The following is a 56536-nucleotide window of genomic DNA, read 5'->3' as shown; positions in this document are numbered from 1 at the left end:
GCCTTAACGCCGGTACGCGCCACCGTGCCGGTCTGGATCGGGTTTGCAGTGGTTGCCTGTGAGGTCATGGTTTCCTCCCTCACGCCTGCTCGTCGCTGCTGGTCATGACCGTGTAGAAGATCCATGACAGCAGGAGGATGATCAGGAAGTAGATGATGGACATTGCCGCGGCCGGGCCGAGGTCGAACTGGCCGATCGCCATCTTGACGAGGTCGATCGACAGGAAGGTCGTCGAGTTGCCGGGGCCGCCGCCGGTGACGACGAAGGGCTCCGTATAGATCATGAAACTATCCATAAAGCGCAGCAGGAAGGCGATCAAAAGAACGCGCTTCATCTTCGGTAGCTGGATATAGCGGAACACCGCCCAGCGCGACGCGCCGTCGATCTTGGCCGCCTGGTAATAGGCCTCCGGGATCGAGACGAGGCCGGCATAGCAGAGCAGCACGACAAGGCTCGTCCAGTGCCAGACATCCATGACGATCAGCGTCAGCCAGGCATCGAAGACATTGTTGACGTAGTTGTAGCTGATGCCGAGCGCATCCAGCGTGCGGCCGAGCAGGCCGATATCGACGCGGCCGAACACCTGCCAGATCGTGCCGACCACGTTCCACGGAATGAGCAGCGGCAGCGCCATCAAAACGAGGCAGACCGGCACGCCCAGCCCCTTCTTCGGCATGTTGAGCGCGATCAGGATGCCGAGGGGGATTTCGATCGCCAGGATGATGCCGGAAAACAGCAGGTTGCGTCCGAGCGCCTGCCAGAAACGATCGGATTCCAGCACGTCGGAAAACCAGCCGACGCCGTTCCAGAAGAACTGGTTGTTGCCGAACGTGTCCTGGACCGAATAGTTCACCACCGTCATCAGCGGGATCACCGCCGAGAAGGCGACGAGCAGCAGGACGGGCAGGACCATGAACCAGGCCTTGTTGTTCCAGGTCTTGTTCATCGTCAGCCCTCCCTGCCGATACGCCAGGAATCGGCGTAGATGTTGATGGCGGCCGGATCGAAGGTCACCCGCGGATCGGCGGGGATTTCCCCATCTTCCGGCACGACGATCGCGATCGGCTTGCCGGCAAATTCGGCGCGCACGATCTTCTGGCGGCCGATATCCTCGACCTTGCTGATCGAGACCGGCATGCCGTCACGCGAAAGCGAGATGAATTCCGGCCGGATGCCGAGTTCGGTCTTGGCACCGACGGCGATCTGCGGCTGGTAGCCGAGCGTCAGCGTCTCCTGACCGATCTTGACGCTGCTGCCGTCGATCGAGGCCGGCAGCACGTTCATGCCCGGCGAGCCGATGAAATAGCCGACAAAGGTGTGGCTCGGCTTCTCGAAGAGCTCCGCCGGCGTGCCGATCTGCACGATCTGGCCGTCATACATGACGACGACCTTGTCGGCGAAGGTCAGCGCCTCGGTCTGGTCATGCGTGACATAGACCATGGTGAAGCCGAACTGGCGGTGCAGCTTCTTGAGCTGTGAACGCAGCACCCATTTCATATGCGGGTCGATGACGGTCAGCGGCTCGTCGAACAGGATGGCGTTGACGTCGTTGCGCACCAGGCCACGGCCCAGCGAAATCTTCTGCTTCTGGTCTGCGGTCAAACCGCGCGCCGTCTTCTTCGCCCAATCCGAGAGATCGATCATTTCCAGGATTTCGCGCACGCGGCGGTCGACTTCCGGCTCGGCCACGCCGCGGTTGCGCAGCGGGAAGGCGAGATTGTCGTAGACCGTCATCGTGTCGTAGATCACCGGGAACTGGAAGACCTGCGCGATGTTGCGCTGCTGGGTCGACAGGTTCGTCACATCGTTGCCGTCGAACAGGATGCGGCCTTCGGACGGCTGCAGCAGGCCGGAAATGATGTTGAGCAGCGTGGTCTTGCCGCAGCCGGAAGGGCCGAGCAGCGCATAGGCGCCGCCATCGTTCCACTCGTGGTGGACTTCCTTCAGCGAATAGTCCGCTTCCGATTTCGGCTTTTCGCCGTAGGCGTGGCGGATATGGTCGAGGGTGATGCGTGCCATTGTTTCCTCCTCAGGCCGCCGCGGCCGCGGGCTCGGCGATCGCCCTGCCGTCCGTGCCGAAGGCCATCAGGTGGCGCGTGTCGACATGGACGGTGATGATCGCGTCCGGCTCGATGTCGTGGATGCCCGGCGAGAGCATGACCCAGTGGCTGCCCTCGAACTGGATGTAGATGAAGCTCTCCGACCCGGCGATTTCCGAGATCGCGGTGCGCGCCTGGAGGCTGGCCGATGCCGGGTTCTGGCTGGAAAGCGAGAGGTGATGCGGATGGAAGGCGATGGTGCAGGGGCCATCCGGCAACCCGGCAAGATGCGCCGGCACCGGCAGCACCGGCTTGCCGCCGACCTCGAAACTGCCGCCGTTCTTCAGCACCTGCATCGTGTTCAGCGGCGGATCGGCGAAGGTGCGGGCGGTAACGAGGTCACGCGGCCGGCGATAGACATCGATCGTGCGGCCGAACTGGGTGATGCTGCCCTGCGACAGCGTCGCCGTGTTGCCGCCCAGAAGCAGGGCTTCCGAAGGCTCCGTCGTCGCGTATACGAAGATCGCGCCCGAAGCGGCAAAGATCTTCGGCAGTTCGAGACGCAGTTCCTCGCGCAGCTTGTAGTCCAGGTTGGCGAGCGGCTCGTCGAGCAGCACGAGGCGGGCATTCTTGACGATGGCGCGGGCCAATGCCGTGCGCTGCTGCTGGCCACCGGACAGGTTGAGCGGCGTGCGATCGAGATAAGGCGTCAGCTTCAGGAGCTCGGCGGCCTTCCTCACCTCGCGGTCGATCGTCGCCTTGTCCGCGCCCTTGATGCGCATCGGCGAGGCGATGTTCTCGTAGACGGTCAGCGCCGGATAGTTGATGAACTGCTGGTAGACCATGGCGACGCCGCGATCCTGCACCCGCACGCCCGTCACGTCCTTGCCGTCGAACCAGACGGAGCCGGCGGTCGGCTTGTCGAGGCCGGCCATCAGCCGCATCAGCGAGGTCTTGCCGGACAAAGTCGGGCCGAGCAGCACGTTGAGCGAGCCGCGCTCGAGCACGAGGTTCGTCGGGTGGATATGCGTCTCCGCCCCCGACACCTTCGCGATGTTTCTGAGTTCAAGCATTCCTATCTCCGTCGTTCCTCCCAGCCACCGGATCAGGCGCTAGTTCGGTACTGCCGCCTCCGCGGCCGTCATATAGTCTTCCAGCGCAGCCGTTTCGTCGACTGTCAGATGCAATCCTCGTTTGGTCCGGCGCCACAGCACGTCCTCGGCATGCCGGGCCCATTCTTCCTTCATCAGCCAGCGCACTTCACGCTCGTAAAGGTCGCTGCCGAAATGCCGCCCGAGATCGTCGATCGTTTTCGCGCCCTCCAGCATGGCCGCGGCGCGCGTGCCGTAAAGCCGGACCAGGCGCCGCGCGTGCACGCTGGCAAGAAAGGGAAAACGCGATGAAAGCGCCTTCACCTCGGCATCGAAACCATCGACCTTGAAGTCTCCGCCCGGCAGCCGCGATTGGGCCGTCCAGCGGTCACCCTTCACGCCGATCGCTTCCCCGATCTTCTCCAGCGCCGATTCGGCAAGGCGCCGGTAGGTGGTGAGCTTACCGCCGAAAATGTTGAGCAGCGGTGCGACGCCCTCGCCACCCTCGACCTTCAAAACGTAGTCGCGCGTCGCTTCCTGTGCCTTGCTGGCGCCGTCGTCGAAAAGCGGGCGCACGCCGGAATAGGTCCAGACGATGTCGTCGCGCGTCACCGGCTCGGAAAAATATTCGCTTGCCGATTGGCAAAGATAGCCGATTTCCGCGTCGCTGATGCGAACATCTCGGGGATCGCCCTGATAGTCGCGGTCGGTCGTGCCGATCAGCGTGAACTCTTCCTGGTAGGGAATGGCGAAGATGATACGCCCGTCCGGGTTCTGGAAGAAGTATGCGCGCGGATCGGCGAATTTCTTCTTCACGACGATGTGACTGCCCTGCACGAGGCGGACATTGTGCACGTCGTTACGGCCGAAGGACGAGGCGAGCACCTTGTCGACCCAAGGCCCCGCCGCGTTTACCAGCATGCGTGCGCGAAAAATCTCGCGCGCACCGGTGTCGACATTCTCGGTCTCGACGTTCCAGTGGCCGTTTTCGCGGCGCGCGGTAACCACCTTGGTGCCGGTACGGATATCCGCGCCGCGATTGGCGGCGTCGCGGGCGTTGAGCACGACGAGGCGCGCATCGTCCACCCAGCCGTCGGAATATTCGAAGGCCTTGCGGAAAAGCTTCTTGAGCGGGCCGCCGGCCGGGTCCTTCGCCAGATCCAGCGTGCGGGTCGCCGGCAGCAGCTTGCGGCCGCCGATATAGTCATAGAGAAACAGGCCGAGGCGGATGAGCCAGGCCGGGCGCGGTCCGCCGGTCTGGAAGGGCAGCACGAAGCGCATCGGCCAGATGACGTGCGGCGCCATGGCCCAGAGCACTTCGCGCTCCATCAGCGCTTCGCGCACCAGGCGGAATTCGTAATGCTCGAGATAGCGCAGGCCGCCATGGATAAGCTTGGTGGAAGCCGAGGACGTGCCGGAGGCAAAATCCTTCATCTCGGCAAGCACCACCGAATAACCACGGCCCGCCGCATCGCGCGCAATGCCGCAGCCGTTGATGCCGCCACCGATGACAAAAATATCGCGGATCACGTCGCCGTCCAAAGTCCCCTCCCATTTCGCATCGCACAAATTTTGCGCAGTTGCGAAAGCCAGTGGAGTTAAAACGAAAACATTCCGAATGTCAAACGAATGCAACACAAATGCGTTCGGGCGGCATCAACCCGGCGCGGACGTCTCGATCAAGCGCACGTCATGCTCCTGGCAAATGCCGCGAATGCCCTCGAAAGGACAGCTATCGGTGATGAATGTATGGACCTGCGAGAGATGGCCGATGCGCACCGGCGCGGTCCTTTCGAATTTCGTCGAATCCGAAACCAGGATGACATGGCGGGAATTGGCCATGATCGCCTGCGCCACCTTCACCTCGCGATAATCGAAGTCGAGCAGCGCGCCATCCTCGTCGATCGCCGACACGCCGATCACCGCATAATCCACCTTGAACTGCCGGATGAAATCGACCGCGGCCTCGCCGACGATGCCGCCATCCGCACCGCGCACGACGCCGCCGGCTATCACCACCTCGATCGAGGGATAGACCCGCAAGCGATTGGCAACATTGATATTATTGGTGATGACCATCAGCTCTTTGTGTTCGAGCAACGCCTCGCCGACGGCTTCCGTCGTCGTGCCGATATTGATGAAGAGCGAGGAATTATCGGGGATCATCGCGGCGGCCGCGCGGCCGATCGCCTGCTTTTCGGGAGCGGCAATCGAGCGCCGCGCCTCGTATCTGACATTCTCGTTGCCGCTTGGAAACAGCGCGCCGCCATGAATGCGCGTCAAGGCCTTGCTGTCGCACAGATCGTTCAGATCCTTGCGGATGGTCTGCGGCGTGACGGAGAATCGCGCCGCGAGATCCTCCACCAGCACCCGGCCCTGGGTTTTTGCGAGATCCAGAATCTCCGTCTGGCGCCCCGTCAGAAACATGAGCCCCTCCCTTGCTTTCGTTTGTTTTCATAATATGCAAAAACGAAAGCACATCAATTGATCCGTTCCGCCTTCTTGGAGCATGCCCTTATTTTTGTGATACTGGCAAACGGTTGAGCGGCGAATAGCGGAGGAGAACCCATGTTTCATCCAGCCTTGTTCAAGGGCGCAAATGTCGTCGTGACCGGCGCGGGGCGCGGCATCGGGCTGGAGATCGCCCGGCAGTTCCTCGATTGCGGCGCCCATGTGCTGCTGCATGGCGGGCGCGCCGCGTCCGGTCCTCTGCCCGATTTCCTGGAGGCAGCGGTCGGCGAAGCCCGCGCCCATATCGTCTATGGCGATTTTCTGGAGGAAGGCGGCATCGGCGCCATCCTGCAGCGGGTGGATAGCCTGTTCCCGCATGTCGACGTGCTCATCAACAATGCCGGCACCATGGTCGGCCGTTTCCCGGCCGCGGACCTGACCGACGAGCAATATGAAACGGTCGTGCGCCTCAACCAGACGTCCGTCGTCGAGGTGACGCGTGCGCTGCTGCGGGCGTTGCGCCGTGCACCGCATGCCGCAATCGTCAACACGGTCTCGATCTCGGCGCTGACCGGCGGCAGCCCCGGCTCGGCCATCTATTCGGCCACCAAGGCCTTCGTCTCGACCTATTCCAAGGGCCTCGCCCGGGAACTGGCGCCCGACGGCATCCGCGTCAATTGCGTCTCGCCCGGCACGATCACCACGGATTTCCATTCCCGCTATTCGTCGGCAGACAAGCTGGAAGCGACGCGCAAGACGATCCCCTTGCAGCGGCTCGGCACGGCGGAGGACTGCGCCCCCGCCTATCTCTTCCTCGCCTCCAACGCGCTCTCCGGCTATATCACCGGCCAGGTGCTGGAGGTGAACGGCGGCCAGCTCATCTGCTAGGCGTTGACGTCGACGACGACGCGCCCTTTCACCTTGCCTTCGAGAATCTGGTTGGCGAGGTCCGGCAGGTCGGAGAGCCGGTGCTCGACGATCATGGCCTCCAGCTTGTCCATCGGGAGGTCGCTGGCGATGCGGTTCCAGGCATCCACGCGCTGGTCGTAGGGCCGCATGACCGAATCGATACCGAGCAGGCTGACGCCGCGCAGCAGGAACGGAATGACGGTGAAGGACGGCACGGCGGCGCCGGCGGCAAGGCCGACAGAGGCAACGGCCCCGTCATATTTCATCTGCTTGAGCACCCGCGCCAGCATGTCGCCGCCGACCGCATCGATGGCGCCGGCCCAGCGTTCCGATTCGAGCGGCTTGCTGTTCGCCTCCGCAAGCTCGGCCCGATCGACGATGGTTTCCGCGCCGAGGCTCTTCAGATAATCGGCGGTCTCCGGCCGGCCCGTCACGGCCGCGACCGAATAGCCGAGCCTTGCCAGCAGCGCGACGGCGACCGAGCCGACGCCGCCGGCGGCACCCGTCACCAGCACTTCGCCCTTCAACGGCGAAAGCCCGGCCTCTTCCAGCGCGATGACGGACAGCATGGAGGTGAGCCCCGCCGTGCCGATCGCCATGGCCTGCCGCGTCGAAAGCTCTTCCGGCAACGGCACCAGCCAGTCGGCCTTTACCTTCGCGCGCGTCGCGTAACCGCCCCACCACATCTCGCCGACGCGCCAGCCGGTCAGCACCACCCGGTCGCCCGGCCGGTAGCGCGGATCGTCCGAGGCCTCGACCGTGCCGGCGAAATCCACGCCCGGCACATGCGGGAAGGTTCGCACCAGCCCGCCCTTGCCGTTGATGCACAGCCCGTCCTTGTAGTTGAGCGTCGAATATTCGACGGCGACCGTGACGTCGCCTTCCGGAAGCCGCGAATCGTCCAGCTCCTGGATCGACGCGGAAACCGCGCCGTCGCCGGCCTTCTCGACTAACAGTGCTTGGAACGTCATGGCTTTCTCCTCGTGATCGCTTGCCTCGTCCCAGATATAGGGCGCGGGGCATTGGTGCCGCCACTGTTCTTTTGTATCAAGGGGAAGGAGGCCGGTTGCCGATGATAGACAAGCTCGAATATTTCATCGCGCTCGCCCGCGAAAAACATTTTGCGCGGGCGGCGGAAGAGCTCGGCATTTCGCAGCCGACGCTTTCGGCGGCGGTGCGCCAGCTAGAAGACCAGCTCGGCGTGATGCTCGTCGTGCGCGGCTCCCGCTTCCAGGGCCTGACGCCGGAAGGCCAGCGCGTGCTCGAATGGGCACGCCGCATCGTCGGCGACACCCGCACGATGCGCGAGGAAATGCGCGCCGCGCGAAAGGGCCTTTCCGGCCATATCCGCCTTGCCGCCATCCCCACCACGCTCGCCATGGTGCCCCGTATCACCGCGCCCTTCCAGGAAAAACACCCGGACGTCACCTTCTCGATCCTGTCGACGACCTCGATCAAGATCCTCGGCCTGCTCGAAAACCTGGAGATCGACGCCGGCCTCACCTATCTCGAAAACGAGCCGCTTGGGCGCGTCACCAGCGTGCCGCTGCTGCACGAGCACTATTGCCTCGTCACCGCCAAGGGCACCGCCTTCGCCGATCGCGAAACCGTGACCTGGCAGGACGCCGGCAGCGTTAGGCTTTGTCTATTGACCGCAGACATGCAGAACCGCCGCATCATCAACCGGCACTTCGCCGAAGCCGGCGTTACCGTTGAGCCCTCGCTTGAGGCGAACTCGATGATCGTGCTGTTCTCACATGTGCGCACCGGACGCTGGGCCAGCATCATGCCAAGGAATGTTGCAAAATCATTTGGATTTCCTGATGAAATAAGTATAGTTTCGCTTGTGGATCCCGAGCCGCACCATACCGTCGGCCTGGTCGCCACCCATCGCGAGCCCTTTACGCCGCTCGTCTCCGCCCTGCTGCACGAAGCGCGTGTGCTTGCCGAAAAAGGGATCGATTGATAGGAATTTTCTATCGATCAACGGCTTTGCTTTATTGACCCGCCGTCTCCCGACTGAGAAGCTGTTGGGATTATGGCGCGCAGATCGACAGGGTTCCGGTCTTCGCCGAACAGTTTCAATGGTGTCGGCGCGTTGGAACCCCTGATTTCGTAGCGGTTCATTCGTGTCGGTTGGGAGGCCTGACCATGAATGTGCACGTAACCGGCAACGATGTAGGTGCGAGAACGCTGGCGATCGTCCGCGAATTGAAGGGGCTCGAAGGGCCGCTTCTGCCCATCCTGCACGAAATCCAGGCGGAGTTCGGCTATGTGCCGCAGGAAAGCCTGCCGGTCATCGCCGAGCAATTGAACCTGTCGCGCGCCGAGGTGCACGGCGTCGTCACCTTCTATCATGACTACCGCGACCACCCGACGGGGCGCCATGTGCTGAAACTCTGTCGCGCCGAGGCCTGTCAGTCGATGGGCGGGGACGAGATCGCCGAGCGCGTGAAATCGCTGCTCGGCATCGATTTCCACCAGACGACGCTCGATGGCGCGGTGACGCTGGAACCCGTCTACTGTCTCGGGCTCTGTTCCTGCGCACCGGCCGCGATGTTCGACGGCGCGGTGCATGGGCGGGTCGATGCCGAACTTGCGAAAGAACTCGTCGCGGAGGCACGCCGATGACCGTCCGCATCTACGTTCCCCGCGATGCCGCCGCCCTTGCGCTTGGCGCCGACCGCGTTGCCAAGGCGCTTTCCCGCGAGGCGGATGCCCGCAAGCTCGACATCACGATCGTGCGCAACGGCTCGCGCGGCATGCACTGGCTGGAGCCGCTGGTCGAGGTCGAGACGGCGCAAGGCCGCATCGCCTATGGCCCGGTAAAACCATCCGATATCGCCTCCCTGATTGATGCCGGGTTCACCGAGGGCAGGGCGCACCCGCTCTGTCTTGGCGGAACGGAAGAGATTCCGTTCCTGAAGAACCAGACCCGCCTCACCTTTGCCCGCTGCGGCGTCATCGATCCCGTTTCGCTGGACGACTACAAGGCCCATGGCGGCCTGAAGGGTCTTGAAAACGCCATCGCAATGGCTCCCGCCGATGTCGTCAAGCAGGTCACCGACAGTGGTCTTCGCGGCCGCGGCGGCGCGGGTTTTCCGACGGGCATCAAGTGGAAGACCGTGCTGGATGCCCCCGGCGACCGCAAATACATCGTCTGCAATGCCGACGAAGGCGACAGCGGCACCTTCGCCGACCGCATGATCATGGAAGGCGATCCCTTCGTGCTGATCGAGGGCATGGCGATCGCCGGCCTTGCGACCGGCGCGACCAAGGGCTTCGTCTATATCCGCTCGGAATATCCGCAGGCGATCGACGCCATGAACGAGGCGGTCACCGTGGCGCGCGCCGCCGGCGTGCTCGGCCCCTCCGTGCTCGGCTCGGGAAAAGCCTTCGACATGGAAATCCGTGTCGGCGCGGGCGCCTATGTCTGCGGCGAGGAAACGGCGCTGCTCAACAGCCTGGAAGGCAAGCGCGGCATCGTGCGCGCCAAGCCGCCGCTGCCGGCATTGCAGGGCTTCATGGGCCGCCCGACGGTCGTCAACAACGTCATCTCACTCGCCTCCGTGCCGATCATTATGGACAAGGGCGCTGACTTCTACCGCGATTTCGGCATGGGCCGCTCGCGCGGCACGATCCCGCTCCAGATCGCCGGCAACGTCAAGCACGGCGGCCTTTACGAGACCGCCTTCGGCCTGACGCTCGGCGAGATCATCGACGTCATCGGCGGCGGCACGGCCTCCGGCCGGCCGGTGCGCGCCGTGCAGGTCGGCGGCCCGCTCGGCGCCTATTTCCCGCGGGCACTGTTCGATACGCCCTTCGACTACGAGGCCTTCGCCGCCAAGGACGGCCTCATCGGCCACGCCGGCATCACCGTCTTCGACGACACGGTCGACATGCTGAAGCAGGCCCGCTTCGCCATGGAGTTCTGCGCCGTCGAAAGCTGCGGCAAGTGCACCCCCTGTCGCATCGGCTCGACGCGCGGCGTCGAGACGGCCGACCGGATCGCCCAGGGCATCGAGCCGGAGAAGAACCGCGAACTGCTCGCAGACCTCTGCAACACGATGAAATTCGGCTCGCTCTGCGCGCTCGGCGGCTTCACGCCCTATCCGGTGCTCAGCGCCATGAACCATTTCCCGGAGGACTTTTCGCCGGCACCCATGGTGGAGGCGGCGGAATGAGCGAGACGGAAAAGGTCAAAGGCCCGGCCTCCTACTTTCCCTCGATCGAGAAGAAATACGGCCAGCCGATCGAACATTGGAAGACCATCATCCGCGCGCAGGATGGCAAGGCGCATATGCAGATCGTGGCGCTCCTGAAGGAAACGCACGGTCTGGGCCACGGCCATGCCAACGCGCTTGTTGCGGCGACGCTCGCCGATACGAAGTCCTAGAACAGAACCCAAGTCGCCCTGGCACCGCCCGCGGCGCAAAAATTGATCCGGAGGTTCCCATGTCCCTCGTTCCCGAAATCGACTACGGCACGCCCGCCTCCCGCGCGGAAAAGATGGTGACGCTCACCATCGACGGCAACGAGATCACCGTGCCCGAGGGCACCTCCATCATGCGCGCCTCGATGGAGGCCGGCATCCAGGTGCCGAAACTCTGCGCCACCGACATGGTGGACGCCTTCGGTTCCTGCCGCCTCTGTCTTGTCGAGATCGAGGGCCGCAATGGTACGCCCGCCTCCTGCACCACGCCGGTGGCACCCGGCCTCGTCGTCCACACCCAGACGAGCCGGCTGAAGACCATCCGCAAGGGCGTGATGGAGCTTTACATCTCCGACCACCCGCTCGACTGTCTCACCTGTGCGGCGAACGGCGACTGCGAATTGCAGGACATGGCCGGCGCCGTCGGCCTGCGCGACGTGCGCTACGGTTATGAGGGCGACAACCACGTCAAGGCGCGCAGCAACGGCGAGACCAACGCCCGCTTCATGCCGAAGGACGAATCGAACCCCTATTTCACCTATGACCCATCGAAATGCATCGTCTGTTCGCGTTGCGTGCGCGCCTGCGAAGAGGTGCAGGGCACCTTCGCGCTGACCATCGAGGGACGCGGTTTCGACAGCCGCGTTTCGCCCGGCATGCACGAGCATTTCATCGATTCCGAATGCGTCTCCTGCGGCGCCTGCGTGCAGGCCTGCCCGACCGCGACGCTCACCGAAAAATCGGTCATCGCCATCGGCCAGCCGGAACATTCCCTCGTCACCACCTGCGCCTATTGCGGCGTCGGCTGCTCGTTCAAGGCGGAAATGCGCGGCGAAGAGCTGGTGCGCATGGTGCCCTGGAAGGACGGCCAGGCCAACCGCGGCCATTCCTGCGTCAAGGGCCGCTTCGCCTATGGCTACTCGACCCACCGCGACCGCATCCTCAACCCGATGGTCCGCGAAAAGATTTCCGACCCGTGGCGCGAAGTGACCTGGGAAGAGGCCTACGCCCATGTCGCCGCCGAATTCCGCCGCATCCAGTACCAGTATGGCCGTGATTCGATCGGCGGCATCACCTCGTCGCGCTGTACGAACGAAGAGACCTATCTGGTCCAGAAGCTGATCCGCGCCGGCTTCGGCAACAACAATGTCGATACCTGCGCCCGCGTCTGCCATTCGCCGACCGGCTACGGCCTCGGCCAGGCCTTCGGCACCTCCGCCGGCACGCAGAATTTCGATTCGGTCGAGCACACCGATGTCGTCATCGTCATCGGCGCCAACCCGACGGACGGCCACCCGGTCTTCGCCTCGCGCCTCAAGAAGCGCCTGCGCCAGGGCGCCAAGCTGATCGTCATCGATCCGCGCCGCACCGAGCTCGTCTCCTCGCCACACATCAAGGCATCCCATCACCTGCCGCTGAAACCCGGCACGAACGTCGCCGTCGTCACCGCACTCGCCCATGTCATCGTGACGGAAGGTCTCTACGACGAAAAATTCATCCGCGAGCGCTGCGACTGGTCGGAATTCGAGGACTGGGCGTCCTTCGTCGCCGAACCGCGCCACAGCCCGGAAGCGATCGAGCCTTTCAGCGGCGTGCCGGCGGAAGAGCTGCGCGGTGCCGCCCGGCTCTTTGCCACCGGCGGCAACGGCTCGATCTATTACGGCCTCGGCGTCACCGAACACAGCCAGGGCTCGACGACCGTCATGGCCATCGCCAACCTCGCCATGGCGACCGGCAATATCGGCCGCCCCGGCGTCGGCGTGAACCCGCTGCGCGGCCAGAACAACGTGCAGGGCTCCTGCGACATGGGCTCTTTCCCGCACGAGCTGCCCGGCTACCGCCACATCTCAGACGACGCAACCCGCGACATCTTCGAGAAACTCTGGGGCGTGAAGCTCAACAACGAGCCGGGCCTGCGCATCCCCAACATGCTGGACGCCGCCGTCGAGGGCACGTTCAAGGGCATCTACATCCAGGGCGAGGACATCCTCCAGTCCGACCCGGACACCAAGCACGTCTCGGCCGGCCTGGCCGCGATGGAATGCGTCGTCGTGCAGGATCTCTTCCTCAACGAGACGGCGAACTACGCCCACGTCTTCCTGCCGGGCTCGACCTTCCTGGAAAAGGACGGCACCTTCACCAATGCCGAGCGCCGCATCAACCGCGTGCGCCGCGTCATGACGCCGAAGAACGGCTATGCGGACTGGGAAGTCACCCAGAACCTCGCCCAGGCGATGGGCCTCAACTGGAACTACACCCACCCTTCCGAGATCATGGACGAGATTGCGGCGACGACGCCGAGCTTCGCGCTCGTCTCTTACGACTATCTGGAAAAGGTCGGCTCGGTGCAGTGGCCCTGCAACGAGAAGAACCCGCAGGGCTCGCCGATCATGCACATCAACGGCTTCGTGCGCGGCAAAGGTAAGTTCATACGCACGGAATATGTCGCGACGGACGAAAAGACCGGCCCGCGCTTCCCGCTGCTGCTCACCACCGGCCGTATCCTCAGCCAGTACAATGTCGGCGCCCAGACGCGGCGCACGGAAAACGTCGTCTGGCACGAGGAGGACCGGCTGGAAATCCATCCGCACGATGCGGAAAACCGCGGCATCCGCGACGGCGACTGGGTGCGCCTTGCCAGCCGTGCCGGCGAGACGACCTTGCGCGCGCTCGTCACCGACCGCGTGGCGCCAGGCGTCGTCTACACGACCTTCCACCACCCGACGACGCAGGCGAACGTCATCACCACCGATTTCTCGGACTGGGCGACCAATTGTCCGGAGTATAAGGTGACGGCCGTGCAGATCTCGCCGTCGAATGGTCCATCCGACTGGCAGATCGAATATGACGAGCTCGCCCGCCAGTCGCGCCGGATCAGCGGCAAGCTGGAGGCAGCAGAATAGGATCCCGCGTGCCGGACTTTTCCACGTCGACCAAGGTTCCAGAGACCGCCCGCCGCAACGGACGGCTAACCGCCGGTGACCGCTTCGTGCCGGAGGAAACCCCGGTCGCCTTCTCCTATGCCGGCTCCACCCATGCCGTGATGATGGCGAGCCCGGCCGATCTCGAAGATTTCGCCGTCGGCTTCAGCCTGACGGAAGGCATCATCAGCGATCCCTCCGAAATCGAGACCATCGAGGTGGTGGCGGAAGACAAGGGCATCGACGTGCAGGTCCGGCTGGCCGATCCGCAGAACGACGCGCTGACGGCCCGCCGCCGCCACATGGCCGGCCCTGTGGGCTGCGGCCTGTGCGGCATCGAATCGATCGAGCAGGCCGTGCGCGTAGCGCCCTCCGTGCGTTTGTCGATGCTTACGCTTACAGAAGACGAAGTGGCGGACGCCGTTCGTCTCCTGAACGGCCAGCAGCCGCTGCATATGGTGACGCGCGCCGTGCATGGCGCCGGTTTCTACGTGCCGGGCACCGGCCTCATCGCGGTGCGCGAAGATGTCGGCCGGCACAACGCGCTCGACAAGCTCGTCGGCGCCGCGCGCCGCGCCGGACATGTCGGCAGCGCCGGCGCCGTCGTCGTGACGAGCCGCGTTTCCGTCGAGATGGTGCAGAAGACGGCGATCATCGGCAGCCCCTTCATCATCGCCATTTCCGCACCCACAGCACTCGCCATCCGCACGGCGGAGGATGCCGGCATGACGCTGATCGCGCTGGTGCGCGGCGAGGAATTCGAGATTTTCACCGGTGCGGAGCGCATCGTGTCCGGCGCGGAACGGCGCCTGGGCAACGGGTAGGAGCCAGAAATGTCGGAAGGCAGCAAGATCCCCAGAATGGCGAACCAGATCGCCACCTTCTTCCACTCGCAGCCCGCAAGCGAAGGCCCGAACGGTGTGGCGACCCACATCAACAAGTTCTGGGAGCCCCGCATGCGCCGGCAGCTTTTCGATATCGTCGACAATCATGGCGGCGAAGGGCTGGACAGCCTCGTGCTGCAAGCCGTGCCGCTGATCCACCGTCCGCCGCCGGCCGAAGTGCCGCCGGCGCGCAAAAACAGCGCGCCACCCGCCCCCTGAGACCACCCCCCCTGAAACGCCAACGGCCGGCATTGCTGCCGGCCGTTTTTTCATGCCGCGTTGCGCGCTTAGAACTCTTCCCAGTTCTCCGCTGCCTGCGCCGAGGAGCCACGCGGCGCCCGCAGGGTGCGCGCCACGGCATGAAGCTGCGATACGGGTGCCGGCGACGGTGCCCGCTGGGCCGGCTGGGCATTGCCGGCAAGCTTGAAGCGGCGGATGAGGGTGTGCAGCGCGTCTGCCTCGCGCGCCATGGCGTGGCTGGCTGCCGTGCTTTCCTCGACCATCGCCGCATTCTGCTGCGTCGCCTGGTCCATGGAATTGACCGACTGGTTGATCTCGCGAAGCCCGGTGGATTGTTCGCGCGAGGCTTCGACGATCGCCGCCACGTTCGAGTGGACCTCCTGCACCTGGCCGAGGATTTCCTGCAAGGCGCGCCCGGTCTCGTCGACCAGCGCCACGCCGCTCTTCACCTGCTCGCCCGAGGTGGTGATCAGCGCCTTGATGTCCTTGGCGGCACTTGCCGAGCGCTGCGCGAGTTCGCGCACTTCCTGCGCCACCACGGCAAAACCCTTGCCCGCCTCGCCCGCCCGCGCCGCTTCCACGCCGGCATTCAGCGCGAGCAGGTTGGTCTGGAAGGCGATGTCGTCGATGACGCCGATGATGTTGGAGATTTCGCGCGAGGACTGTTCGATCTGCCCCATCGCGCCGATCGCCTTCTTCACGACCTCGCCGGATTTTTCGGCACCCGACCGGGTCCTGGCGACGAGCGTCCCGGCTTCGTCGGCGCGGCGGCTCGAATCGGCGACCGTCGTGGTGATTTCATCGAGAGCGGCGGCGGTCTCCTCAACGGAGGCCGCCTGCTGCTCGGTGCGCCTGGCGAGGTCGTCCGCTGCCGAGCGGATTTCCTGTGCACCCGACGCAATGGCATTGGCATTGGTCTCGACCGTGCGCATTGCATCATGCAGGCCAGCGACCGCTTCGTTGAAATCCTTGCGCACCGCTTCCATCGAGGGAACGAAGGCCTTGGTGAGATTTTGCGTCAGGTCGCCATCCGCCAGCGCCTTCAGCGCGCCGCCGAGCATGTTGATTGCCGACATGCGTTCGGTCACGTCGGTGGCGAACTTGACGACCTTGTAGACCCGGCCGGTAAGGTCGCGGATCGGATTGTAGGCCGCCTGGATCCAGATTTCCCGCCCGCCCTTGCCGTAGCGCACGAATTCGTTGGAGATGAACTGCCCGTCGGCGAGGTTCTTCCAGAAGTCCGCATAGGCCTGCGTCTGCACATAGGCGGGATCGCAGAACATCCGGTGATGCTTGCCGCGAATTTCCGAGAGATCGTAGCCGAGCCCGGCGCAGAAATTCTCGTTGGCATAAAGGATTTCGCCGGTCGGCGTGAATTCGATGACGGCCTGCGAGCGCGAGATCGCGTCCAGCTTGCTGGCATCTTCCGAAGCGCGCATCTTCGCCTCGGTGATGTCGGTGGCGAACTTGACGACCTTGTAGGGCTTGCCGCGGCGCAGGATCGGATTGTACGAGGCCTGGATCCAGATCTCGCTGCCATCCTTGCGCAGGCGCTTGTAGCTGCTCGAATCATATTCGCCGCGTCCGAGGCGCGCCCAGAACTGGCGGTACTCTTCGCTCGCCGCATAGCCGGCTTCACAGAAGATGCGGTGGTGCTTGCCGACGATGTCCTTCAGGTCATAACCGAGCGCCCGGCAGAAATTCTCGTTGGCGGACAGAATAGTGCCGGTGAGATCGAACTGGATCACGGCCTGCGAACGCGACAGCGCGTCGAATATTTGGCCCGCATCCATGGACTTCGCGAATGAAAGCATGACCTGTCCCTCTGTGCGATCGTCAAGACTTGCCGGATGGCGCGCGGCGATCGTCGGTTGTTGACGTTCCTGCACGGAGCACCTTGGCGACCGTGCACGATCTGCGGTGAATACATCTTCGCGGGAGGCGTCATGCCGGACCGAAGAAATGTCCCTCTACAATCAAAGATGGCGAAACAGACTTAAAATTTAATGAAAATCGAACAGCGACTTTTTGGATCTGTTATATAACAATAACTTACGGATAGACTGGAAAACGAGGTATTCACGTTACGTCAGGCAAGCGATTACCTGACGATTCTCGAATTCACTCGAAAGTTGCGTTTTTAAGTAGACAATAAAAAACCGCCGTGCAAACGCACGGCGGTTCCGTAATGTCGTGACTCGTAAGGGCGATCAGGCCGCCATGTCTTCCACGTCGCGCTCCTTGAACATGCGCGACAGGTTGAGGAAGCAGATCATGCCGTTCTCGTGGGCGATGATGCCTTCTGCATAGGCCTTGTCGAAGGAGGTCGTCACTTCCGGCACGGGCTGGATCTGCTCGCTGCGGATGGTGAGGATGTCGGACACCCGGTCGACGACGAGGCCGACGACCATGCTGTGCACTTCGGCGACAACGATGGCGCTGCGCTCGTTGGCTTCCGTGCTCTTCATGCCGAGCTTGTGGGCGAGGTCGATGATCGGGATCACCGTGCCGCGCAGGTTCATCACGCCGATGACGTCCGGCGGCGAATGCGGGATCGGCGTGGACGGCGCCCAGCCGCGGATTTCGCGGATCGTGGTCGTCTTCACGCAGAATTCCTGATCATGCAGGCGGAATGCGATAATTTCGAGCGTGTCACCGGCAAAGCCAGTCGTCTTGATGGAGGTCATCGGGATCTTTCCAGTTGGATCTGCCCAGTTTGGTCTGCTTCGTGATCCGATCCTATGCATGCCCTGGTTAAAATCTTTCAAACGCCCGCCATTTGTCGTGCCGAAAATGCGGAAAGGCCCCGCGTCGCCGCAGGGCCCTCGATCTTTCCCGTCTGCCGTACCCGTCAGGTGCGCAGCACGGCCTCGAACTGTTCGAGTGCCCAATCCACCTGGTCGCCGGTGATGACCAGCGGCGGGGCGATGCGGATCGTGTCGCCGTGGGTATCCTTGGCGAGGATGCCGCGCTCCTTCAGCGCCTCGCAATATTTGCGCGCGCCGCCGGCGGCGGGGTCGAGCTCCACGGCCAGCATCAGGCCGCGGCCGCGCACGTCCTTGATGATGTTGGAGCGGATGCCCTTGAGGCCTTCCTGGAAACGATTGCCCATGCGCTCAGAATTGCCGATCATGTCCTCCTCGACCAGCACCTTCAGCGCGGCACGCGCGATGGCGCAGGCCAGCGGATTGCCGCCGAAGGTGGAGCCGTGCTGCCCGGGCTGCAGCACGCCGAGCACTTCGCTGTTCGAGAGCACCGCCGAAACCGGATAGAAACCGCCGGACAGCGCCTTGCCGACCAGCGTCACGTCGGCCTCGATGCCCTCGTGCTCCTCGGCAAGCAGCTTGCCGGTGCGGCCGAGGCCGGTCTGGATTTCGTCGAGGATCAGCGTGATGCCATGTTTCGTGCAGAGTTCGCGAACCGCCGTGAAATAGCCGGCCGGCGGAATGATCACGCCCGCCTCGCCCTGGATCGGTTCGATGAGGAAGGCGACCGTGTTTTCGGTGATCGCCGCGCGAAACGCATCGAGATCACCGAAAGGCACATGCCGGAAACCGGGCGCGAAGGGGCCGAAGCCGGTGCGCGCATCCGGGTCCGTCGAGAACCCGACGATGCCCATGGTGCGACCGTGGAAATTGTTCGAGCAGACGACGATCTCGGCGCGGCCCTCCGGCACGCCCTTCACCTCATAGCCCCACTTGCGCACCGCCTTCACCGCGGTCTCCACGGCTTCCGCCCCGGAATTCATCGGCAGCACCTTGTGCGAGCCGGTGAGCGCCGCGATCTCCTCGTAGAAATGCGCGAGCTGGTCGTTGCGGAAGGCGCGCGAGGTGAGCGTCAGCTTCTGCGCCTGCTCCACCATCGCCGCCAGGATCTTCGGATGGCAATGGCCCTGGTTGACCGCGGAATAGGCCGAAAGGCAGTCGAGATAACGGTTGCCGTCGATATCCCAGACAAACACGCCCTCGCCGCGCGACAGCACGACGTCGAGCGGCTTGTAGTTATGGGCGCCGAGACGGTACTCGGTTTCGATCAGGCTTTCGGTCGACGGCGTCATAAAGTCCTCCGGGGTTCAGGCGCTGCGGGTCGGCCGGTCGAGAATGCGGCGCCCGAAGAGGCTTGCGGTCAGTTCGACGAGGATGCGCGCACTCTTGCCGCGGTCGTCGAGGAACGGGTTCAGCTCGACGAGGTCGAGCGAGGAGACGAGGCCGCTGTCGCAGAGCATCTCCATGATGAGATGCGCCTCGCGGAAGGTCGCCCCGCCCGGCACCGTGGTGCCGACGCCCGGCGCCAGTTCCGGATCGAGGAAATCGACGTCGAGGCTGACATGCAGCAGGCCGTTTGCCGCTTTGATGCGGGCGATGATGTCGTGCATGATATGCGCCATGCCCGTCTCGTCGATCGAGCGCATGTCATAGACATTGACGCCATGCTCGGCGATCTCTTCGCGCTCGCGCGCATCGACGGAGCGGATGCCGACCTGGAAGACATTCTTCGGATCGACCATCGGGCGGCCCGCTTCGAGGATCGGCGCGAATTCGGCCTCGCCGCAGAAGAAGGCGACCGGCATGCCGTGCATGTTGCCCGAGGGCGAGCTTGCCGGCGAGTTGAAGTCCGCATGCGCATCGAGCCAGAGCACGAAGAGCGGGCGGCCGACATCGGCGGCATAACGCGCCATGCCGGAGACGGAGCCCATCGACAGCGCGTGGTCGCCGCCGAGAATAAGCGGGAACTTTCCGCCGCGCGCCGCATCGTAGACCGCCGTATCAAGCGCGCGGGTGAAGGCCGCGACGATCTGCAGGTTGTTCGCCTTCGGATGGTTGGCAAGGTCGCGCGCCGGCAGCGGGCGCAGGTCGCCTTCGTCCGTCACCGTGTGCCCGAGTTCGATCAGAGTCGTGTCAACGCCCGCGATGCGCAGCGCCGTCGGCCCCATCGCCGCGCCGCGGCGGCCGGAGCCTTCTTCGAGTGGTGCGCCGATCAGCGCGATGTGCTTGTCATTTTCAGCCATGGTTTCCCCGCAGGTGCGTGAGGGCCGGTACGCCCGGTTTTGCCCGATTATTACCCCTCACGCTGTTGGCAAAAAGAGGGAAAACTGACAAATAGGCGGCTCATTTCAGCATTTTGCAAAGCACCCGGCAACACAATGGTAAGTCTCGACGATCTCGACCACGCGCTGATCAGCGCGCTGCGCCACAATGCCCGCACGCCGGTCTCTTCGCTTGCGGCCACGACGGGCGCCTCGCGGGCGACGGTGGCGGCACGCATCGAGCGGCTCGTCTCGTCGGGAACGATCGCCGCCTTCACCATCCGCACCGGCGCGGAGCTGACCGGGAGCGGCGTGCGCGCCATCGTCATGATCGAGGTGCACGGCAAGATGGCCGATCGCGTGGCCGCCCAGCTTCGCGGCCTGCCGCAGGTACGCGCGCTGCACTCCACCAATGGCCGCTGGGATTTCATCGCCGAACTCGAAGACCGCGACCTCGGCACCTTCGACGAAACGCTCCACCGCATCCGCCTGATCGACGGCATCACGGTGACCGAGACGAATATTTTGCTGAAGACGACGAAGAACGCACTGGCGTGAGCCGGTTCACCTATTGCCTCACCCTCCACGTCATCCTCGGGTCAAGCCCGAGGATGACGTGGAGGGTGAGGCGAAGTGCGAGAGCCGATCGGCCTCAATATTCCTTCTCGTAAAAGATACCCGCACCCGCGCTGCCGCCGCTGCCGGCTTCGCCGCGCAGTTTCAGGCCGCGGCCGACGTCGAGGTTGATGACGGCCTTGGCGCCGTTGGTTTCCGGGTCCTGCTTCAGCTCGATATAGGTTCGCTCGTTCAGGTATTTGCCGGCCGAGACGGCCGCCCGGCCTTCGGCGTCGGTCGTGATGTCGAGATCGTCGACGCCGAGCTTGCTGCGCAGGCTGTCGAGCAGGCCGGTCGAGCTGCCGCCGGCAAGCTGGCTTGCGGCGGAGGCGAGCTGCGCGATCTGCACTGCCGAAAGGTTCGACATCGAGCGGTTGAAGATGAGCTGCGCCAGGATTTCGTCCTGCGGCAGCGAGGGCGAGGAGGCGAAGGTGACCGTCGGGTTGTTGGCCTGGCCTGCGACCGTGACAGTGATTTCCGTGGTGCCGGCCGTGCTTGCGGCGACCAGATTGACCGTCGGCACGAGGCCGCCGGCAAAGCCGATATGCGCGCTGGTAAAATCGAGGCGGCGCGTCAGGATCTCCATGCGCCCGCGCCGAAGCTCGAAGCCGCCGGAGACGACGGGCGATGACGAGGTGCCGGTGATCTTCAGGCTGCCGCCGAGCTCCGCATTGATGCCGCGTCCCCGCACGAAAAGCTGGCCCGGCGCCTCGATGGTCAGATCGAGCGCGATGCCGCGCGAGGCGCCATCGCCGCCGCCGCCCTGGTCGCGCTGGACATCCGCCGTCATACGCTTGACGTCGGCCGGCGCGTTGCGGTGCTTGATGGCGATTTCGGAGAGCGAGGCCGGCAGTTTCTGCGGAATGGTGACGTTCGCCTTGTTGATGCGCACCTTGCCGCCGAGCGAGAGGGCGGCAACCGGCCCCTTCAGCGTCAGGTCGCCTGCGACGTTCGCCGTCACCAGCGTGCCGTCGACATAGGTAATGTCGCCGAGCTTCACCGTGACGTCCACCGGGAAGCCGCTTGCCGGATCGATGCCGACGCGGCCGCTCGCCGAAAGCTGGCCACCGCTCGCAAGCTTGCCGGAGACGGTCTCGATCACCGCCTGGCGCCCATCCATGGTGACGCGGATCGTCAGGTTCTCCACCGCGAGGTTGCGGCGCACATCGACAAGGCGCGCGCCGCCTGCCGTGATGCTGCCGGTGACCGATGGCGCCGCCGCCGTGCCGCCGATCGAAACGTCGACATTGGCATTGCCGGTGAGCACGAAACCCTGCGCGGAGAGCTGCCCCTGCAACAGACCGAACGGCACCGTGCCGTTGAATTTCAGCCCGAGCGGCGTGGCACCACCGATGCCGACCGTGCCGCCGCCGCGGAAGGAAAGACCACCGGCGCCGGAGAGCACCGTGTCGAGCCGCACCTGATTATTGGCAAAGGCGCCCTTGGCATTGATGCTGAGCACGCCGATGCCAGCCCCGCGGGTCTGGCTCGTCTGCGCCCCGCTCCAGTCGAGCGCATAGTCGACGACGGGGGCCGCCGCCTTGCCCTTGACCGTCACCGTGCCGCTGATCGCGCCCTCGGCACCGAGACCGGCGGCGAAATTGTTGACGAGGTCGGCCGGCAGCGCATTAAGGCGAAGCGCCAGATCGAGCGTCTCGCCCGCCCGGCCGGAGACCGCGACGGAGCCCCGGCCCGCCTGGATCGTGAGGCCGTCGAGCGTCGCCACGCCATTGGTGACGCCGATCATCGTCGGCTTGGCGAGCTTCAGCGCGATGCGCCGCGGTGCCGCTTCGAAGGCCTGCAAGGCGACGTCGAGGCCGCCGTCTCGCTGGAGGACCTGGCCCTTCGTCACGAGCGGCGCGCCGTCGAGCCGGCCCGCGAGATCGAAATTGGTCGCTTGCCCTTCACGCGAAAAATCGAGGCGCAAAGCGTCGAGCCGGTTCTCGCCGGACGCGATCCGCTCGGCGCGCACCGTGCCGGTGATCGCGGCGGTGGCGAGGTCGGCGATGGTGAGATCGACAGCCGGCTTGGTGATGCTCACCGCGTCGCGCCGGATGGCGGAGCCGGACGCCTGCACCGTCGCCGATGTCTTGCCATTGGTCGTCGCGATTTCCACCTGGCCGGTCAGGTCGCCGGCCGCCTGCTGGCCGGCCATGGCGGCGAGCAGGCCGAGATCCGGGAAGTCGAAGCGGATGGTGCCATCCGGCATGAAATTCTCGGCAAGTGCCAGCGATCCCTTCAGCGTGTTCGGGCCGATTTCCGCCTCCAGCACCGGCACCGAGATGCGCCCGCCTTCCGAGGTGATGCTGGAGCGCACGTTGATCGGCTGCCCGTCGAGCGCGCCGGTCGCCGTCAATTCGCCGGACGGGCTGTCGGCAACGGCCTTGCCGGTGAGCGTCACGACGAGGTCGCTGAGTGTGCGGCCGGAGAGCGTCGCGCCGCTCGATGTGACCTTGGCCGAAACGTCGAGCCCCTGCACCGGTCCGGTCGCGGAAAGCTCGAAGGCCGCCTCGCCCGCGGCATCCGCGAGCAGCTTGCCGAGATTGAGCACCTTGCCGGTCAAGGCAGCGTCGAGATTGCCGCCGCCAAGCGACACCGTGCCCGCCGTCTCCAGCGTCCCGGACTTGACCTGAAGGCCGGAGACCTGGACGGCTCCGTCGCTCGCCAACTGGACTCGTCCCTCCATCGCGATGGTCGTGTCGAACTTGCCGGAAAGCGCCAGCGGCAACACGGCCGGCAGCGCGAAGAGCCGGAAGTTGACATCCGCCTCTCGGCTTTCGAGGCCGTAGCGGCCCGAGAGCGTGCCGCCGATGCTGGCGCTTTCGAGCGTCGCGGGGTCGAAGGCGATCTCGCTTGGCGATACGTTCAGCGTGGCGACGAGCTTGGCCGGCCCCTTCACCATGCGGTCGAGATCGGCATTGGCGAAGGCCGTCGCACCGGTTTCCAGCGTCACATCCACGCGGCCGGATTGGCTCGCCACGTTGAAGGCATCGCTCTTGGCCGAAAGGCGGATGTTTTCCACGCGTCCGGCCGGCAGCTCGGCGGAAGCCACCGTCGCATCAACCTGGAGCGCCGCAGCGCTCGCCTCGCCGGTCAGCGAAATATCGGCGCCGTCGATCAGCACGCGCGCATCGCCCCCGGCAAGTGGCCAGCGGAAATCGATCGGGCCATCCCGGCCGGCAAGCTTCACGTCGAGATCGTTTGCGCCCTTGGCGCTGACGGTGCCCGATGCGCCGAGCGTCATCGCGCCCGTCGAGATCGAGCCCTTCTCAATGCGCAGCATGTCGGAGCCGTCAAAGGCCGCGACGACGTCGATGCCCGTTTCGCCGGCAAAGAGCGGGCGAAGCTGCGGCGGCATCAGCGCGTCGAACGTGCCGCCGCCGCTGAGCGCGATCGTGTGCAACCCGTTAGCTGAAAGGTCGTGACGCCCGTCGACGCGCAGCATTTCCGTGCCGTCGAGGGCTGCGGAGAGGCGGCCAGTCCATTCGGACAGCGGGCCGTCGCCCGTCAGCCGGATCGCGACGGCGGGATCGTTCGGAAGCTTCAGCAACGCTGCAAGCAGCCCGCCTTTCGGCTCGGCGACGTCGGCTTCCAGGCGAAGCTGGTTGTCGGCCGGGTTGAAGACGATATCCGCATTGACGCGGGCATCGGGCCGCGCCTGTTCCGAGGCGGAAAGCTTGACCGCGACGCTCTCGGCCGTGGCATCGCCGCTGCCCGACAGGACGATGCGCTGGTCGCGGCCCGCAACCGTGCCAGATACGAAAAGCTCCGGAACCTCCAGCGCGTCGACATGAACCTCCACCGGCAGCGTGAACGGCGTGTCGGATTTCTCCGCGTCCGGTTTGGGCTGCGGCAGGCGCAGCAGGGAGACGGAGGAAGCGGCGATGCGCTCGGCATCGAAGCTGAAGAACAGCAGTTCCCACGGCGACCAGTCGACCGCAAGGTCGCGGATTTCCGCATAGGTGCCCTTGTCGTCGCCGATGGTGATCGTGCCGGCCCGCAGCTTGCCGGTGAGCAGGCCGGACGGTTCGCTGATCGAGATGACCTGCCCGCTCGCAGCCGCGATCTTCTCCACCTGCGAAACCGCAAAACGCGCGCCCGCATCGGTAAAACCGACAAATCCGAGCGCCGCGACAAGAACAATCAGCACAAGCACAAGGGCGTAGCCGATATATCGAAGCGTGGCGCGGAGAATTCGGGACAGCCTGTTCATGCATCATCCATTTCGCGTGCGGGGAGCGCAAACATTCGCTCCTCAACGTCTTGAATCCAAATCGCGCAATCGATCAAGAGCCTAGACGAAAATTGGGGCGACAGTCAGAAGGACTGGCCGATACCGGCATAAACCCCGAAAGAGGTCCCGCCCGGATATTTCTTGAGCGGCACCGCGACATCGAGCCGAAGTGGCCCGAACGGCGTCGCGTAGCGCAGGCCGATGCCGGCACCCGCCCGGATATCGTTGAAATCCGGCACCTCGTCCGTCGAGACCGTGCCGACATCGAGGAAAGGCACGACGCCGATCGTCTCGGTGACGCCGATGCGCGCCTCCGCCGAGGCCGCCACGTAGGAGCGGCCGCCGAGCAGCTTGTTGCGGCTGTCGCGCGGAGAAATCTCCTGGTAGCCGTAGCCGCGCACCGTGCCACCGCCGCCCAGGAAGAAGCGCCGCGTCGCCGGAATGTCCGAGAGCTCATCGCCGCCGATGATCGTGCCGGCGGCGATCTTACCGGCCAGAACGAAGCGTTTTTCCTCGCCGAGCGCCTGGTAGCCGGTGATCGCGCCTTCGAAGCTGGAGAAGAAGGTGCCGCGCTCGATCTCGTAGCTCGGCTTCGCGCTCAGCATCGCACGATAGCCTTCCGTCGGGTTCAACTTGTCGTCGCGCGTGTCGCGCACATATTCGATCGGAATGGCGACGGTGAGATAGTTGTTCTTGCCGAAGGCGTCGTCGACGTCGCTCCACATGACCTCGCCGCCGCCGCTCACCGTGTCCGTGTCGGAAAGCTCGATCGCGACGCCGGCAGCCCCCGTGATCGTGAAGGCCCGGTAGGCATCGGGATCGACGATCGAGGCCTTGACACTGGCATTGAACGTGGTCGCCGGCCCGAAGGCGCCGGGCTTGGAGAACAGGATGGCGCTCGAATAGTCGAGATTGCCGACATCCTTGGTCTCGCCGATCCGGTTGATCGCCCCTTCCACGCGCAGCGATTCCGCCTCACCGAACAGGTTGCGATGGCCCCAATAGCCCTGCAGGCCCAGACCGTCGGTGTTGGAAACCTGCGCGCCGACGCCGAAATAGCGGTGTTTGCCCTCGGAGACCTCGATGGTCATCGGCAGCGAACCATCCGGCGCCAGCTTGTCGGCCTCGCGGATCGTGACGCTGGAGAAGACGCCGAGCGTGCGCAGCCGTTCGGCAGCCTTGGTCAGCGCCTCCGGCGAATAGGGCTGGCCGGCATTGATGCGCGAATAACGCTGCACGAAACCCGGATCGACCGTCTTGGTGCCGGTCACGCCGACCTCGCCGACAGGAGCCACCGGCCCGCCCTCGGCGGCGATCACCACATCCACGGTCTGCGTCTTGTGGTCGGCGGTAGCGTTGCGTTCCGTCAGCTTGGCGAGCGGCCGGCCTTCCGCCTTCAGATCGACGACCATCTTTTCGCCGGCCTTCAGGATGATGGTTGAATCGGCCCGGGCACCGGGCACCAGCCCGTAGTCGGCCGGCTTGCGCCCCTCGGCATCACCGGAAAAGACGACGTCGCCGAAGGTGAAGGCCGGGCCGGGCTCGACGCTGATCGTCACCGGGATGGCGCCGCTCGTGTTGAATTCCGGATTGGGCGGCAGGGAATCGAGGTCCTGCCCGTCAATGGTGACCGTCACCACGCCGCCATAACGGGCGTTTTCGTAGAGCGCGGCAAGAATGCGATCACGGTCGTCGCGCGCCTTGATGACGAGGCCGAGATCGCCGGAAACCGGCGTGCCCTCGTCCTGCTTGAGGCGCGCCGTATTCTCGATCGCCTCTTTCAGGTCGCCGTCGTCCGTGCCCGGCTCAAGCGTCAGCGTGTAGTTGACGGGATCGATGACGGCGGTGGTTTCCTCCTCGTCCTCGAAGAACTTCATGCCGAAGATCTCGAAGGCCGAGGCAGGCCCGACGGAAAGCGGCCCGCAGAACAACGCGGCAGCAACCGCGAGCGCGGTGCCAGCTCTCAGAAACGCAAAACTCTTTTCCGGCCGGTTCACTTTATCCCGCATCCGCAGTTATCCGTCGCCTTTACTCCTTGGGGTGCGGGGCAAACGGCGGACCGGCAGCTTCCGTCACAAACTTCGGGCGCTCTGGTTCATCCAGAGCTTTCAGGCAGGAAAAGACCCTAACGCGTTAGGTTTTCCGTAATGTTAACGGTGGTTTTACACGGATGGAAACAAGATTTGAAGCACCGCAGCGGTGATTTTACGTCACACTCGCAAAAGCAAAAGCCCCGGAGACACTCCGGGGCTTCGTATAGGTTGCATGAATTGGGGTATTAGTAACCCGACGGGCACCGGTCGATATAGCGGCGGCCGTAGCGGTCACGGTAGTAGCACTGGCCCGGCTGCTCGGAAACGCTGCCGATGACAGCACCCGAAACGCCGCCGATGGCAGCACCCACGGCAGCACCGCGGACATCACCCGTGACGGCGCCACCGATGATCGCGCCGGAGACGGCGCCGATACCCGCACCCTTTTCCGTCTGCGTGCAGCTGGCGACGGCGAGGCCGACCAGAACGAGCGCAATGACTTTCTTCATGAAGATCTTCTCCAAAGTTGAGTGGCGGCCGCGTTTGCCGGGTCCGCCTATCCCCTTCTACTCAGACACATACCGGGGCCGTCATCGACGGTTGGTCTGTCCGGGATCGAAAATATACTCGGAAATCGGGAAGTCCATGCCATTCAACTATTTTTTTGAGCGGCGAATAAATATCGTTTCCATTTCGTTTGGTAAGCCCGCGCCTATCGGCGGTCACGAGAAATTTCGCCTGCGCCCCAAAGTAGCGGTTGATCGGCGCCGCAAAAAGTCAAATGATATGACTGTTGGGGCCGCGTCGAGTGCGGCCTCAGGCTGCCGGAATGCAATGCGCGCGAATGAAGATTGCTGGTGTCGTCTGATCCCAGGCCCGCGTCGCGAGACGCCCGCTGCATGTAACGTCGGATCGATCGGCCCCAGCGGACAAGGAACCGCCAGGGAGGAACGAATGGCGAAAGTGGCAATGACCGTCAATGGCCGGAAGGTGAGCAAGGAGTGTGAGGACCGCACGCTGCTTGTGCACTTCATCCGAGACAATCTAAGCCTCACCGGAACCCATGTCGGCTGCGATACCTCCCAGTGCGGGGCCTGCGTCGTGCACATGGACGGCAAGGCCGTCAAAAGCTGTTCCATCCTCGCGGCCCAGGCTGCGGGGTCCGACATCCTTACCATCGAGGGCCTTGCCGCCAACGGCGAGCTTCACCCCGTCCAGGCCGCCTTCAAGGCCAATCACGGCCTGCAATGCGGCTTCTGTACGCCCGGCATGGTGATGACTGCGGTCGACATGATCAACCGCTACGGGGCTCAGCTCGACGAGAAGACGGTGCGCGAGAACCTCGAAGGCAATATCTGTCGATGCACCGGCTACCATAACATCGTGAAAGCCATCCTCGCCGCTGCCGAAGACATGGGCGCGGCAGGCCGGCAGGCTGCGGAATAAGGGCAGCGAATAGGGATGGCGAGTGGCGAATAGGGCGCAACACCGCACCCACGCCACTCCCCCCTATTCGCTACTCCCTATTCGCTATTCGCTCATTCTGTGGAGGAGATGAAGATGGGTGTCGAAGGTATCGGCGCGCGCGTCGCGCGAAAGGAAGACAAGCGGTTCCTGATGGGCCAGGGCCGTTATACGGACGACATGTCCGTGCCGGGCATGCGCTATGCCGCATTCGTGCGCTCGCCGCACGCGCATGCGAAGATCAGGAGCCTCGATACGTCTGCGGCCGAGGAGATGCCGGGCGTCATCGCGGTCTTGAACGGCAAGCAGATGCTGGACGATGGCATCGGCAACCTGATCTGCGGCTGGATGATCCATTCCAAGGATGGTTCGCCGATGAAGATGGGCGCCTGGCGGCCGATCGCGCATGAGACGGTGCGTTATGTCGGCGACGCCGTCGCCGTGGTGGTGGCCGACACGATGGGCGAGGCGCGCGACGCGGCCGAAGCCGTCGTCGTCGACTACGACGTGCTGCCCGCCGTCACCGATGCGGTGAAGGCGCTCGAAGCCGGCCAGCCGCAGCTGCATCCGGAAGCGCCCGGCAACCTCATCTACGACTGGCAGATCGGCGACGGTGATGCGACCGATGCGGCCATCGCAGCCGCCGCCCATGTCACGGAAATGAAGATCATCAACAACCGCCTCGCGCCGAACCCGATGGAACCGCGGGCAGCGCTCGGCATCTACGATTCCGCCGAGGACCACTATACCTGCTACACGACGAGCCAGAACCCGCATGTCGCGCGCCTCGTCATGAGCGCCTTCTACAATGTCGCGCCGGAAAACAAGCTACGCGTCATCGCCCCCGATGTCGGCGGCGGCTTCGGCTCGAAGATCTACATCTATCCCGAAGAGATCGTCTGTCTCTGGGCCTCCAAGCGCTCCGGCGTGCCCGTGAAGTGGACGTGCGACCGCACCGAGGCCTTCCTGACGGACGCCCACGGCCGCGACCATGTCTCGACGGTCAAGATGGCCTTCGACGCGAACAACCGCATCACGGCGCTGAAGGTCGACACGATCGCCAATTTCGGCGCCTACATGTCGCTCTTCTCCTCCGCCGTGCCAACCTATCTCTATGCGACCTTGCTCTCGGGCCAGTACGCCATCCCGGCGATCCACGCCAATGTGCGCGCCGTCTACACCAACACCGTCGCCGTCGATGCCTATCGCGGCGCCGGGCGGCCGGAAGCGACCTACCTGCTCGAACGCACGATGGAGACGGCGGCGCGCGAACTCGGCGTCTCGCCGGCGGAACTGCGCCGCGCCAACTTCATCCGCACCTTCCCCTACCAGACGCCGGTCATCATGAATTACGACGCCGGCGACTACGAAGCCTCGCTGGAAGCCGCCATGCAGGCCGCCGACTGGAACGGTTTTCCCGCCCGCAAGGCGGAAGCCGCCAGCCGCGGCATGAAACGCGGCATAGGCATGAGCTGCTATATCGAGGCCTGCGGCATCGCGCCGTCGGCCGCGGTCGGCTCGCTCGGTGCCGGTGTCGGCCTCTGGGAATCGGCGGAGGTGCGCGTCAATGCGGTCGGCACGATCGAAGTGCTGACCGGTTCGCACAGCCACGGCCAGGGCCATGAGACGACCTTCGCCCAGTTGGTCGCCGATCGTTTCGGCGTGCCGATCGACAGCGTCTCCATCGTGCATGGCGACACCGACAAGGTGCAGATGGGCATGGGCACCTATGGCTCCCGCTCCGGCGCGGTCGGCATGTCCGCCATCGTGAAAGCGCTCGACAAGGTGGAGGCGAAGGCGAAAAAGATCGCGGCCCACCTGATGGAGGCCGACGAGAGCGACATCGTCATCGAGAACGGCGCCCTGAAGGTCGCCGGCACCGACAAGACCGTGCCCTGGTTCCAGATGGCGCTCGCCGCCTATACCGCGCACAACCTGCCCTCCGGCATGGAGCCGGGCCTGAAGGAAGGCGCCTTCTACGACCCGGCCAACTTCACCTTCCCGGCCGGCTGCTACATCGCTGAGGTCGAGGTCGATCCGGAGACCGGCAAGACGAAGATCGTGCAGTTCGTCGCCGCTGACGATTTCGGCAACATCATCAACCCGATGATCGTCGAGGGCCAGGTGCATGGCGGCATCGCGCAGGGCATCGGCCAGGCGCTGCTGGAAGGCGTGCACTACGATCCCGACACGGGCCAGCTGCTGACGGCGAGCTACATGGACTACACCATGCCGCGTGCCGACGACCTGCCCTCCTTCAACGTCTCGCACCAGGTCACGCCCTGCCCGAACAATCCGCTCGGCATCAAGGGCTGCGGCGAGGCGGGCGCCATCGGCTCTCCGCCGGCGCTGATGAACGCCATCACCGACGCCATCGGCAACAACAACCTCACCATGCCCGCAACGCCCCAAAAGGTCTGGGCGGCTGCGCGGCTCGCCGCCAACTGACGGAGGGAACCATGTACGCCACGAATTACCATCGCGCGTCCTCGATCACCGACGCCGTCGCCTTGCAGTCTTCCTCCGACGAGGCGAAATACGTCTCGGGCGGCATGACGCTGATCCCGACCATGAAGCAGCGGCTGGCGGCCCCGTCCGATCTCGTCGATCTCCGCCATATCGCCGAAATGAAGGGCATCTCCGTCAACGGCAGCCGGGTCAGGATCGGCGCCGGCACGACGCATGCCGAGGTCGCGACCTCGGCGGAACTGAAAGCCGCCTGCCCGGCGATCTGCCACCTCGCCTCCCATATCGGCGATCCGCATGTGCGGCATATGGGCACGATCGGCGGCTCGATCGCCAACAACGACCCCGCCGCCGACTACCCCTCCGCCATGCTGGCGCTGGGCGCGACGATCGTCACCAACGCCCGCGAAATCTCCGCGGACGACTTCTTCACCGGCCTCTTCGAGACGGCGCTGGAAGACGGCGAGATCGTCGTCGCGGTCACCTTCGACGCGCCGGCAAGGGCCGCCTATTCCAAATTCCCCAACCCGGCCTCGCGTTATGCGATGGCCGGCGTCTTCGTGGCGAAACGGGCGGATGGGGGCGTGCGGGTGGCGGTGACGGGGGCCGGCTCCAATGGCGTGTTCCGCCATGCCGGGCTGGAGGATGCGCTTGCCGCCAACTGGTCGGCAGATGCCGCCGCGGGCGTCGACGTGGATGCCTCCGACCTGCTTTCCGACATCCACGGAAGCGCGGAATATCGGGCTAACCTAGTGAAAGTCATGGCCAAGCGCGCGGTCGCCGCCGCCTGACCCCTCGAAAAAGTTGAAACTGTTCGATTAAAAGGACGGTTGAGACCGTCCTTTTTTCATGCAGACTTGACATGCATCAACAGGAAATGGCCTTTGGGGGCTTAAGATACATTGGAATGGTTCAAAGGTGGCGCAATTTGCCGCAGCGCTGATCGTTGCAGCCGAAGGGCGCCTGATATAGCCGATTGAACGACAGCCAACGATGACGGTGTCCGGTAATTAGTGTCCGGGCGATTGCCGGACTGGAGACTCTGGATGGACTTCGAGACCTACTTCAAGAACGAGCTTGGCGGCCTGCATCAGGAAGGCCGCTACCGCGTTTTCGCCGACCTGGAGCGCCAGAAGGGCAACTTCCCGAAGGCGACGCGCCACACTGCAGGCGGCCCGCAGGACGTCACGGTCTGGTGTTCGAACGACTATCTCGGCATGGGCCAGCACCCGACCGTCACCGAGGCGATGAAGAACGCCATCGACCAGTGTGGCGCCGGTGCCGGCGGCACCCGCAACATTTCCGGCACCAACCACCACCATGTGCTGCTGGAGCGCGAACTCGCCGACCTGCACGGCAAGGAATCGGCCCTGCTCTTCACCTCGGGCTATGTGTCCAACTGGGCAGCGCTCGGCACGCTCTGTTCGAAGATCCCCGGCATCATCTGTTTTTCCGATGCCGGCAACCACGCGTCGATGATCGAGGGCATCCGCCACTCGAAATGCGAGCGTGTGATCTGGAAGCACAACGACCTCAAGGACCTCGAAGCCAAGCTCGCCGCCGCTGATCCCCGTGCGCCAAAAATGATCGCCTTCGAATCGGTCTATTCGATGGATGGCGATATCGCGCCCATCAAGGAAATCTGCGACCTCGCCGACAAATACGGCGCGATGACCTATCTCGACGAAGTACACGCCGTCGGCATGTACGGCCCGCGCGGCGGCGGCATTGCCGAACGCGAAGGCCTGATGCACCGCCTGACCCTCATCGAGGGCACCCTCGGCAAGGCCTTCGGCGTCATGGGCGGCTATATTGCCGGCTCGGCGGCACTCTGCGATTTCGTCCGCTCGTTCGCCTCGGGTTTCATCTTCACGACCTCCCTGCCGCCGGCGATTGCCGCCGGTGCATGCGCCGCCATTCGCCACCTCAAGGTCAGCCAGGTCGAACGTTTCGCGCACCAGGAGCGCGTGCGGCGCCTGCGCTCGGCGCTTGACCGCGCCGGTATCCCGCATATGCCGAACCCCAGCCACATCGTGCCGGTGATGGTGGGCGATGCCGCCAAGTGCAAATGGATCTCGGACCTGTTGCTCGACAATTTCGGCATCTACGTCCAGCCGATCAACTACCCGACCGTGCCGAAGAAGACCGAGCGCCTGCGCATCACGCCGACGCCGCTGCACACGGATGCCGATATCGACCATCTCGTCGGCGCCCTGCATTCGCTCTGGTCGCGCTGCGCGCTCGCCCGCGCCGTCGCTTAAACGAAATTAAGCGAGACCTATCCGATGAGCCCGGCGGCCACCCGCCGGGCTTCTTCGTCTGCGGCAAAGACGTCGTCCATCGACGTGGCCTGCGGCAGGTGGCTGAGCCTGTCCATCACCTGCTCGGCAATGTCGGCCATCTCCAGAAACCCAATACGCCCGCCGACGAATGCATGAAACGCCACCTCCTCGGCCGCATTCATCACGCCCCCCTGCAAACCGCCGCGCTCCAGCGCCGTGCGGGCGAGCCGTAGCGCCGGGAAACGCACCTCGTCCGGCGCCTCGAAATCGAGCCGCGAGAGCTTTGCGAAATCCAGCCGGTCGACATTGAGCGCCGAGCGCTGCGGATAGGTCAGCGCATAACCGATCGCCGTGCGCATGTCGGGAGAACCGAGCTGCGCCAGCACGGAACCATCGACATAACCGACCATGGAATGGATGATCGACTGCGGATGCACCACGACCTCGATCTGGTCCGGCCGCACATCGAAGAGATGTTTCGCCTCGATCATCTCCAGCGCCTTGTTGAACATCGAGGCGCTGCCGATCGAGATTTTCAGCCCCATCGACCAGTTGGGATGGGCGCGGGCGATATCCGCCGTCACACCCGCCATCTGCTCCCGGCTCCAGGTGCGGAACGGCCCACCGGAGGCCGTCAGCACGATGCGCTCGACGGCATGGCGCTGGTCGTCCTCCAGGGCCTGGAAGATCGCGCTGTGTTCGCTGTCGACGGGAATGAGCTGCCCGCCGCCCTCGGCAACCGCCTGGACGAACAGGTCGCCGGCCGAGACGAGGCATTCCTTGTTGGCCAGCGCGATATCCGCGCCGCGCTTTGCCGCCGCCAGCGTCGGCGCCAGGCCGGCGGTGCCGACGATCGCCGCCATCACCCAGTCCGCATCGCCCGAAGCCGCGTCCATCAGCGCAGCACGCCCGGCGGCCGCCTCGATGCCGCTGCCGGCAAGTGCATTCTTCAGCTCCGCATAGCGGCCCTCATCCGCGGTCACGACCAGCCGCGCGCCGCAATCCTTCGCCTGCGCGGCGAGCAGGTCCACATTGCCGTTGCCGGTCAGCGCAACAACCTCGTAGCGTTCGCGCCCGCCGAGCTGGCGCACGACGTCGAGCGTGCTGGTGCCGATAGAACCTGTGGAGCCGAGAATGGTGATGCGGCGTTTCTGCCGCTGGTCGGGAGCCATGGTGAATTCCGCGTTTTTCTTGTTTTCTACAAATGGCTCTACAGGCGAAAGACGCCTGCAACAAGTCATCGAAATGCTGTAAAGCGAAGGCTTGGTTCGTCTTGTGGAACCCGCGGCTTGACCTTTTCGCCCGGTCGGCCATAACGTCCCGGCAAAGCGGTCTTCCGCCCTGACGCGATTGGAGAAATCTGTGCACCGACGCCTGAGAGTATGGACCCTCGCCTGCCTCGCCTTTCTGGCGGCAGTTCCGGCCTATGCCGACGAGCCGGTCCCGGGTGGTCTCGGCGGCACCTGGCTTGCCGAGGATATCGGCGGCAACGGCGTGATCGACGATTTGCAGACGACGCTGGAGATCAAGCCGGACGGCAATTACGGCGGCAATGGCGGCTGCAACACCTATCGCGGCAAGCTGAAGGTGCAGAACGGCAACATCGCCTTCGCTCCCGCCGCCGCGACGCGCAAGATGTGCGCGCCCGCCATCATGGACCAGGAGCAGAAGTTCTTCGACGCGCTCGGCACGGTCACCTCCTGGAAGCTCGAAAACGGCATCCTGCACCTGACCGGCAAGGAAGGCGCCCCGCCGATCCGGCTTGCCGCGCTCAAGAACAACACCGACATCGTCATCCGCCTTCCAGGGCCGGAACAGAACGTGGCGCGCGAGACGCTGAACTATCAGTGTGACGCCGACCAGCGCGTCGTCGTCGAATATATCAATGTCGGCTCCAATTCGCTCGCGGTCCTGCGGATCGCCGAAGAGACGGTCATCGCCGCCAATGTCATGGCCGCCTCCGGCGCCAAATATGCCGGCGGCCGCTACGAGTGGTGGACCAAGGGTGACGAGGCGACGCTCTACGACCTGACCAGGGGCGAGAACGCGCCGGGCGTCACCTGCAAGAAGACCGGCTGAGCCGGCGCGACATCTTAGTCTTTACGCAATTCCGAACGCAAAACCGCTTCACACTTTTGCTGGAATTGCTCTGAGAAGGAACACCGCATGCCCACGTTCCAGGTCGGACAGAAGGTCGTCTGCATCAACGACCGTTTCAGGAACGTCTCGATCGACCAGGGCATCCGCAAGGGCCAGATCTACACCGTGCGCTGGGCCGGCCACTACCGCCACTATGTCGACGGTGATTTCTACGGCATCAAGCTGATGGAACTCTACCGCGGGAAGGACGACGGCCCGGAAGGCTACGGCGCCGACGACATGCCCTTCCGCGCCACCCGCTTCCGCCCGCTCGTCAGCGACCGCATCCGCAACATGCTCGGCATCAAGGCACCCAAGCCAAAAGTCGTCGCCAAAACCTCCCTCGTCCCCTCCATCCGCCCCAAGCCCCGCGTGGTGACCCCGGAGCGCGAAAAGGAAGACGTTTGAGCGTCTAGCTCGGCGCGATCTGAACTCCGCGGCTTTCAGACCTTGCGCGGCGCGCAAGCGCAACCGGAGCGGCTGCGCTCGCCGCTCGCCCCGGGCTTCGTTGAACGACAGCACCTTCATCGCAAATCGGCCGGGATAGCGCCGGACCTGTGAGGTGGATGATGCCACGCATACCAGGATCGGTTTCGATGGTCCGGTAGTCGGTGGTGGTGGGACAGAGCACGAAACTCGGCGAAACTTCTGTTTGTTACTGGCACATCGCCCGCAACTAATGGTATCGAAAACGCCAGATCGGAGCTATTCAAGGGGTACACGGTGCATAGAAGCTCAGTGTTACATATGCAGGATTGTGTTGATCGATACATCGTCGGCAAGCGACCCGCTGGCAAGGTACTCGATGTTGGGTCAGGCGTAGCGCGCGAGGATGCTCCTACCAACTTCAGAAAAATTTTTGAGAGTATAGGATGGAAGTACCATGGCCTCGATTTGTTCGCTGGTTTTAACGTGGATTTCGTCGCCGAAGACCCATTCCAATGGCCCATCGAAAATGAGGCTTATGACGCTGTCATCAGCGGCCAAATGCTGGAGCACAACTCTATGTTTTGGCTGACTTTCCTAGAAATGGGCCGCGTGCTAAAACCTGGCGGGATTATGATCCACATCGCCCCGTCCCGAGGTTTTGAGCATCGAGCGCCTACCGATTGTTGGCGGTTCTATCGCGACGGGATGAGGGCGCTTTCCAAATGGGCAGGTTTCAAAACCCTTGAGGCAACGACAGATTGGACAAATAGACACCTCGCTATCGTCCAGGCTCGTCGCCCTGCTCTTTATGACAGAATACCGAACAAGGGTCTTAACGGTGGCGGAGAATGGGGTGACACCGTTGGCGTTTATCAGAAACCAAAAAACTGGGCTCCCAAAGAGGCCATTCGATACATGACTTCATTCCTCGACCGCCTCCCAAAGTAGAGGGCGAGCGCTCAGTCGCGCTCGCCCCAACATTTCAGTCCGAACTTACCCTTCGCAAGATCGATGTAATCAGCCGTTAAGAAAGGCTTGAGGATCATCGCAACGGCGACGCCGTTGATCGCAGGCCGCCAAAGGCGTGACGGGCTGCTGTGACCGCGCCCGGATTCACAGGGCATCCTGATCAAATCGACGTCAAAGGTCGAAGGCGTCACCGCCGAGCAAGATATCATGCAGTACCCGTTCTCACGCAAGATTATCGACATGGCGCCGGCGACGCAAAGCTTCGGGCCGATGAACAAATCCGAAGCGGCAGGCCTTCCGTATCTGGATCGGCATTTCGCTGATGTCTGGTGGAAGTGCGCGACGAGGCTAGTGTGATGCGAGCTGTAGGGAGCTGCTACAGCCGCGCGGGCAGGATATTTGAAAAGTCAGGTGACGGCATGGCAACCACAAGCCAGCGACACAACCGAAGAACACTGAAAAACTCAGACCTTGGCTCGATCACGAATCGCTCATAGGTCCGCGATGCGGACAAGACAGCACAACAGAGGCCCGATGCGCCCCGTCACGATCATCCTCACCCTCACCTTGCTCGCCGCCTGCACGACCGACCGCCCCGCAAACTGCGTCGTCACGCCGACGGACCTCGTCGAGTGCAACGCGAAATGAAGGCCTAGCGGCGTCTCCAAAAAATGAGCACAGTTGATCGCCGATTTGTGTATTACTCTTTCCCTGAATAGGGGACGGCAATTTGCCGTTAGAGGGTTCCTCCGCAGCGCTTTCACGCGAAACAGAGGGCCGAGAACTGCACGAGGGGCTGGGGCGGTTTCATGGCACTGATCATGGGCGGAATTTCGCTTGTCAACACGCAGGTGGATGACGTGGAGCTCGAGTCATCCGTTACCGGCCTGAGCGATGGTGGCTGGGTGGTGACCTGGATAGCGTACGATCTGGCGGGCACTCATAGCGAGGTCCTGCAGCAGGCCTTCAATGCAAATGGAACCCGCAGAGGCGTTGAAACGCGCATAGATGCCCTGTCGGCCGACCTGGAACTCTCCCCATCCGTGACTGCGCTCGCCGATGGTGGGTGGGTCGTGAGCTTTTCGACCTTTGACGGCACGACGGAACAGGTCCTCCAGCAACGGTTTGACGCCACTGGCAACACGGTAGGGCTTCTGGCGGACATCAGTCCAGGCCTTGTGGGCGACGACGAATACGAACAAAGCACCACCGCCCTGCCGGATGGCGGTTGGCTCGTCACCTGGACATTGGAGACATCGAGCGGCGACACGAGCATCTACCAGCAGCGCTTCGATCTGAATGGCGTCTCCACCGGGCTGACACAGCTTTCCAGCAGCACCGGCGACCTTATCAGTGTCCAGCCAAGCGTGGCGACGCTTGCCGATGGCGGCTGGGTGACCGTGTGGACTATCTACGACTTTTTCAACGACTCGTTCGAATTGCACATTCGCACCTTCGACGCGGACGGCACGCCGAGAGACTCGGAAACGCTGACCAGCGCGAATTACGACGACTACGGCATACTCGACCCGATCGTCACCACTCTGACGGACGGCGGCTGGGTGGTAGCCTGGACGTCCGAATATCAGGATGGGGACAGTCTGGGCATCTACCAACAGGCCTTCAACGCCGACGGTTCGATGCGAGGCGTTGAAAGCCGGGTCAACACCACGACATTCGACGCGCAGGCCCTGCAGACTGCGGCGTCCCTTCCCGGCGGCGGCTGGGTGGTTGCCTGGGCTGACAGCTCCGGCGAAATCTTCCAGCAAGTGTTCGATCGATTGGGAAGGCCCGTGGGCCGAGAAACCCTGGTAAGCGGTGCCGACTTTGCCTTGGGATATCCTTCCATCGCCGTTCTTGACGATGGTAGTTGGGTCGTCAGCTGGTCGGGCAACAGCGCCGAAGACGATATCGGCATATTTCAGCGCAAGTTCACCCTGGAGACCGTAACCACTCCCCCTGATCCGCGAACGATAAAGGGCACGGACGGCGCCGACCAGCTTTTCGGCACCAACGGCCGCGACATCATCGATGGCGGAAAAGGCGACGACACCATTTTCGCGCGCGGCGGCAACGACACCGTTTTCGGCGGGCAAGACGACGACACGATCGGCGGCGGCGATGGGAACGACGATCTCCAAGGCGGAGACGGCAATGACGCACTCTTTGGGGGCAAAGGCAACGACACGCTGCTCGGGGGCACCGGCGAGGACAAGCTCTATGGCGGGGACGGCAACGACAGCCTGAACGGCGGAGACGGCGACGACCAGGTCTATGGCGGCAAAGGGTCCGACACCCTCTTCGGCGGCAAGGGCCACGATACGATGGGCGGCGGAGACGGCGCCGATACGCTGCGCGGCGAAGCGGGCAACGATACGCTCTACGGCGGCGCCGGGAACGATCGCCTGGAGGGTGGCGCGGGAGCGGACAACCTGTTCGGCGGCCTCGGCGCCGATATCCTTGCCGGCGGCGCGGGCCGCGATGTCCTGACCGGCGGCAAAGGCGCGGACGTGTTCCTGTTCACCGCCAGGGGCGATTCCGGTACCGATGCCAGGACCCGCGACACGATCACGGATTTCAGCCAGAAGGGCGGCGACAAGATCGACCTCAGCAAGATCGGTATCGATAACGGCAGCGGGACAACCCCGTTCTTCAAATTCCTCGGCCAGGGCGACTTCACCGGCAAGGCCGGCGAGCTGCGCTATGAAATCGCCGACGGCAAGACGACGGTGTTCAGCGACATCGACGGCGACGGAACCGCCGATTTCTCCATCCTCCTCGACGGAAAGATCAATCTCAAGACGACCGACTTCATCCTCTGACGGCGTTTTGGATCATCTTCGGAAGAAATGGTGATCCCGGCGCGATTCGAACGCGCGACCCCCAGATTAGGAAACCGCTACAGACCCCTATTTCTCAGGCGTTTTCGCCACCCATGTCGCAGTCATGTTGCAGTCAAGCGAGGAACGCTCGCTCTGCAGCGGCCATTTCGTCGGCATCGTCTGCCTTGGGAAACAGGTGCGAATAGCGGTCCATCGTCAGGGCGATGGTCGAATGTCCCATGCGCTCCTGAACGATCTTCGGCGGCAGGCCGAGGCCGCCATCCTCTTTGCGGTTGATGCACCAGGAGGCGTAGAAGTGCCGAAGGGCATGCATGCCGCCATACTTGGCCGCCAGCACGGGTTTGCCGTCCTTGTCGGTCTCACCGGTCTCGATGGTGACGCCGGCCGCCACCCATGCCGGATGCAGGCCACGGCGGAGGATATTGTTCAACTGCTCGACCTTGCCGAGACCGTTCGGGAAGACGAGATCGAGCACCAGGATCTTCTCGCCGGCCTCATCCTTTTTCCCGGTCTCCCGCCTGGGGCAAACGAGCTTCCATTCGCGCAGCGCGTTGATGACCATCGGCGGAGCCGGGACCGTGCGCTCGCCGGATAGTGACTTCGGTTTGCCGATATCATTGTACCTGTCCGCGCGCTGGTGGACCTTGATTTCGCGCTTGTCGAGGTCAACGTCCCTCCAGCGCAGCCCGCGCAGCTCCGATGCGCGCAGGCCGCAGAAGACGGCGACGAGGAACATCGGCCGCCAGCGCACCGCCAGTACACCCACGAGCGCCTTCACCTCTTCACGGGTAGGGATGTCTACCCCGACCTTCAAACGCCCCTTCTGGCGCTTCTCCTGCCGTTTTTCGCCGGAGCCGCGCTTGGCCTTCATATCCCGCACTACATTGCGGGCCACCAAGCCACGCTCCTGCGCGTCGGCGAGCAGGGAACCGAGGCTGACGAGGACCTTCTTGATCATCGCCGGCGAGCGACCGGCGGCCCGCAAATCATCCTCGAATGCGCGCACCTTGGCGATGTTCAGCACCGGTAGCTTCATGGCGCCGATATGGGGATTGATATGCAGGCGGACATGCCGCTCGTAGTCTTCGACCGTGGCGCGCTCCAGGCCCTCGGCGCGTGCCGTAGCGAGCCATAGCGTGCCGGCCGTCTCCACGCTTACGCTCGCACTCTCCGCGACATGAACGCCTGCCCTGACCTCGACGTTGGCCGTGGCTGCAAAGGTATCCGCCTCCTTCTTCAAGCGGAAGGTTTTCAGGCGTCGCTTTCCGGCCATGTCGAAATAGTCGACCACCCAGGCTGATTTCGCCTCGCCCTTCGGTGTGGTCCACTCTCTCTTTCGAACTGACATGGAGGCTACTATCCGATGTACACTAGGGTCTCGTCGTTCTCTGCCGACACTATGTGTGGCGCGTATCGACCATCTGGCGTTTCGGCTAATCTTACCCTGTAAATACTATTGGCAGTTGCGGCGGCATGATTGGCCACCTCTGCAAGCCTATCCTTTTCCTTTCTGCTTTTGGCCACTGTTATTGGTGCGACCCACGTCTGAATAAACTCTCCCATCGCCATACCTTCCGGGAAAGCTTCTTCAAGGGCCGCAACGATCTCGGAATTCATCGAGCGGCCGTTCTCTTCCGCCTTCGCTTTTATGCGATCTCGAAGCCCCTTCGGGAACCGGACCATGTACTGGTCGTCGCCACGGCCTGCCTTTGCCATTCGTCATCACTCCACATTTTTCATAGCACTGTCTTAGGTTCCGCTTGACGTCAACCCTATCACCGTATTACCCCTACTACTGTAATATCTAACGAAAGGTTGCGAGGTATGACGAAATCTGCGGAAAACACCGGCGCTCTGGATTTGATCTGGGGGGCAGAGGAAATCGGAAAGGTGATCGGGCGCACGACGCGCGCGACCTTCGACATGCTCGATAAAGGCGAACTCCCGGCAAAAAAGGTCAACGGCCGGTGGGTAATCGCGCGGAGCAAACTCATCGCTTTTTTCATGGAAGCGGCTTGAGATGAGCTCGGAAACGAAAAGCTCGGCCAGTGCGCCAACACTGCCGAGCCATGGTTCTCACATTTCCCCGAAGGAAACGAAAATGAACGATCAAGTTGATATCACCAAGGCGACGGCAAAGCCAGTGTCGCGCCGCAATTTCATCGCACTTGCCGCCGCCGGCTCCGCCGCATTGCCGGCCGCGGCACTCGCTGAGGCAAGCGGCAAAACCAGCCGCTTGCCTCAGTCCGACCTGCCGATCGAACGTTTCGACCGCCATGCCGCCGGTGTCTCCGAAGCGCTGGACGAATACCTCGACGGGCGCTTCTACGCCTGCATTTATCCTTCCAAGCGGGAAGGCATTTCCTACTACTTGAAGAATATCGCGGCCGAGGAGCTTGCTCAGACCGCGATCGAGCCGCGGTTGCTGTCCCTTATCGAGGCCCATAGGCGTGCCCACCACGCTTTCTATGGGTCAATCGAAGCCGTGGACGTAGACGAACCGACCAAGGCGGCTCAGCGACGTTACGCCAAGGCCTGGAAGGCAGAGGCCGCTGCACTGAATGCCCTCATCTCGTATGTGCCACTCAACGACCCGTCGCGGCGCGCGAAGGTGAGGTACATCATGCCGCACATCACCGACGGTCAGCTCTGCGACAGCCAGATGAGGACCCTTCTTTTCTCCCTGTGCGGGAGGTTCGCATGAGCGCGTGGGCCCTCAGCAATATCGAGGAGGCCCGTCAGAAACTCGACCGGGCAATGTCGATGCTCAGCCTTATCGAGGCGTGCCTTTATCAGGAGGAGCAATTTCAGGACGCGCATGTGAGCCGCCCCCATGTTGAGGGGGGCGGATATATTCCGGGCCTCGGTGAAATCATCAACGCTGTGTCCATGTGTCGTGACACGCTAGATCACTGCTACGATCTTCTGACCAGTGGGGGCGGGAGGCGTGAATAATCCCGATCCTCCTGCACCCTCGACCGTTGAACGGGCCGCCGCTTGGCTGACGGAGCATCTCGACGACTGCCCGCGCCCCATCATCCCCTATGTGAAGCAGGCTTACGGCCTCGGCAATCTTGACGCCATCGAGGCCGTGAAGCTCGCCCGCCAGAAGCGAGGGGCGGGAGCATAACCGCGTGGCCTTCATCCGCCAGAATGATCTGCTGTTCGCCTACATGGCGCTGACGCTCGTCGCCGGCCTCTCCGGTAACGACCGTCGCGTTGCGGGTGCAATCCTAGATCACTTCAACAAGAAGACGGGGCAGTGCGACCCGAGCGGAGAGGGTCTTGCGGCACTACTAGGCATCAACCGGAAAACGGTCATAGACGCTACGTCGCGCCTGTGCGGAGAGTTTGGGTTCTTCCGCAAGGTCAGTCATGGCGGCTACAGCCACCGCGCAAGCTACGCTCCGCAGTGGTCTCAATTCCGTAAAGTCGTTGAGGATTGGAACGCGAAACGGAAGGGTAAAGGGCAACCTTCAACTGAGGTGAAAACACCTCATTCATTGGGGTCAAATGACCTCATTGATTGGGGTGAAATGACCCCACAAACCGATAGAATAAACCGATCCAATAAACCGATAGAGACGGACGGAGCTTGTGGATACGCTGCTCCAGGCCCTGCGCCGCCGGCATCCGAGCCGGTGGAAGAGCGGCAGCGGAAGGCGCGTGCCGAGACGGTAAATGGGCTTCTGAATGGAAGCCTGCGGCGAGCGAGCGGAACCAAATCACCCAGCCATGCAAGCGTTGCAAGGGTGCAGGCAGAGAAGCGGATTGACGCCGATCTCCGCAACCTCGGGATGCATGCGTATGCCGATGCGGTCGAACGGATCACCGTGGATCTCAGCGACGACGCGACGACGGCCGAGATGCGCCGGCGCGGCGCGGGCCTCGCCCTCATCATCGAACGCCTTCACCTGTCCGCCGGACGCGGCCCGCCGGGGGGCGGGTCGAAAGTCTAGGCCCATGAGGGCTCGACCGGTTGGTGTGACCGCGTGCATCGCCGCGAAAATGTCAAAAAAAGTTTTTCTGGCAGAGGGTTAGCATGATTGACCTGTTTGGTGCCGAGATCGAACCTTCCACCACGCGCTGTGGGTACTGCGATGGCACATTCATCCAAGATAATTCGCGAGGACGCCCTCAAAAGTACTGCGGCGTGGCGTGCAAAGCGCAAGCGAAAGCGCGGGCCAATAGAGCCTGGCGGGACACTGGAAACGTTGCGCACGCCCCGGCCTCCCCGTGTCGGAGGTGTGGTGGTGCGATCTGTCTGCCTCCTGATCGCCTGGCGGGGCGATATCCGCATTTTTGCTCCGATCGATGCAGGAAAGGCCAAGCGGCCTCCTCAGTCGACAACGGTTTCAGCCTGTTTACTACGCCGAACCACGAAAGGAACTTCGATGACTGAGGAACAAATCATACTGCACGACCGGCAGGTGGAGGCCGTCATAAACGCGGTGGCAAAACTGCTGCCGAGGTATCAGCCAATGGGGTTCACACCCGAAGCAGTTTTCGAGGGGGCGGTGAAGGGCGGGGCGATTGCCCTCATCGGCGGGGTTGGCGCAAGTCCCGAGAACGTCGCGGAACTTCTGGACGGTTTTGCTGCTGCATTTCGCAATCTTGACAAGCCGAACCTCACCGTGGTGAAATGACCAAGCCTCTGAGATCGGCGCATTCGTGTTCTTCAGGTCGCGAAGCGCAAGGCTCATCAAGGCGCGGCCCCGCGCGATGCAAGCTGCACAAGCTTACCGACCCTGCCAGCCTTCGCCGGCAGGGTCACACCCGGCCCCGCGTGATGCAAGCCATTCCCTAATCAACGATCTTTCCCGTCAGAGCACGCGTCTGCTCGACTATTGAGGTATTCAAATGAACCATGTTTCTCGCATGCGCGGCCTTGTCCGTGCCGCCGCTTCAGGCTCCGAACTGTCCGTGGCACCGGTCCTTGCGGAGCTTCAGGGCGCTTTTGGTGACTTTCGTGCCCGCAATCAGGCGCAGATCGACAGGCTCAACAACTCGATGAATGAAGTCATTGGCCAGGTTGCTGCGCTCACAGTCGGCGGAGCAGGCGGCATGAACCACGATCCTGATACTCCAAACGCGGCGCACGCTGCCGAACGAAAGGTGATGTCTTCGTTCGTCCGTAACGGACGCACGCTTTCGACCGATAGCGATCCGGATGGGGGCTTTCTCACCGGCTCGGAAACCTCGAAAACCATCGCGAAGCGCATCTACGACCGCTCCCCAATGGGGCGCCTTGCGCGCGTTATCAGCCTGAACACCGGCAACGCCTTTGTTGAGCCCATCGACGTTGGCGATCCCAACGCGGAATGGGTTGGTGAACATGATGATCGCGACGAAACTGACCCCACCAAGCTCCGCGAACTGACATTCGATCTTCACGAGATCTACGCGAACCAGCCGGTTACGCAGCGCCTGCTCGATGATGCAACGTTCGATATCGCCGGCTGGGTCGAGGGTGGCATCATCGACAAGTTCGCTCGAAAAGAAGGTGCCGCCTATATCTCGGGCAACGGCAAGAACAAGCCGCGTGGGCTGCTCCAGTACGACACATCGACCGACAAGGACGGAGTGCGCCCCTGGACAACTCTCCAGTACATCCCCAGCGGCGATGCAGTTGGCTTCCCGGCCGCAGGCGCAACGTTCAACCCGACCGATGTTCTCATCGATATGGTTTACACGCTGCGGGCACCCTACCGCACGAAGGCAACCTGGTTGATGAGCGCAAAAACTGCGTCGACCGTGCGGAAGTGGAAGGACACGGATGGCCGATACATCTGGTCCGACCCCATCACGCAAGGTCAGCCGGCATTCCTTCTCGGCTACCCGGTAGAGACGGATGAGGAAATGCCCGACATTGCTGCGAACAGCTTCCCGATCGCATTCGGCGATTTCCAGCAGGCTTACACCATCGTCCATCGCCCCGGTGTCCGCATGCTGCGTGATCCCTTCACGGCCAAGCCGAAGGTGCTCTTCTACTGCACGCGCCGCGTCGGCGGAGGTGTGCACAACGGCGAGGCCGTCAAGCTGCTGAAAATCGCGGCTTCCTAACGACGATCGCCCTGCCGGCGGCGCGTCACCCGACAGGATGCGTCGCCGGATCTTTTCAATTGAGAGAGTTCGCTATGGCAAAGCAAACAGCCCGCACGGCGGAGGAAGCAGAGGAACGCCTCGCAGCGTGGCAGCGAGTGCATCCTCACCAAACGGCGAGGTATCGCCGCTTTATGCTCCGCATGGCTATCAGCAGGCATTCCATCGACCGGTCGATCGCAAGCAGCAGCGCGACGACCTATTGCCACGCTTCGGGCCACGGTGGCGACATATGCCGCCGTGGTGGCGGCAGCGAGCCTGAAGCGTTTTGCCCGTTCGCGAGCAATTGCAAAGCTCGTAAAGATCGCCGTCACGCCGCCCATCGGCGCGTCGGCAGCGGCCTCGCCAATGGCGATGCGATGAAGCTCCTCAAGAGTGCAGCATGACACGTCAGGCGACGCGGTACTCCTGCCAGCGCCGTCGGTCATTTCTGTGGGGGTTGCCGCCAGCGTAAAAGCGAACGCCTGGCGCTTGTATGCTTCGATCGCGCCGCGCACGCGGTCTTTTTCGGTCAGGCTCGGGACGGCACAACGACCGTTCCCATTGGCTCATTGCCGCTTGCGTCCAGATGCGCTCAATTGTTTCGAGATCAGTTACCATCTCAGCTCCCCGCAATTCCGAATTGCCACGGCTGCTCACCGGCCGCACGAAGGCCCTCGCCGGCATCCTTGAGCATCCGCTTGAGGCGGGCGTTTTCCTTCCGGATGAGATCGCCGTCGCGCCGGATTTTGCCGCTGTTCCGCTGGCCCGGATTGTGGCGTTGGACATGCTAAATCCTCCCAACAATCCATGCCGGCCTCGGCCGCAGCTCTGCCAGTAGTCAGGGCCACCCTCTCCGCATATTCGCGGACGGGACGACCATCATTGAAGGTCTCAAAGCCGGCCTCGTTGGTCATATGCTCGACGAAGAGACGGCAAAATTCTTCCTTGGTAATTTCACTCATCGGCCTGACCTTTCCTTAAAGCGGCGGCGACCGCACTCAGGAATCGGCAGATGCATGTGTCACTACGATTTTCCCTTCAAAGCACGCTTCTCATCAATACGAGCCGGCAGCGTAAATGTGACGTTCATAAAGACCCTAAGGAATTCGATGTATTCCCGGGCATCAGCCTGGTCTCCAATTCCCTCGTGAACCGCAGCATTCCCGTCTAGTCGCAAACTATGCGCCCATGCTGCAATCGGCTCGGTGATTTTTCCCGAAGCCTTCAGCGCACCAATGCGATCGTAAAGCGTTCCGGATGAAGCGCCGAGCTTTTTAGTAAGAAGGTCAAGCACAGTTCGGCAAACACCGATGACCGTCGATGGACTGATCCCACCCGTCATCATGTTCTGTGCATCCTTGAAGTGGCGGGATGCCTCTTCCGGCCAGTGCGGATCCTGATCCGCCTGAGGTTGCGGAGGCCATATGCCGGTAATCGCAATCAAACCCTCTCCACCGAAAAGACCTTCCGATTCTCCGAGGTTGCGGATGATATTTGTGAGGTAACGGCGGTGCGTCCGAAAAACGACCAAAACGGGACGATTGCAGTGGGCGCATTGCGCCATGCCTCCGCCCTCCACTTTCTCGCCAGGCCCCTCATCACGCGCCGAAACCTGAGCGGCCATGAAGTGCCGCGCCTGTGCATCCGGATCCGCTTCGTTCGGATCTCTCGCTGTGAATCCGAAGGCGTGGAGAAATCGCATCGGGCCCCGCTCCTGACACCAGCCGCAGCGGGCAGTTACCTGAAACATTCGAGCCTCCGATAAAGCTATGACCAATCTCGTCGAAACTGCGAATTGCATCTATGAGAAAACTACGAGAAGCTTTTGACGACTCCACCAATGATGAGACCCACCGTGTCGGCAATTGCCGTTCGGGCCGCTTCCGAGCCGGCTCCCTTTACCGCTTTGGTCAAGGTGTCGCCGAGCCTTTCTCGGTTTGCAACGCTATCTGGAAGTGCATTCATGACCGCCAGCGCGCGGCTCGTGAGTTGGACTTCATGGCTCGCCATATCGCCCTTGCTCGTTATGAAACCTTCCTTTTGCAACCACTTTAGTGTTTCCGAAATAAGCCGAAAAGACTGTGTTCCGCTCGGAAAATTGCCGTATTTCCTCGCGCGTCGGCTACGGCCATCAGCCGAATGCTCTGTACCGTCTTCAAACTCTACCGTCACGCCGAGGGCCTCTGCAATTACGGCATGATCTATGTCCAGAGGCATAGGGAACTCTCGGTAAAGGTCTGCAAAGATGTGTCCGACCGTTTGATTGAATTCGTCTATGCGATTTTCCATTTACTTCCTCTTTGAGCGGCCCAGAAAAACTCCATCACACGATCTACCAAGAACGTGTGTCGTTTGGCTTGTTGAAATCGACGAAAAGAAGGAAATCTTTTCCTAGATCCGTGATGCTGATGCGATCACCTTCGACTTTGACCAGCTTTTGCTCTATAAGAAACGCGCTCCACCTTTCAAAACCGGCCTCCGCCAGCACCGGGTAGTGAGGCTTGACAGCCTCATCGAAGAAGGCTTCCCCCTCCCCAATGGAAATGGATGGGACGTCCTTGAGCCTTCTTAGGGCCAGAATTTGGCTGCCAAAGATTATGGAGAATACCCACTCGAAGGCTCGGTCGATCCGAGCTTCTGCTAGTGCTACAACTAGCTGTTTATAGCGGTCGTCGTGGGGCAGGTTATTGAGTTCGCTTTCAATACGAGGGATCAGGACGCTTTGAACTGTCTTCATGGGGTGGTCAGCCGCAGACACCGCTGCAATCGGCCGTTCAACAGGAGGCTGCACTGGTGCCTGGAGAACTGCGCCACCTGGGCCGACGGAGATTAGATCCTTAATCCGCTCCCTAAGTTGAGTGCGGAAAATCCAGACGACCATGAACAAGGCAAGCGGCCATGCGACGCCTTTGATCAGATCGAAAACCACCTTTGCCCATTCGAGCCAGTTAACTGAATTGAGAAACGCGATCATCGCTACTACCTTATCCAGTTCGCAAACACCATGGCCGCCCGCTGAAGAGCGGACGGCCTGTTCTTGCGGCTAGCTCACCTTGCGGAGGAGAACGATTGCGCCCTCCTTCGAGCCCCAATGCTTCTCTCCACGGAACACCTCGCCGAGCCGGTGAGTGTTGGTGCCGAGGTGTTGAGCGATGATATTATACTTCACGCCCTGAATGCGCATGACGTGCGCAGTCACCGCTTCATCGAACGTCAGAGACTTTCGCTCGATGACAACGGGGTTGATTTTCACCCCGGTGATGGGGTGCGTCATTGTAGCCATATCTGGCCCTTTCCACGTTAAAAGGACCGGCACAGTCTTGACGTCTCCCACGACATGAATCATTGTGCCGTGGTGATCACAACGCAGCCGCACCGGCTGTTTCTACTCAAGGCCCATGCGTATTCCACACGCGTGGGCCTTTTCACTTAGAACGATTCGGGCTGCTGTTGTCGAATCTTCTGGTTGAGTGCGAACAGATTTTTCGCGGCAATCCCCAAGCAGTTTTGTTATAAGTCGAGCTTTCGCATAATTTGCGAAGCCCCAGCGTTGCGCTTCGACCCCGTGCCCCCGCGGCATGATCGACGCGCAAAAGCAAGCATCCGCCCTAAATCGAGGCGGTACGGATAAGTGCTACGCTTTGCTAGCATTAGCACTCCATAGCCTTACGGCTCCGGAGCTTAATTAGAAGTGCATCCTGAGCACCAATGCCTCGCTCGCGGGTTACTGCGGGCCTTCGCAAGCGTCACGAGCTCATCGTCCCCAATTTCCATCACTTGCCCCTCACTTGTATCCGTGCCGCCTGTCGAAATCGTCCAGTTCGCGATCGAGTTCTTCTTCTTCCGCGTTGCGCGCATCCACGGGATAGAGCTTTATCGTTGTATCCCCGCGAATGATCTCGACACAGATCCCCTCTGTGCGGGCAATTTTGGCCAGGCGTGCCAATTCAGTATGGCTAACGGCAATGCGTTTCATGTTGCGCTCCATGTTGCATGGATTTGCCGGCAGTAGCCTGAAATGCCGGGAAATCAGCGGGTGTAAGCCGCAAAGGGATGCAACATGAAATGACCAGAGTAAAAACTTTAAGTTATTGAAATTATTGGTGATCCCGCCGCGATTCGAACGCGGGACCCCCAGATTAGGAATCTGGTGCTCTATCCTGCTGAGCTACGGGACCACTGACTGCACCCATACAAAAGCCGGGCCTTTTAGCCAAGTGGTTTTCAGGCGGAAAGCCGGCTTTCGGCGAGCTTGACCCAATAGGTCACCCCATGCGGGATGGCGTCGTCGTTGAAGTCGTAGGCCGGGTGGTGCAGGCCGGCGGTGTCGCCGTTGCCGATGAAGATGAAGGCGCCGGGGCGGGATAGCAGCATGTAGGAAAAATCCTCGCCGCCCATCATCGGGTTGAGTGCCGGGTCGACCGCGGCGTCACCTGCGATGTCGCGCGCGACCGCGACGGCATGGCCGGTCTCGTCCGGATGGTTGACGGTGACGGGGTAGTTCCGGTGGTAGCCCACCGTGATTTCCGCGCCGTGCGCCGCGGCAAGGCCGCTGCAGATCTGGCGGATGCGGGCTTCCGCCTCCTCGCGCATCGTGGGATCCAGCGTGCGCACCGTGCCGGCGAGCTGCGCCTGCTCGGGAATGACATTGTGGGCGAAGCCGGCATTGAACTTGGTGACGGAGACGACGAGCGAGGCGATCGGATCGGCAACGCGCGAGACGATCGTCTGGAGCGCGCCCACCACCTGCGAACCGATGACGATGGGGTCGACCGTCTTGTGCGGCAGCGCGGCATGGCCGCCGCGGCCCTTGACGGTGATGGTGAATTCGTCGGTCGCCGCCATGATCGCGCCAGGCCGCGTGCCGAAGGAGCCGACCGGCATGCCCGGAAGATTGTGCATGCCGTAGACCTCGGCAATGCCGAAACGCTCCATCATGCCGTCCTTGACCATCTCGTTGCCGCCGCCGCCGCCTTCTTCGGCCGGCTGGAAGATGACCGCGACATTGCCGGAGAAATTGCGCGTCTCCGTCAGATACTTTGCCGCGCCGAGCAGCATGGCGGTGTGGCCGTCATGGCCGCAGGCATGCATCTTGCCCCTTGTGGTCGAGGCCCAGGGCTTGCCGGTCGCCTCCTCGATCGGCAACGCATCCATGTCGGCGCGAAGCCCGATCGTGCGTCCCTCGCCCTTGCCGCGGATGAGGCCGACGACGCCGGTGCGGCCGATGCCGGTCACGATTTCGTCAACGCCGAACGAACGCAGCTTCTCGGCCACGAAGGCCGCCGTCTTCTCCACGGCGAAGAGAATTTCCGGCTCCTTGTGGATGTGGCGGCGCCATTCAGCGATTTCGTCCTGCATTTCTGCGGCGCGGTTGAGAATGGGCATGCGATCATCCTGTCTTGTTCGGCCGGAAAATTGGCCATCTCTACTCGATGGCTTTGCCATCACGGTGCCATATAGGTTAAATAGGGCGACGGTTCGAGACAACTCCCGATTTCGAGGACAGACCCTTGCAGATGAACGGACGAACGACGCGCCGGAGCGCACGGCTTTTGGGCTCCAGCCTGCTGCTCGCAGCTTCCCTTCTGGCAACCACCGCGGCGGCCAACCCGCGCATGCTGGTGGACGTCAACACGCTGAAAGTCATCGAGCACGAGGACGCCTTCCAGCGCTGGTATCCCGCCTCCCTCACCAAGCTGATGACGGCCTACACCGTCTTCCGCGCCATCAAGGCCGGCGAGGTGACGCTGGAAAGCACGGTCACCATGACCAAGAACGCCGCCGCCGAACCGCCGAGCAAGATGTATTACAAGCCCGGCCAGAAGATGACGCTCGACAGCGCGCTGAAGATCATCCTCGTCAAGTCGGCCAACGACGTCGCCGTGGCGATCGGCGAATCGGTCGGCGGCTCGGAACAGGGTTTCGTCGCCCGCATGAACGCGGAAGCCGCGCGCATCGGCATGAGCTCCTCGCATTTCATCAATCCGCACGGCCTGCCCGGCAAGGGCCAGTACACGACGGCGCGCGACCTCGCGGTGCTTGCCGTGACGCTGAAGCGCGAATTCCCGCAATATGCCTCCTATTTCGCGCTGGAAGGCTTTACCACCGGCAAGAAGCAATATCCGAACTTCAACATGCTGATCGGCCGCTTCGACGGCGCTGACGGCATGAAGACCGGCTTCATCTGCGCCTCGGGCTTCAACCAGGTGTCCTCCGCCACCCGCAACGGCCGCAGCGTCGTTTCCGTCGTGCTCGGCTCCGACAGCCTTGGTGCGCGCGCCGATATTTCGGCCGGCATGCTGGAGAAGGGGCTGACGATGCGGGCGGGCAACGTGCCGACGCTCGGCCAGCTCCGTCCCTATGGCGAGACGCGCGACACCGTGGCCGATATTTCCGAGGACATCTGCTCGAAACATGCCGCCAAGGTGCGCAGCGAAGGCCGCGACGAGGCGGGCCGGCAGAAGCTGGTCTCGCCCTATATCCACGAGCTGGACCGGCCGTTGAGGCTCGTCTATGCCGGCCTCATCGGCGGCGGCGCGACAAAGCCGGCCGGCAACGAACAGGTCGCCGTCGGCGACATGGGCGACATCGCCAATGTGCCGATCCCGATCCCGCGGCCAACCTACTGACAGGCACATTCACGAACAGGACAAGACCATGACCCTCGCTGAGCGGCGCGTGCCGGTTTCCGTGCTGACCGGATTTCTGGGTGCGGGCAAGACGACCCTGCTCAATCGACTGCTAAAGGACCCGACGCTCACCGACACCGCCGTCATCATCAACGAGTTCGGCGAGGTGGGCATCGATCACCTGCTGGTCGAGCAGTCGAGCGACGGCGTCATCGAACTCTCCGACGGGTGCCTGTGCTGCACGATCCGCGGCGAGCTGGTCGATACGCTGGCCGACCTGATGGACCGCATGCAGACGGGCAAGATCCAGCCGCTCAAGCGCGTGGTGATCGAGACCACCGGGCTGGCCGATCCGGCACCGGTGCTGCAATCGGTCATGGGCAATCCCGTGCTCAGCCAGTCCTTCAGCCTCGATGGCGTGATCACCGTCGTCGATGCCATTAACGGCCTCTCGACGCTCGCCAACCATCCGGAGGCGGTCAAGCAGGTCGCCGTCGCCGACCGTATCCTGATCAGCAAGATCTCGATGGCCGACGCCGCGGCCGTGGACGCCGTGAAGCGCGAGATCGCGGCGCTCAATCCGCGCGCGATCGTTTCCGACGTCGATACGCTCGGCCTCGTCGGTCCGGCTCTGCTCGCCAACGGCCTCTACGATCCCGGAAGCAAGATCCCGGATGTCCGGCGCTGGCTGCATGAGGAGGCGCACGATCATCATGATCATGACCATGATCATGGGCACGACCACCACCATCACGACCATGGGCACCATCATCACCACGGGCATGGCCACCAGCACGCCCATGACGTGACGCGCCATGATGCCACGATCCGCTCCTTCAGCATCGTGCACGATCGCCCGGTCGACCCGATGGCGCTGGAAATGTTCATCGACCTTCTGCGCTCCGCCCATGGCGAAAAGCTGCTGCGCATGAAGGGCATCGTGCTGATGGCCACCAGTCCGGAGCGCCCGCTGGTGCTGCAAGGCGTGCAGAGCGTCTTCCATCCGCCGGAGCGGCTTCCCGCATGGCCGGACCCGGCCGATCGGCGCACCCGGCTGGTGCTGATCACCAAGGACCTGCCGGAAGCCTTCGTGCGCGACCTCTTCGACGCCTTTACCGGCACGCCAAGCATCGACCGCCCGGACCGCGCCGCGCTTTCAGACAATCCGCTGGCGATACCGGGTCTGCGGCTTTAGGGCCTGAGTTTGCGGCGTACCCCCCTCTGCCCTGCCGGGCATCTCCCCCTCAAGGGGGGAGATCGGCAAGCGGCAGAAACACCTCTCAAGCAGCAGCGTCTGTAAAGGGCGAGACGGCGCCCCATCCAATCTCCCCCCTTGAGGGGGAGATGCCCGGCAGGGCAGAGGGGGTTAGCAGCGAGATGCAGCTATAGCTGCCAGCCACTAAACCTTCTTGCGGATCAGGAAGCGGTGCCCCGCCTCGACGCGCTCGCTGGCTTCGAGCGCGTGGCCGTCCTCGTGGCAGAAGTGGGGGATGTCGATGACGGCGAGGGGGTCGGTGGTTTCGACCCAGAGTGCGGCGCCACCCGCCATCGTCGACAGGCGCTTGCGTGCCTTCATCACCGGCAGCGGGCATTTCAGCCCGCGCAGGTCATAGACCTCGGCTTCCTCGCGGGCCGCCGTGGCGGTCATTTCTGCCAGAATTTCCAGAAGGGTTTTTCGGCCTTCTTCTCGACGACCTGAACCTCCGGATTTTGCTCCGGTGTCGGCAGGACGACCGTGCCTTCCGCGGGCTTCTCGACGCGCTGTCCGGCAGTCTCCGTCGCAGGCTTCTGCTCCTTCTGGAGCGTCTGCGTGCCCGTTTCAGCCTTCGCCTGCTGTTGGGTCTCCTGCGTCACGCCGGCGACCGGCTCGACCTTGCGCGGTGCGGCCTTGTCGGTCCAGAATTTCCAGAAGGGCTTTTCTTCCTTCTTCTCGACGACAGCGATGCCCGGATTTTCCTCCGGCACCGGCAGGGCGTCCTTGCCCTCGGCCTGCTTTGCGGCCTTGGCGGCGGCAACGTCGGCGGCAAGCGCTTCCGCTTCCTTGATCTTCGCCTGCTCGGCGTCGAGCTTGGCCTGCTCGGCTTCGCGAACCGCGCGTTCGGCCGCCTCGACCTTGCGCTTTTCGGCCTCTTCGGCCTTGCGCTTCTGCTCGGCGATCTCGCGGGCCGTCATCAGCTTGCCGGCGTCGAGCGAGTTGCCGGTCGGCGCATAGGCGAGCTCTCGGCCCTTGCGCTGGTCGGCGACAATCGCCTTGCGCTGGGCTTCCGAAGGCTCGACCCAGACGGTGCCGTCATATTTGCGCATCGCCGTGGCGTAAGCCGCGGCATAGGTCTTGTTGTAGCTGCCGAGCGCCACTTCGAGGCCGGCCGGCGTCGTCATCGCCGGGCAGGCACCCGTCGGCGAGAAGGGCTTGTCGGCCTGCTGGTTGAAGACATACTTCTTCTCGCAGACATTGACCTCGGGTGGACGCTTGGTCAGCTCGAAATGGTCGTAGCCGACCTTCAGCATCTTCCAGAATTCGATATTCGGATTGTCGCGGTGGCGCGCCATGTTTTCCGCGGTCATGCGGAAGGGGAAGGCCTGGAGCTGGATGGTCGACTGCCCGCCGCCGAACGCATCGCGGGCGAAGGCGAAGATCTCCACCATCTGCTCGTCGGTCATCGAATAGCAGCCAGACGAGGAGCAGGCGCCGTGGATCATCAGATGCGTGCCACTCGCCTTGTTGGCGCGGTCAAAGGCATTCGGGTAGCCGGTGTTGATGGCGAGGTAATAGCTCGAATTCGGGTTCATGTTCGCCTTGGAGAGCGGATAGAACCCTTCCGGCGCCTGGCGGTCGCCTTCCTTCATTTTCGGCCCGAGTTTGCCGGACCAGGCGCAGATCTTGTAGTTGCGCACCAGCTTGAAGCGGTTCGCCCGGTCGGCCTTCCACAGCTCCAGCCTGCCCTCTTCCTTGAAGATGCGCAGCATCATCGGCGAGGAGCGGTCGATGCCCATCGAGGACAGCTTGCCGAGCACCGCGGAAGACAGCTGGTAGTTGGTCTTGCTGGAAACCTTGGTGATGTCGACGTCGACCTTGTCGAACGTGTCGAGCGTCTCGTTCGTGCAGCCGGCAGCGGCCACAGCGAGAAGCGATACAGCGGCAAGAACAGTCAGGCGCATTCGAAAGGTCCGTCAACAATCGTCAGATCGCATGCCGTCGCGCCGACAAGGGCGGACGCGCAGTCGTAACCGGCTTATACTTCATAAATTCTTAACCGGAAATTCTTTCGCGAGGCTGCCGGGAACCCGCGACCTTCTCAGACACAAGGAATATGGCCGAGATTGGGCGAAAGCGGCCCGGAAGGCCGCCAATCGCCAAGAATCCCTTAAAGCTGGCGGCCGATATTGAGATAGCGCTGGCGGCGGTCCTTGCGCAGCTGGTCGCCCGGCTTGGCGCCGAGGTCCTTGAGGGCTGCCGCGATAACGTCGCCGGTGCGCCCGATCACCGCTTCGGGATCGCGATGCGCGCCGCCGACCGGCTCCTGGATGATGCCGTCGATGATGCCGAAGGCCTTCAGGTCTTCCGCCGTGATCTTCATGTTGCTGGCCGCTTCCTTGGCGCGCGTCGAATCGCGCCACAGGATCGAGGCAGCGCCCTCCGGCGAGATCACGCTGTAGATCGCGTGTTCCAGCATGTAGACCCGGTCGCCGGTGGCAATGGCGATGGCGCCGCCCGAGCCGCCTTCGCCGAGCACGACCGAGACGATCGGCACGCGGACATTGAGGCACATCTCGGTGGAGCGTGCGATGGCTTCCGCCTGGCCGCGTTCTTCCGCGCCGATGCCCGGATAGGCGCCGGCGGTGTCGATCAGCGTGACGATCGGCAGGCCGAAGCGGTCGGCCATTTCCATGACACGGATCGCCTTGCGGTAGCCTTCCGGCCGCGCGCTGCCGAAATTGTGTTTCAGGCGCGATTTGGTGTCGTTGCCCTTTTCCTGGCCGATAATGGCGACAGCCTCGCCGCGGAACCGGCCGAGACCGGCCTGGATCGCCTCGTCCTCGGCGAACTTGCGGTCGCCGGCAAGCGGCGTGAACTCGTCGAAAAGCTGGCCGGCGAAATCGAGGAAATGCGGGCGCTGCGGATGGCGCGCGACCTGCGTCTTCTGCCAGGGGGTCAGCTTGGAATAGATGTCGGCCATCGCCTCGCGGGCGCGGATTTCCAGCCGGCCGACCTCATCCGTCGTGTCGATGCTCTCATCTTCCTCGGCGAGCTTTCTCAGCTCGTGGATCTTGCCTTCGAGATCCGAGATGGGCTTTTCGAAATCGAGGTAGTTGTGCATGAGATGCGTTTCCGATCGTTTGCTCAAACCGCGCCAG

The 56536-nt window shown here is 63.0% G+C and carries 53 protein-coding genes and 1 tRNA gene; 27 read left to right on the top strand and 27 right to left on the bottom strand.

Going from position 1 to position 56536, the window contains the following annotated elements; all coding sequences use genetic code 11:
- Positions 1-79: 79 nt before the first annotated feature.
- The 5 genes from AC1RWL_RS18630 to AC1RWL_RS18610 all read right to left on the bottom strand — a co-directional run bounded on the left by AC1RWL_RS18630 (position 80) and on the right by AC1RWL_RS18610 (position 5557).
- Positions 80-946, bottom strand: a complete 867-nt coding sequence (locus AC1RWL_RS18630; RefSeq protein WP_319324703.1) for a carbohydrate ABC transporter permease — start codon at positions 944-946, stop codon at positions 80-82.
- A 2-nt stretch (positions 947-948) separates the two neighbouring features.
- Entirely contained in the window at positions 949-2019 is a 1071-nt protein-coding gene (locus AC1RWL_RS18625; RefSeq protein ID WP_256121285.1) for an ABC transporter ATP-binding protein, read from the bottom strand.
- 10 nt (positions 2020-2029) lie between these two features.
- On the bottom strand, positions 2030-3112 hold the full coding sequence (locus tag AC1RWL_RS18620; protein WP_256121286.1) for an ABC transporter ATP-binding protein: 1083 nt from the start codon (positions 3110-3112) through the stop codon (positions 2030-2032).
- A gap of 39 nt (positions 3113-3151) precedes the next feature.
- Positions 3152-4672, bottom strand: coding sequence for a glycerol-3-phosphate dehydrogenase (gene glpD / locus AC1RWL_RS18615; protein WP_493095327.1), 1521 nt, complete (start codon positions 4670-4672; stop codon positions 3152-3154).
- 114 nt (positions 4673-4786) lie between these two features.
- Positions 4787-5557 carry a DeoR/GlpR family DNA-binding transcription regulator gene (locus AC1RWL_RS18610; RefSeq protein WP_435269177.1) on the bottom strand — a complete coding sequence of 257 codons (771 nt, stop codon included), beginning with the start codon at positions 5555-5557 and terminating at the stop codon, positions 4787-4789.
- Positions 5558-5698: 141 nt separating this feature from the next.
- Between AC1RWL_RS18610 and AC1RWL_RS18605 the strand changes: the two genes are divergently transcribed.
- Positions 5699-6469 carry an SDR family NAD(P)-dependent oxidoreductase gene (locus tag AC1RWL_RS18605; RefSeq protein WP_256121289.1) on the top strand — a complete coding sequence of 257 codons (771 nt, stop codon included), beginning with the start codon at positions 5699-5701 and terminating at the stop codon, positions 6467-6469.
- Here AC1RWL_RS18605 and acuI read toward each other — a convergent pair.
- Positions 6466-7461, bottom strand: a complete 996-nt coding sequence (gene acuI, locus AC1RWL_RS18600; protein ID WP_493095328.1) for an acrylyl-CoA reductase (NADPH) — start codon at positions 7459-7461, stop codon at positions 6466-6468. The genes AC1RWL_RS18605 and acuI overlap by 4 nt on opposite strands.
- A gap of 101 nt (positions 7462-7562) precedes the next feature.
- On the opposite strand from acuI, the gene AC1RWL_RS18595 reads away from it, so the two are divergent.
- From AC1RWL_RS18595 to AC1RWL_RS18565, 7 genes are all read left to right on the top strand, one after another.
- Positions 7563-8456 carry a LysR family transcriptional regulator gene (locus AC1RWL_RS18595; protein WP_492650488.1) on the top strand — a complete coding sequence of 298 codons (894 nt, stop codon included), beginning with the start codon at positions 7563-7565 and terminating at the stop codon, positions 8454-8456.
- Between the two features lie 185 nt (positions 8457-8641).
- On the top strand, positions 8642-9121 hold the full coding sequence (locus tag AC1RWL_RS18590) for a formate dehydrogenase subunit gamma (protein ID WP_435269179.1): 480 nt from the start codon (positions 8642-8644) through the stop codon (positions 9119-9121).
- A complete protein-coding gene (locus tag AC1RWL_RS18585) occupies positions 9118-10674 on the top strand; it encodes a formate dehydrogenase beta subunit (protein ID WP_493095329.1) in 1557 nt (518 codons plus the stop codon). Before AC1RWL_RS18590 ends, AC1RWL_RS18585 begins: the two co-directional genes overlap by 4 nt.
- Complete coding sequence (locus AC1RWL_RS18580; RefSeq protein WP_435269181.1) at positions 10671-10886, top strand: DUF4287 domain-containing protein; 216 nt, start codon at positions 10671-10673, stop codon at positions 10884-10886. Before AC1RWL_RS18585 ends, AC1RWL_RS18580 begins: the two co-directional genes overlap by 4 nt.
- A gap of 59 nt (positions 10887-10945) precedes the next feature.
- Positions 10946-13825: a formate dehydrogenase subunit alpha gene (gene fdhF, locus AC1RWL_RS18575; protein ID WP_493095330.1), complete on the top strand. Its 2880-nt coding sequence runs from the start codon at positions 10946-10948 to the stop codon at positions 13823-13825.
- 8 nt (positions 13826-13833) lie between these two features.
- Positions 13834-14667: a formate dehydrogenase accessory sulfurtransferase FdhD gene (gene fdhD, locus AC1RWL_RS18570; RefSeq protein WP_493095331.1), complete on the top strand. Its 834-nt coding sequence runs from the start codon at positions 13834-13836 to the stop codon at positions 14665-14667.
- A 9-nt stretch (positions 14668-14676) separates the two neighbouring features.
- Positions 14677-14946, top strand: coding sequence for a formate dehydrogenase subunit delta (locus tag AC1RWL_RS18565; protein WP_493095332.1), 270 nt, complete (start codon positions 14677-14679; stop codon positions 14944-14946).
- Between the two features lie 68 nt (positions 14947-15014).
- Here AC1RWL_RS18565 and AC1RWL_RS18560 read toward each other — a convergent pair whose 3' ends face one another.
- From AC1RWL_RS18560 to rocF, 4 genes are all read right to left on the bottom strand, one after another.
- Positions 15015-16781, bottom strand: coding sequence for a methyl-accepting chemotaxis protein (locus AC1RWL_RS18560; protein WP_493095333.1), 1767 nt, complete (start codon positions 16779-16781; stop codon positions 15015-15017).
- 396 nt (positions 16782-17177) lie between these two features.
- Positions 17178-17654, bottom strand: a complete 477-nt coding sequence (locus tag AC1RWL_RS18555; protein WP_256121299.1) for a chemotaxis protein CheW — start codon at positions 17652-17654, stop codon at positions 17178-17180.
- 164 nt (positions 17655-17818) lie between these two features.
- Positions 17819-19024, bottom strand: coding sequence for an ornithine--oxo-acid transaminase (rocD, locus tag AC1RWL_RS18550; RefSeq protein ID WP_493095334.1), 1206 nt, complete (start codon positions 19022-19024; stop codon positions 17819-17821).
- Between the two features lie 15 nt (positions 19025-19039).
- On the bottom strand, positions 19040-19975 hold the full coding sequence (gene rocF / locus AC1RWL_RS18545; protein ID WP_256121301.1) for an arginase: 936 nt from the start codon (positions 19973-19975) through the stop codon (positions 19040-19042).
- 135 nt (positions 19976-20110) lie between these two features.
- On the opposite strand from rocF, the gene AC1RWL_RS18540 reads away from it, so the two are divergent.
- Positions 20111-20551, top strand: coding sequence for an Lrp/AsnC family transcriptional regulator (locus AC1RWL_RS18540; RefSeq protein ID WP_439618906.1), 441 nt, complete (start codon positions 20111-20113; stop codon positions 20549-20551).
- 94 nt (positions 20552-20645) lie between these two features.
- On the opposite strand, the gene AC1RWL_RS18535 is transcribed toward AC1RWL_RS18540, so the two are convergent.
- From AC1RWL_RS18535 to AC1RWL_RS18525, 3 genes are all read right to left on the bottom strand, one after another.
- Entirely contained in the window at positions 20646-24821 is a 4176-nt protein-coding gene (locus tag AC1RWL_RS18535; RefSeq protein WP_493095335.1) for a translocation/assembly module TamB domain-containing protein, read from the bottom strand.
- Positions 24822-24925: 104 nt separating this feature from the next.
- Complete coding sequence (locus tag AC1RWL_RS18530) at positions 24926-26851, bottom strand: autotransporter assembly complex protein TamA (protein WP_493095336.1); 1926 nt, start codon at positions 26849-26851, stop codon at positions 24926-24928.
- Positions 26852-27120: 269 nt separating this feature from the next.
- Positions 27121-27384: a YMGG-like glycine zipper-containing protein gene (locus tag AC1RWL_RS18525; RefSeq protein WP_256121305.1), complete on the bottom strand. Its 264-nt coding sequence runs from the start codon at positions 27382-27384 to the stop codon at positions 27121-27123.
- 445 nt (positions 27385-27829) lie between these two features.
- Here AC1RWL_RS18525 and AC1RWL_RS18520 point away from each other — a divergent pair, with 445 nt between their 5' ends.
- The 4 genes from AC1RWL_RS18520 to hemA all read left to right on the top strand — a co-directional run bounded on the left by AC1RWL_RS18520 (position 27830) and on the right by hemA (position 33066).
- Positions 27830-28321, top strand: coding sequence for a (2Fe-2S)-binding protein (locus AC1RWL_RS18520; RefSeq protein WP_256121306.1), 492 nt, complete (start codon positions 27830-27832; stop codon positions 28319-28321).
- A gap of 114 nt (positions 28322-28435) precedes the next feature.
- Positions 28436-30787, top strand: a complete 2352-nt coding sequence (locus tag AC1RWL_RS18515) for a xanthine dehydrogenase family protein molybdopterin-binding subunit (RefSeq protein WP_493095337.1) — start codon at positions 28436-28438, stop codon at positions 30785-30787.
- An 11-nt stretch (positions 30788-30798) separates the two neighbouring features.
- Entirely contained in the window at positions 30799-31596 is a 798-nt protein-coding gene (locus tag AC1RWL_RS18510) for an FAD binding domain-containing protein (RefSeq protein ID WP_493095338.1), read from the top strand.
- Between the two features lie 255 nt (positions 31597-31851).
- On the top strand, positions 31852-33066 hold the full coding sequence (gene hemA, locus AC1RWL_RS18505) for a 5-aminolevulinate synthase (protein WP_493095339.1): 1215 nt from the start codon (positions 31852-31854) through the stop codon (positions 33064-33066).
- Between the two features lie 17 nt (positions 33067-33083).
- Here hemA and dxr read toward each other — a convergent pair whose 3' ends face one another.
- On the bottom strand, positions 33084-34259 hold the full coding sequence (dxr, locus tag AC1RWL_RS18500; RefSeq protein WP_493095340.1) for a 1-deoxy-D-xylulose-5-phosphate reductoisomerase: 1176 nt from the start codon (positions 34257-34259) through the stop codon (positions 33084-33086).
- A gap of 190 nt (positions 34260-34449) precedes the next feature.
- Here dxr and AC1RWL_RS18495 point away from each other — a divergent pair, with 190 nt between their 5' ends.
- The 5 genes from AC1RWL_RS18495 to AC1RWL_RS18475 all read left to right on the top strand — a co-directional run bounded on the left by AC1RWL_RS18495 (position 34450) and on the right by AC1RWL_RS18475 (position 39446).
- Positions 34450-35166 carry an META domain-containing protein gene (locus tag AC1RWL_RS18495; protein WP_435269195.1) on the top strand — a complete coding sequence of 239 codons (717 nt, stop codon included), beginning with the start codon at positions 34450-34452 and terminating at the stop codon, positions 35164-35166.
- An 87-nt stretch (positions 35167-35253) separates the two neighbouring features.
- Complete coding sequence (locus tag AC1RWL_RS18490) at positions 35254-35634, top strand: CAP-Gly domain protein (protein WP_493095341.1); 381 nt, start codon at positions 35254-35256, stop codon at positions 35632-35634.
- Between the two features lie 339 nt (positions 35635-35973).
- Positions 35974-36603: a class I SAM-dependent methyltransferase gene (locus AC1RWL_RS18485; protein WP_493095342.1), complete on the top strand. Its 630-nt coding sequence runs from the start codon at positions 35974-35976 to the stop codon at positions 36601-36603.
- A 525-nt stretch (positions 36604-37128) separates the two neighbouring features.
- Positions 37129-37272, top strand: a complete 144-nt coding sequence (locus tag AC1RWL_RS18480; RefSeq protein WP_493158426.1) for a hypothetical protein — start codon at positions 37129-37131, stop codon at positions 37270-37272.
- A gap of 161 nt (positions 37273-37433) precedes the next feature.
- Complete coding sequence (locus AC1RWL_RS18475) at positions 37434-39446, top strand: calcium-binding protein (protein WP_493095343.1); 2013 nt, start codon at positions 37434-37436, stop codon at positions 39444-39446.
- Between the two features lie 133 nt (positions 39447-39579).
- Here AC1RWL_RS18475 and AC1RWL_RS18470 read toward each other — a convergent pair whose 3' ends face one another.
- Together AC1RWL_RS18470 and AC1RWL_RS18465 are read right to left on the bottom strand one after the other, a co-directional pair.
- Positions 39580-40815: a site-specific integrase gene (locus AC1RWL_RS18470; protein WP_493095344.1), complete on the bottom strand. Its 1236-nt coding sequence runs from the start codon at positions 40813-40815 to the stop codon at positions 39580-39582.
- A gap of 8 nt (positions 40816-40823) precedes the next feature.
- A complete protein-coding gene (locus AC1RWL_RS18465; protein ID WP_493095345.1) occupies positions 40824-41183 on the bottom strand; it encodes an Arc family DNA-binding protein in 360 nt (119 codons plus the stop codon).
- Between the two features lie 108 nt (positions 41184-41291).
- On the opposite strand from AC1RWL_RS18465, the gene AC1RWL_RS18460 reads away from it, so the two are divergent.
- The 7 genes from AC1RWL_RS18460 (at position 41292) to AC1RWL_RS18430 (ending at position 45530) form a co-directional block, all read left to right on the top strand.
- Complete coding sequence (locus tag AC1RWL_RS18460; RefSeq protein ID WP_493095346.1) at positions 41292-41486, top strand: DNA-binding protein; 195 nt, start codon at positions 41292-41294, stop codon at positions 41484-41486.
- An 82-nt stretch (positions 41487-41568) separates the two neighbouring features.
- Positions 41569-42171 (top strand): hypothetical protein, encoded by a 603-nt coding sequence (locus AC1RWL_RS18455; RefSeq protein ID WP_493095347.1) that lies wholly within the window; start codon positions 41569-41571, stop codon positions 42169-42171.
- On the top strand, positions 42168-42422 hold the full coding sequence (locus tag AC1RWL_RS18450; RefSeq protein WP_493095348.1) for a hypothetical protein: 255 nt from the start codon (positions 42168-42170) through the stop codon (positions 42420-42422). The genes AC1RWL_RS18455 and AC1RWL_RS18450 overlap by 4 nt, the downstream gene beginning before the upstream one ends.
- Positions 42415-42597 (top strand): hypothetical protein, encoded by a 183-nt coding sequence (locus tag AC1RWL_RS18445; RefSeq protein ID WP_493095349.1) that lies wholly within the window; start codon positions 42415-42417, stop codon positions 42595-42597. Before AC1RWL_RS18450 ends, AC1RWL_RS18445 begins: the two co-directional genes overlap by 8 nt.
- A 4-nt stretch (positions 42598-42601) precedes the next feature.
- Positions 42602-43426 carry a hypothetical protein gene (locus tag AC1RWL_RS18440; protein WP_493095350.1) on the top strand — a complete coding sequence of 275 codons (825 nt, stop codon included), beginning with the start codon at positions 42602-42604 and terminating at the stop codon, positions 43424-43426.
- 435 nt (positions 43427-43861) lie between these two features.
- Entirely contained in the window at positions 43862-44113 is a 252-nt protein-coding gene (locus AC1RWL_RS18435; RefSeq protein WP_493095351.1) for a hypothetical protein, read from the top strand.
- A gap of 214 nt (positions 44114-44327) precedes the next feature.
- Positions 44328-45530, top strand: coding sequence for a phage major capsid protein (locus tag AC1RWL_RS18430; protein WP_493095352.1), 1203 nt, complete (start codon positions 44328-44330; stop codon positions 45528-45530).
- On the opposite strand, the gene AC1RWL_RS18425 is transcribed toward AC1RWL_RS18430, so the two are convergent.
- The 8 genes from AC1RWL_RS18425 to AC1RWL_RS18390 form a co-directional block, all read right to left on the bottom strand.
- Positions 45527-46066, bottom strand: coding sequence for a hypothetical protein (locus AC1RWL_RS18425; RefSeq protein ID WP_493158424.1), 540 nt, complete (start codon positions 46064-46066; stop codon positions 45527-45529). The two genes, AC1RWL_RS18430 and AC1RWL_RS18425, sit on opposite strands and share 4 nt — an antisense overlap.
- 509 nt (positions 46067-46575) lie before the next feature.
- Entirely contained in the window at positions 46576-47301 is a 726-nt protein-coding gene (locus tag AC1RWL_RS18420) for a DUF4145 domain-containing protein (protein WP_493095354.1), read from the bottom strand.
- Positions 47302-47363: 62 nt separating this feature from the next.
- Complete coding sequence (locus AC1RWL_RS18415; RefSeq protein WP_493095355.1) at positions 47364-47840, bottom strand: hypothetical protein; 477 nt, start codon at positions 47838-47840, stop codon at positions 47364-47366.
- A gap of 43 nt (positions 47841-47883) precedes the next feature.
- A complete protein-coding gene (locus tag AC1RWL_RS18410) occupies positions 47884-48525 on the bottom strand; it encodes a hypothetical protein (RefSeq protein WP_493095356.1) in 642 nt (213 codons plus the stop codon).
- A 69-nt stretch (positions 48526-48594) separates the two neighbouring features.
- Entirely contained in the window at positions 48595-48834 is a 240-nt protein-coding gene (locus AC1RWL_RS18405) for a hypothetical protein (protein ID WP_493158422.1), read from the bottom strand.
- 501 nt (positions 48835-49335) lie between these two features.
- On the bottom strand, positions 49336-49527 hold the full coding sequence (locus AC1RWL_RS18400; protein ID WP_493095358.1) for a hypothetical protein: 192 nt from the start codon (positions 49525-49527) through the stop codon (positions 49336-49338).
- Between the two features lie 125 nt (positions 49528-49652).
- Positions 49653-49729, bottom strand: a tRNA-Arg gene (locus tag AC1RWL_RS18395).
- 46 nt (positions 49730-49775) lie between these two features.
- Complete coding sequence (locus AC1RWL_RS18390; protein WP_493095359.1) at positions 49776-50936, bottom strand: M20 aminoacylase family protein; 1161 nt, start codon at positions 50934-50936, stop codon at positions 49776-49778.
- Between the two features lie 131 nt (positions 50937-51067).
- Between AC1RWL_RS18390 and AC1RWL_RS18385 the strand changes: the two genes are divergently transcribed.
- Together AC1RWL_RS18385 and AC1RWL_RS18380 are read left to right on the top strand one after the other, a co-directional pair.
- Positions 51068-52180 (top strand): D-alanyl-D-alanine carboxypeptidase family protein, encoded by a 1113-nt coding sequence (locus AC1RWL_RS18385; RefSeq protein WP_439618898.1) that lies wholly within the window; start codon positions 51068-51070, stop codon positions 52178-52180.
- Between the two features lie 28 nt (positions 52181-52208).
- On the top strand, positions 52209-53375 hold the full coding sequence (locus AC1RWL_RS18380; RefSeq protein ID WP_493095360.1) for a CobW family GTP-binding protein: 1167 nt from the start codon (positions 52209-52211) through the stop codon (positions 53373-53375).
- Between the two features lie 204 nt (positions 53376-53579).
- Here the strand turns inward: AC1RWL_RS18380 and AC1RWL_RS18375 are convergent, their stop codons facing one another.
- The 3 genes from AC1RWL_RS18375 to AC1RWL_RS18365 all read right to left on the bottom strand — a co-directional run bounded on the left by AC1RWL_RS18375 (position 53580) and on the right by AC1RWL_RS18365 (position 56499).
- Positions 53580-53828 (bottom strand): sulfurtransferase TusA family protein, encoded by a 249-nt coding sequence (locus tag AC1RWL_RS18375; RefSeq protein WP_435269200.1) that lies wholly within the window; start codon positions 53826-53828, stop codon positions 53580-53582.
- Complete coding sequence (locus AC1RWL_RS18370; RefSeq protein WP_493095361.1) at positions 53825-55339, bottom strand: L,D-transpeptidase family protein; 1515 nt, start codon at positions 55337-55339, stop codon at positions 53825-53827. Before AC1RWL_RS18370 ends, AC1RWL_RS18375 begins: the two co-directional genes overlap by 4 nt.
- Before the next feature lie 206 nt (positions 55340-55545).
- On the bottom strand, positions 55546-56499 hold the full coding sequence (locus tag AC1RWL_RS18365; protein ID WP_256121383.1) for an acetyl-CoA carboxylase carboxyltransferase subunit alpha: 954 nt from the start codon (positions 56497-56499) through the stop codon (positions 55546-55548).
- Positions 56500-56536 lie beyond the last annotated feature (37 nt).

Source organism: Shinella sp. GW821-FHT10F02 (assembly GCF_058809275.1).
Note: the sequence above shows the minus strand (reverse complement) of the source record. Positions and strands in the feature narration are given on the sequence as shown.

What these genes read in the sequence shown, in the direction of transcription:
- AC1RWL_RS18630 (WP_319324703.1), bottom strand. Translation starts at nt 946, where the DNA reads ATGAACAAGACCTGGAACAACAAGGCCTGGTTCATGGTCCTGCCCGTC.
- AC1RWL_RS18625 (WP_256121285.1), bottom strand. Translation starts at nt 2,019, where the DNA reads ATGGCACGCATCACCCTCGACCATATCCGCCACGCCTACGGCGAAAAG.
- AC1RWL_RS18620 (WP_256121286.1), bottom strand. Translation starts at nt 3,112, where the DNA reads ATGCTTGAACTCAGAAACATCGCGAAGGTGTCGGGGGCGGAGACGCAT.
- AC1RWL_RS18610 (WP_435269177.1), bottom strand. Translation starts at nt 5,557, where the DNA reads ATGTTTCTGACGGGGCGCCAGACGGAGATTCTGGATCTCGCAAAAACC.
- AC1RWL_RS18605 (WP_256121289.1), top strand. Translation starts at nt 5,699, where the DNA reads ATGTTTCATCCAGCCTTGTTCAAGGGCGCAAATGTCGTCGTGACCGGC.
- acuI (WP_493095328.1), bottom strand. Translation starts at nt 7,461, where the DNA reads ATGACGTTCCAAGCACTGTTAGTCGAGAAGGCCGGCGACGGCGCGGTT.
- AC1RWL_RS18595 (WP_492650488.1), top strand. Translation starts at nt 7,563, where the DNA reads ATGATAGACAAGCTCGAATATTTCATCGCGCTCGCCCGCGAAAAACAT.
- AC1RWL_RS18590 (WP_435269179.1), top strand. Translation starts at nt 8,642, where the DNA reads ATGAATGTGCACGTAACCGGCAACGATGTAGGTGCGAGAACGCTGGCG.
- AC1RWL_RS18585 (WP_493095329.1), top strand. Translation starts at nt 9,118, where the DNA reads ATGACCGTCCGCATCTACGTTCCCCGCGATGCCGCCGCCCTTGCGCTT.
- AC1RWL_RS18580 (WP_435269181.1), top strand. Translation starts at nt 10,671, where the DNA reads ATGAGCGAGACGGAAAAGGTCAAAGGCCCGGCCTCCTACTTTCCCTCG.
- fdhF (WP_493095330.1), top strand. Translation starts at nt 10,946, where the DNA reads ATGTCCCTCGTTCCCGAAATCGACTACGGCACGCCCGCCTCCCGCGCG.
- AC1RWL_RS18565 (WP_493095332.1), top strand. Translation starts at nt 14,677, where the DNA reads ATGTCGGAAGGCAGCAAGATCCCCAGAATGGCGAACCAGATCGCCACC.
- AC1RWL_RS18560 (WP_493095333.1), bottom strand. Translation starts at nt 16,781, where the DNA reads ATGCTTTCATTCGCGAAGTCCATGGATGCGGGCCAAATATTCGACGCG.
- AC1RWL_RS18555 (WP_256121299.1), bottom strand. Translation starts at nt 17,654, where the DNA reads ATGACCTCCATCAAGACGACTGGCTTTGCCGGTGACACGCTCGAAATT.
- rocD (WP_493095334.1), bottom strand. Translation starts at nt 19,024, where the DNA reads ATGACGCCGTCGACCGAAAGCCTGATCGAAACCGAGTACCGTCTCGGC.
- rocF (WP_256121301.1), bottom strand. Translation starts at nt 19,975, where the DNA reads ATGGCTGAAAATGACAAGCACATCGCGCTGATCGGCGCACCACTCGAA.
- AC1RWL_RS18540 (WP_439618906.1), top strand. Translation starts at nt 20,111, where the DNA reads ATGGTAAGTCTCGACGATCTCGACCACGCGCTGATCAGCGCGCTGCGC.
- AC1RWL_RS18535 (WP_493095335.1), bottom strand. Translation starts at nt 24,821, where the DNA reads ATGAACAGGCTGTCCCGAATTCTCCGCGCCACGCTTCGATATATCGGC.
- AC1RWL_RS18530 (WP_493095336.1), bottom strand. Translation starts at nt 26,851, where the DNA reads ATGCGGGATAAAGTGAACCGGCCGGAAAAGAGTTTTGCGTTTCTGAGA.
- AC1RWL_RS18525 (WP_256121305.1), bottom strand. Translation starts at nt 27,384, where the DNA reads ATGAAGAAAGTCATTGCGCTCGTTCTGGTCGGCCTCGCCGTCGCCAGC.
- AC1RWL_RS18520 (WP_256121306.1), top strand. Translation starts at nt 27,830, where the DNA reads ATGGCGAAAGTGGCAATGACCGTCAATGGCCGGAAGGTGAGCAAGGAG.
- AC1RWL_RS18515 (WP_493095337.1), top strand. Translation starts at nt 28,436, where the DNA reads ATGGGTGTCGAAGGTATCGGCGCGCGCGTCGCGCGAAAGGAAGACAAG.
- AC1RWL_RS18510 (WP_493095338.1), top strand. Translation starts at nt 30,799, where the DNA reads ATGTACGCCACGAATTACCATCGCGCGTCCTCGATCACCGACGCCGTC.
- hemA (WP_493095339.1), top strand. Translation starts at nt 31,852, where the DNA reads ATGGACTTCGAGACCTACTTCAAGAACGAGCTTGGCGGCCTGCATCAG.
- dxr (WP_493095340.1), bottom strand. Translation starts at nt 34,259, where the DNA reads ATGGCTCCCGACCAGCGGCAGAAACGCCGCATCACCATTCTCGGCTCC.
- AC1RWL_RS18490 (WP_493095341.1), top strand. Translation starts at nt 35,254, where the DNA reads ATGCCCACGTTCCAGGTCGGACAGAAGGTCGTCTGCATCAACGACCGT.
- AC1RWL_RS18485 (WP_493095342.1), top strand. Translation starts at nt 35,974, where the DNA reads ATGCAGGATTGTGTTGATCGATACATCGTCGGCAAGCGACCCGCTGGC.
- AC1RWL_RS18480 (WP_493158426.1), top strand. Translation starts at nt 37,129, where the DNA reads ATGCGGACAAGACAGCACAACAGAGGCCCGATGCGCCCCGTCACGATC.
- AC1RWL_RS18475 (WP_493095343.1), top strand. Translation starts at nt 37,434, where the DNA reads ATGGCACTGATCATGGGCGGAATTTCGCTTGTCAACACGCAGGTGGAT.
- AC1RWL_RS18470 (WP_493095344.1), bottom strand. Translation starts at nt 40,815, where the DNA reads ATGTCAGTTCGAAAGAGAGAGTGGACCACACCGAAGGGCGAGGCGAAA.
- AC1RWL_RS18465 (WP_493095345.1), bottom strand. Translation starts at nt 41,183, where the DNA reads ATGGCAAAGGCAGGCCGTGGCGACGACCAGTACATGGTCCGGTTCCCG.
- AC1RWL_RS18460 (WP_493095346.1), top strand. Translation starts at nt 41,292, where the DNA reads ATGACGAAATCTGCGGAAAACACCGGCGCTCTGGATTTGATCTGGGGG.
- AC1RWL_RS18455 (WP_493095347.1), top strand. Translation starts at nt 41,569, where the DNA reads ATGAACGATCAAGTTGATATCACCAAGGCGACGGCAAAGCCAGTGTCG.
- AC1RWL_RS18450 (WP_493095348.1), top strand. Translation starts at nt 42,168, where the DNA reads ATGAGCGCGTGGGCCCTCAGCAATATCGAGGAGGCCCGTCAGAAACTC.
- AC1RWL_RS18435 (WP_493095351.1), top strand. Translation starts at nt 43,862, where the DNA reads ATGACTGAGGAACAAATCATACTGCACGACCGGCAGGTGGAGGCCGTC.
- AC1RWL_RS18430 (WP_493095352.1), top strand. Translation starts at nt 44,328, where the DNA reads ATGAACCATGTTTCTCGCATGCGCGGCCTTGTCCGTGCCGCCGCTTCA.
- AC1RWL_RS18420 (WP_493095354.1), bottom strand. Translation starts at nt 47,301, where the DNA reads ATGTTTCAGGTAACTGCCCGCTGCGGCTGGTGTCAGGAGCGGGGCCCG.
- AC1RWL_RS18415 (WP_493095355.1), bottom strand. Translation starts at nt 47,840, where the DNA reads ATGGAAAATCGCATAGACGAATTCAATCAAACGGTCGGACACATCTTT.
- AC1RWL_RS18410 (WP_493095356.1), bottom strand. Translation starts at nt 48,525, where the DNA reads ATGATCGCGTTTCTCAATTCAGTTAACTGGCTCGAATGGGCAAAGGTG.
- AC1RWL_RS18405 (WP_493158422.1), bottom strand. Translation starts at nt 48,834, where the DNA reads ATGGCTACAATGACGCACCCCATCACCGGGGTGAAAATCAACCCCGTT.
- AC1RWL_RS18400 (WP_493095358.1), bottom strand. Translation starts at nt 49,527, where the DNA reads ATGAAACGCATTGCCGTTAGCCATACTGAATTGGCACGCCTGGCCAAA.
- AC1RWL_RS18390 (WP_493095359.1), bottom strand. Translation starts at nt 50,936, where the DNA reads ATGCCCATTCTCAACCGCGCCGCAGAAATGCAGGACGAAATCGCTGAA.
- AC1RWL_RS18385 (WP_439618898.1), top strand. Translation starts at nt 51,068, where the DNA reads ATGAACGGACGAACGACGCGCCGGAGCGCACGGCTTTTGGGCTCCAGC.
- AC1RWL_RS18380 (WP_493095360.1), top strand. Translation starts at nt 52,209, where the DNA reads ATGACCCTCGCTGAGCGGCGCGTGCCGGTTTCCGTGCTGACCGGATTT.
- AC1RWL_RS18375 (WP_435269200.1), bottom strand. Translation starts at nt 53,828, where the DNA reads ATGACCGCCACGGCGGCCCGCGAGGAAGCCGAGGTCTATGACCTGCGC.
- AC1RWL_RS18370 (WP_493095361.1), bottom strand. Translation starts at nt 55,339, where the DNA reads ATGCGCCTGACTGTTCTTGCCGCTGTATCGCTTCTCGCTGTGGCCGCT.
- AC1RWL_RS18365 (WP_256121383.1), bottom strand. Translation starts at nt 56,499, where the DNA reads ATGCACAACTACCTCGATTTCGAAAAGCCCATCTCGGATCTCGAAGGC.